At 69.7% G+C, this 57,671-nt stretch carries 51 protein-coding genes and 2 tRNA genes (1 of these 53 running past the window's edge); 35 read left to right on the forward strand and 18 right to left on the reverse strand.

Annotated features, from left to right (window positions below; translation table 11 throughout):
- Positions 1–602, reverse strand: a 602-nt coding sequence (locus CRP55_RS38070) for a hypothetical protein (protein ID WP_179855506.1), incomplete at its 3' end; no start/stop codon positions are given.
- 104 nt (positions 603–706) lie between these two features.
- Here CRP55_RS38070 and CRP55_RS38075 point away from each other — a divergent pair.
- On the forward strand, positions 707–1,258 hold the full coding sequence (locus CRP55_RS38075; protein ID WP_097326861.1) for a YbaK/EbsC family protein: 552 nt from the start codon (positions 707–709) through the stop codon (positions 1,256–1,258).
- Between the two features lie 25 nt (positions 1,259–1,283).
- Here the strand turns inward: CRP55_RS38075 and CRP55_RS38080 are convergent, their stop codons facing one another.
- Genes CRP55_RS38080 through CRP55_RS38095 form a run of 4 tightly spaced genes read right to left on the reverse strand, consistent with a single transcriptional unit; the run spans position 1,284 to position 4,539 of the window.
- Positions 1,284–1,925, reverse strand: a complete 642-nt coding sequence (locus CRP55_RS38080) for a DsbA family oxidoreductase (RefSeq protein ID WP_097326862.1) — start codon at positions 1,923–1,925, stop codon at positions 1,284–1,286.
- An 11-nt stretch (positions 1,926–1,936) separates the two neighbouring features.
- Positions 1,937–2,371 carry a SufE family protein gene (locus CRP55_RS38085; RefSeq protein ID WP_097326863.1) on the reverse strand — a complete coding sequence of 145 codons (435 nt, stop codon included), beginning with the start codon at positions 2,369–2,371 and terminating at the stop codon, positions 1,937–1,939.
- A gap of 13 nt (positions 2,372–2,384) precedes the next feature.
- The gene (locus tag CRP55_RS38090) at positions 2,385–2,777 is read right to left on the reverse strand and encodes a CBS domain-containing protein (RefSeq protein WP_097326864.1); all 393 of its coding nucleotides are present in this window, start codon (positions 2,775–2,777) and stop codon (positions 2,385–2,387) included.
- 28 nt (positions 2,778–2,805) lie between these two features.
- A complete protein-coding gene (locus CRP55_RS38095; protein WP_097326865.1) occupies positions 2,806–4,539 on the reverse strand; it encodes a proline--tRNA ligase in 1,734 nt (577 codons plus the stop codon).
- 141 nt (positions 4,540–4,680) lie between these two features.
- On the opposite strand from CRP55_RS38095, the gene CRP55_RS38100 reads away from it, so the two are divergent.
- From CRP55_RS38100 to CRP55_RS38155, 12 genes are all read left to right on the forward strand, one after another.
- Positions 4,681–5,454, forward strand: coding sequence for an SGNH/GDSL hydrolase family protein (locus CRP55_RS38100; protein ID WP_097326866.1), 774 nt, complete (start codon positions 4,681–4,683; stop codon positions 5,452–5,454).
- A gap of 21 nt (positions 5,455–5,475) precedes the next feature.
- Positions 5,476–6,375: a sulfurtransferase gene (locus CRP55_RS38105; RefSeq protein ID WP_097326867.1), complete on the forward strand. Its 900-nt coding sequence runs from the start codon at positions 5,476–5,478 to the stop codon at positions 6,373–6,375.
- Positions 6,376–6,440: 65 nt separating this feature from the next.
- Positions 6,441–8,183 (forward strand): HSP90 family protein, encoded by a 1,743-nt coding sequence (locus tag CRP55_RS38110; protein ID WP_097326986.1) that lies wholly within the window; start codon positions 6,441–6,443, stop codon positions 8,181–8,183.
- Entirely contained in the window at positions 8,183–10,963 is a 2,781-nt protein-coding gene (locus tag CRP55_RS53525; protein ID WP_097326868.1) for a hypothetical protein, read from the forward strand. The genes CRP55_RS38110 and CRP55_RS53525 overlap by 1 nt, the downstream gene beginning before the upstream one ends.
- 52 nt (positions 10,964–11,015) lie before the next feature.
- Positions 11,016–11,621, forward strand: a complete 606-nt coding sequence (locus CRP55_RS38120; protein WP_097326869.1) for a TetR/AcrR family transcriptional regulator — start codon at positions 11,016–11,018, stop codon at positions 11,619–11,621.
- Entirely contained in the window at positions 11,621–12,949 is a 1,329-nt protein-coding gene (locus CRP55_RS38125) for an acetyl-CoA carboxylase biotin carboxylase subunit (protein WP_097326870.1), read from the forward strand. The genes CRP55_RS38120 and CRP55_RS38125 overlap by 1 nt, the downstream gene beginning before the upstream one ends.
- A 7-nt stretch (positions 12,950–12,956) precedes the next feature.
- Positions 12,957–13,835: a hydroxymethylglutaryl-CoA lyase gene (locus tag CRP55_RS38130; protein ID WP_097326871.1), complete on the forward strand. Its 879-nt coding sequence runs from the start codon at positions 12,957–12,959 to the stop codon at positions 13,833–13,835.
- A 145-nt stretch (positions 13,836–13,980) separates the two neighbouring features.
- Positions 13,981–15,036: a hypothetical protein gene (locus CRP55_RS38135; protein WP_143235213.1), complete on the forward strand. Its 1,056-nt coding sequence runs from the start codon at positions 13,981–13,983 to the stop codon at positions 15,034–15,036.
- Positions 15,037–15,294: 258 nt separating this feature from the next.
- Entirely contained in the window at positions 15,295–16,656 is a 1,362-nt protein-coding gene (locus CRP55_RS38140) for a chaplin family protein (RefSeq protein ID WP_179855507.1), read from the forward strand.
- Between the two features lie 226 nt (positions 16,657–16,882).
- A complete protein-coding gene (locus CRP55_RS38145) occupies positions 16,883–18,403 on the forward strand; it encodes an acyl-CoA carboxylase subunit beta (protein WP_097326874.1) in 1,521 nt (506 codons plus the stop codon).
- Positions 18,404–18,424: 21 nt separating this feature from the next.
- Positions 18,425–19,579 carry an acyl-CoA dehydrogenase family protein gene (locus tag CRP55_RS38150; protein WP_179855512.1) on the forward strand — a complete coding sequence of 385 codons (1,155 nt, stop codon included), beginning with the start codon at positions 18,425–18,427 and terminating at the stop codon, positions 19,577–19,579.
- 79 nt (positions 19,580–19,658) lie between these two features.
- On the forward strand, positions 19,659–22,088 hold the full coding sequence (locus CRP55_RS38155) for an ATP-binding protein (RefSeq protein ID WP_097326876.1): 2,430 nt from the start codon (positions 19,659–19,661) through the stop codon (positions 22,086–22,088).
- Between the two features lie 276 nt (positions 22,089–22,364).
- On the opposite strand, the gene CRP55_RS38160 is transcribed toward CRP55_RS38155, so the two are convergent.
- Positions 22,365–22,859: a MarR family winged helix-turn-helix transcriptional regulator gene (locus tag CRP55_RS38160; RefSeq protein WP_097326877.1), complete on the reverse strand. Its 495-nt coding sequence runs from the start codon at positions 22,857–22,859 to the stop codon at positions 22,365–22,367.
- A 102-nt stretch (positions 22,860–22,961) separates the two neighbouring features.
- Here CRP55_RS38160 and CRP55_RS38165 point away from each other — a divergent pair, with 102 nt between their 5' ends.
- Together CRP55_RS38165 and CRP55_RS38170 are read left to right on the forward strand one after the other, a co-directional pair.
- Positions 22,962–23,540, forward strand: coding sequence for a YceI family protein (locus tag CRP55_RS38165; protein WP_097326878.1), 579 nt, complete (start codon positions 22,962–22,964; stop codon positions 23,538–23,540).
- Positions 23,541–23,682: 142 nt separating this feature from the next.
- Entirely contained in the window at positions 23,683–25,143 is a 1,461-nt protein-coding gene (locus tag CRP55_RS38170; protein ID WP_438865843.1) for a glutamate-cysteine ligase family protein, read from the forward strand.
- A 138-nt stretch (positions 25,144–25,281) separates the two neighbouring features.
- On the opposite strand, the gene CRP55_RS38175 is transcribed toward CRP55_RS38170, so the two are convergent.
- Positions 25,282–26,946, reverse strand: a complete 1,665-nt coding sequence (locus tag CRP55_RS38175) for a Hansenula MRAKII killer toxin-resistant protein 1 (protein WP_097326987.1) — start codon at positions 26,944–26,946, stop codon at positions 25,282–25,284.
- A gap of 176 nt (positions 26,947–27,122) precedes the next feature.
- Here CRP55_RS38175 and CRP55_RS38180 point away from each other — a divergent pair, with 176 nt between their 5' ends.
- Positions 27,123–28,031, forward strand: a complete 909-nt coding sequence (locus CRP55_RS38180) for a PASTA domain-containing protein (RefSeq protein WP_097326880.1) — start codon at positions 27,123–27,125, stop codon at positions 28,029–28,031.
- Positions 28,032–28,035: 4 nt separating this feature from the next.
- Here CRP55_RS38180 and CRP55_RS38185 read toward each other — a convergent pair whose 3' ends face one another.
- On the reverse strand, positions 28,036–28,335 hold the full coding sequence (locus CRP55_RS38185) for a hypothetical protein (RefSeq protein WP_097326881.1): 300 nt from the start codon (positions 28,333–28,335) through the stop codon (positions 28,036–28,038).
- Positions 28,336–28,721: 386 nt separating this feature from the next.
- Here CRP55_RS38185 and CRP55_RS38190 point away from each other — a divergent pair, with 386 nt between their 5' ends.
- The 3 genes from CRP55_RS38190 (at position 28,722) to CRP55_RS38200 (ending at position 30,331) form a co-directional block, all read left to right on the forward strand.
- On the forward strand, positions 28,722–29,603 hold the full coding sequence (locus CRP55_RS38190; RefSeq protein ID WP_097326988.1) for a helix-turn-helix domain-containing protein: 882 nt from the start codon (positions 28,722–28,724) through the stop codon (positions 29,601–29,603).
- The gene (locus CRP55_RS38195; protein ID WP_097326882.1) at positions 29,567–29,791 is read left to right on the forward strand and encodes a DUF397 domain-containing protein; all 225 of its coding nucleotides are present in this window, start codon (positions 29,567–29,569) and stop codon (positions 29,789–29,791) included. Before CRP55_RS38190 ends, CRP55_RS38195 begins: the two co-directional genes overlap by 37 nt.
- 114 nt (positions 29,792–29,905) lie before the next feature.
- Positions 29,906–30,331, forward strand: coding sequence for a hypothetical protein (locus CRP55_RS38200; protein ID WP_097326883.1), 426 nt, complete (start codon positions 29,906–29,908; stop codon positions 30,329–30,331).
- Here the strand turns inward: CRP55_RS38200 and CRP55_RS38205 are convergent.
- The 3 genes from CRP55_RS38205 to CRP55_RS38215 all read right to left on the reverse strand — a co-directional run bounded on the left by CRP55_RS38205 (position 30,328) and on the right by CRP55_RS38215 (position 32,541).
- Positions 30,328–30,924, reverse strand: coding sequence for a hypothetical protein (locus tag CRP55_RS38205; protein WP_097326884.1), 597 nt, complete (start codon positions 30,922–30,924; stop codon positions 30,328–30,330). The two genes, CRP55_RS38200 and CRP55_RS38205, sit on opposite strands and share 4 nt — an antisense overlap.
- A 122-nt stretch (positions 30,925–31,046) precedes the next feature.
- Complete coding sequence (locus CRP55_RS38210; RefSeq protein WP_245923639.1) at positions 31,047–31,850, reverse strand: WecB/TagA/CpsF family glycosyltransferase; 804 nt, start codon at positions 31,848–31,850, stop codon at positions 31,047–31,049.
- A gap of 608 nt (positions 31,851–32,458) precedes the next feature.
- A tRNA-Leu gene (locus CRP55_RS38215) sits at positions 32,459–32,541 on the reverse strand.
- 196 nt (positions 32,542–32,737) lie between these two features.
- Between CRP55_RS38215 and CRP55_RS38220 the strand changes: the two genes are divergently transcribed.
- The 7 genes from CRP55_RS38220 (at position 32,738) to pknB (ending at position 41,595) form a co-directional block, all read left to right on the forward strand.
- Positions 32,738–33,529: an FHA domain-containing protein gene (locus tag CRP55_RS38220; protein WP_097326989.1), complete on the forward strand. Its 792-nt coding sequence runs from the start codon at positions 32,738–32,740 to the stop codon at positions 33,527–33,529.
- 5 nt (positions 33,530–33,534) lie between these two features.
- A complete protein-coding gene (locus tag CRP55_RS38225; RefSeq protein ID WP_097326886.1) occupies positions 33,535–34,020 on the forward strand; it encodes an FHA domain-containing protein FhaB/FipA in 486 nt (161 codons plus the stop codon).
- Positions 34,017–35,399 carry a PP2C family protein-serine/threonine phosphatase gene (locus CRP55_RS38230; protein WP_097326887.1) on the forward strand — a complete coding sequence of 461 codons (1,383 nt, stop codon included), beginning with the start codon at positions 34,017–34,019 and terminating at the stop codon, positions 35,397–35,399. Before CRP55_RS38225 ends, CRP55_RS38230 begins: the two co-directional genes overlap by 4 nt.
- 79 nt (positions 35,400–35,478) lie before the next feature.
- Positions 35,479–36,936 carry an FtsW/RodA/SpoVE family cell cycle protein gene (locus tag CRP55_RS38235; protein ID WP_179855513.1) on the forward strand — a complete coding sequence of 486 codons (1,458 nt, stop codon included), beginning with the start codon at positions 35,479–35,481 and terminating at the stop codon, positions 36,934–36,936.
- On the forward strand, positions 36,933–38,429 hold the full coding sequence (locus tag CRP55_RS38240; RefSeq protein ID WP_097326889.1) for a peptidoglycan D,D-transpeptidase FtsI family protein: 1,497 nt from the start codon (positions 36,933–36,935) through the stop codon (positions 38,427–38,429). The genes CRP55_RS38235 and CRP55_RS38240 overlap by 4 nt, the downstream gene beginning before the upstream one ends.
- 2 nt (positions 38,430–38,431) lie before the next feature.
- Positions 38,432–39,751: a serine/threonine-protein kinase gene (locus CRP55_RS38245; protein ID WP_097326890.1), complete on the forward strand. Its 1,320-nt coding sequence runs from the start codon at positions 38,432–38,434 to the stop codon at positions 39,749–39,751.
- Complete coding sequence (gene pknB, locus CRP55_RS38250) at positions 39,748–41,595, forward strand: Stk1 family PASTA domain-containing Ser/Thr kinase (RefSeq protein WP_097326891.1); 1,848 nt, start codon at positions 39,748–39,750, stop codon at positions 41,593–41,595. The genes CRP55_RS38245 and pknB overlap by 4 nt, the downstream gene beginning before the upstream one ends.
- Here pknB and CRP55_RS38255 read toward each other — a convergent pair.
- From CRP55_RS38255 to CRP55_RS38275, 4 genes are all read right to left on the reverse strand, one after another.
- Entirely contained in the window at positions 41,592–42,242 is a 651-nt protein-coding gene (locus tag CRP55_RS38255) for an aminodeoxychorismate/anthranilate synthase component II (RefSeq protein ID WP_097326892.1), read from the reverse strand. The two genes, pknB and CRP55_RS38255, sit on opposite strands and share 4 nt — an antisense overlap.
- 1 nt (position 42,243) lies before the next feature.
- Positions 42,244–42,552 (reverse strand): hypothetical protein, encoded by a 309-nt coding sequence (locus tag CRP55_RS38260; protein WP_097326893.1) that lies wholly within the window; start codon positions 42,550–42,552, stop codon positions 42,244–42,246.
- A 5-nt stretch (positions 42,553–42,557) separates the two neighbouring features.
- Entirely contained in the window at positions 42,558–43,439 is an 882-nt protein-coding gene (locus tag CRP55_RS38265; protein WP_245923635.1) for a class E sortase, read from the reverse strand.
- A gap of 1,988 nt (positions 43,440–45,427) precedes the next feature.
- A complete protein-coding gene (locus tag CRP55_RS38275) occupies positions 45,428–46,240 on the reverse strand; it encodes a DUF881 domain-containing protein (protein ID WP_097326896.1) in 813 nt (270 codons plus the stop codon).
- Positions 46,241–46,419: 179 nt separating this feature from the next.
- On the opposite strand from CRP55_RS38275, the gene CRP55_RS38280 reads away from it, so the two are divergent.
- The gene (locus tag CRP55_RS38280; RefSeq protein WP_097326897.1) at positions 46,420–46,683 is read left to right on the forward strand and encodes a cell division protein CrgA; all 264 of its coding nucleotides are present in this window, start codon (positions 46,420–46,422) and stop codon (positions 46,681–46,683) included.
- A 171-nt stretch (positions 46,684–46,854) separates the two neighbouring features.
- Positions 46,855–48,984 (forward strand): (Fe-S)-binding protein, encoded by a 2,130-nt coding sequence (locus CRP55_RS38285; RefSeq protein WP_097326898.1) that lies wholly within the window; start codon positions 46,855–46,857, stop codon positions 48,982–48,984.
- Between the two features lie 4 nt (positions 48,985–48,988).
- Here CRP55_RS38285 and CRP55_RS38290 read toward each other — a convergent pair whose 3' ends face one another.
- Entirely contained in the window at positions 48,989–49,657 is a 669-nt protein-coding gene (locus CRP55_RS38290; RefSeq protein ID WP_097326899.1) for a GOLPH3/VPS74 family protein, read from the reverse strand.
- Between the two features lie 101 nt (positions 49,658–49,758).
- Here CRP55_RS38290 and CRP55_RS38295 point away from each other — a divergent pair, with 101 nt between their 5' ends.
- The 5 genes from CRP55_RS38295 (at position 49,759) to CRP55_RS38315 (ending at position 55,652) form a co-directional block, all read left to right on the forward strand.
- Positions 49,759–51,093, forward strand: a complete 1,335-nt coding sequence (locus tag CRP55_RS38295; RefSeq protein ID WP_097326900.1) for a hemolysin family protein — start codon at positions 49,759–49,761, stop codon at positions 51,091–51,093.
- Positions 51,086–52,132 (forward strand): hemolysin family protein, encoded by a 1,047-nt coding sequence (locus tag CRP55_RS38300; protein ID WP_097326901.1) that lies wholly within the window; start codon positions 51,086–51,088, stop codon positions 52,130–52,132. The genes CRP55_RS38295 and CRP55_RS38300 overlap by 8 nt, the downstream gene beginning before the upstream one ends.
- A gap of 75 nt (positions 52,133–52,207) precedes the next feature.
- Positions 52,208–53,038 carry a LamG domain-containing protein gene (locus CRP55_RS38305; RefSeq protein ID WP_097326902.1) on the forward strand — a complete coding sequence of 277 codons (831 nt, stop codon included), beginning with the start codon at positions 52,208–52,210 and terminating at the stop codon, positions 53,036–53,038.
- A 50-nt stretch (positions 53,039–53,088) separates the two neighbouring features.
- A complete protein-coding gene (locus CRP55_RS38310) occupies positions 53,089–53,808 on the forward strand; it encodes a hypothetical protein (protein ID WP_097326903.1) in 720 nt (239 codons plus the stop codon).
- An 86-nt stretch (positions 53,809–53,894) separates the two neighbouring features.
- On the forward strand, positions 53,895–55,652 hold the full coding sequence (locus CRP55_RS38315; RefSeq protein WP_097326904.1) for an ATP-binding protein: 1,758 nt from the start codon (positions 53,895–53,897) through the stop codon (positions 55,650–55,652).
- Positions 55,653–55,884: 232 nt separating this feature from the next.
- Here the strand turns inward: CRP55_RS38315 and CRP55_RS38320 are convergent.
- Positions 55,885–55,955 (reverse strand) — tRNA-Gly (locus CRP55_RS38320).
- Positions 55,956–56,009: 54 nt separating this feature from the next.
- On the reverse strand, positions 56,010–56,504 hold the full coding sequence (locus tag CRP55_RS38325; protein ID WP_097326905.1) for a pyridoxamine 5'-phosphate oxidase family protein: 495 nt from the start codon (positions 56,502–56,504) through the stop codon (positions 56,010–56,012).
- 76 nt (positions 56,505–56,580) lie between these two features.
- Here CRP55_RS38325 and dcd point away from each other — a divergent pair, with 76 nt between their 5' ends.
- Together dcd and CRP55_RS38335 are read left to right on the forward strand one after the other, a co-directional pair.
- Positions 56,581–57,159: a dCTP deaminase gene (gene dcd / locus CRP55_RS38330; protein ID WP_097326906.1), complete on the forward strand. Its 579-nt coding sequence runs from the start codon at positions 56,581–56,583 to the stop codon at positions 57,157–57,159.
- Between the two features lie 295 nt (positions 57,160–57,454).
- A protein-coding gene (locus CRP55_RS38335; protein WP_097326907.1) for a class I SAM-dependent methyltransferase crosses the window boundary here: on the forward strand, positions 57,455–57,671 show its 5' portion. Its footprint extends 11 nt past the window's final position; the window shows 217 of its 228 coding nt (coding positions 1–217); its start codon is at positions 57,455–57,457; its stop codon lies beyond the right edge, outside the window.

Here is a 57,671-nt window from a genome sequence, read left to right on the forward strand (position 1 = left end):
GACGGGGACGGGGACGGGGACGGGGACGGGGACGGGGACGGGGACGGGGACGGGGACGGGGACGGGGACGGGGACGCTGGTTCCGGCGCCGAGTTGGCGGCTGTTGCTGGCAGGGGAGCTGTGGGCGAATCGGGAGCCTGGGCTGAAGGTGGAGCAGCGGCCGCGGCCATTGCGGGAGTCGGCGCGGCCATTGCGGGAGCCGGCGCGGCCATTGCGGGAGCCGGCGCGGTCTTGGCGGCGCGGCGGCGCTCGGTGACGAAGTACGCGCAGGCGGTGGCATAGGCCGCGGCCAGTCCGAGCCCTACGTACCGCTCGGCACCGGTCTGCCAGATCGCCATCATCAGGGCCAGCTCGGCCCAGACGCCGAGCAGCACGGCATTGACCGTGTCCGACCGGTTCCAGCGGGCCGGGAAGCCCCGGCGGGCCTGCCGCCTGATCTCCACGGTGAGCGAGTGGGCCAGTCCGGCGGTCAGCAGGATGAGCAGGAACGTGGCGAACACCGAGTGTGTGCCCCCGCCCGAGGCGGCCGCGATCGCGGTACCGCCGACCAGCAGAGCCAGGCCGCTGACGGTACCTACGCGAGAGCTACGTCGTTCCTCCACAGCCTTTGTTAGTCGGCAGGATCCGGCCTCGCCTGAGGAGTAGGACACCCCGGGGTGGCAGGACTACCAGGCGGGGAGCGTATTGAGCGAGGATGGCGGGCGTGATGGGAAGCCTGAAGCTCGAACCCGCCCAGTCCCGCCCCGATCTGCTGGCCGCCCCGGTGTCGAAGGCTCTGGCCGTCTGGCCCGAGGATGCCCCGGTCGACGCCGACCAGGTGCTGGTCGCCCCGATCGACCCGGAGCTGGCCGACACGGCGGCGTTCTGCGAGGCGTACGACGTGGGTCTGGACGTCTCGGCCAACTGTGTGATCGTCGCGGGACGCCGCGGCGAGGTGACCCGCTACGCGGCCTGCATCGTCCTGGCCACCACCCGGGCCGACGTGAACGGCGTGGTCCGCCGCTATCTGGACGCCCGCAAGGCCAGCTTCGCGCCGATGGACGACGCGGTGCGGCTGACCGGCATGGAGTACGGCGGCATCACCCCGATCGGCCTGCCCGCGGGCTGGCCGATTCTGGTCGACGCGCGGGTCGCGGCCACGCCGCACGTGATCGTCGGCTCGGGCGTACGGCATAGCAAGATCGCCATCGCCGGCCCGGCCCTAGGTGCCCTGCCGGGTGCCGAGGTGATCGCCGACCTGGCGCGTCCGATCGACTAGCTTCAATCCCGTTTCACGTGGAACGTCATCGGCCGGCGTCGACGGCCTCGCGCCGGGCGATCTCCTCGAGGGCGGACAGGATCGTGGCCGAGTCCTGTGCGCCCTGGATGGCGTACTTGCCGTCCACCACGAAGAACGGAACGCTTGAGATGCCGAGCTCTCGGGCCTCGGTCAGGTCGGTCTCGACCGCGCTCGTGCCGGCGTCGGTGTCGAGATAGGCGGCGGCGGCCGCCTCGTCGAGGCCGATCGACCCGGCCACCGCGGCCAGCGCCGTGCGCGAGCCGACGTCGACGCCCTCGGCGAAGTGGGCCCGCTGGAGCGCGTCGAGCATCTCGGTCTGGCGGCCCTGATGGGCGGCCCACGCGATCAGCCGGTGACTGTCGAACGTGTTGGCCGCGACGGCCCGGTCGTAGTCGATCGTGATGCCCTCGCCGTCCGCGATCGAGGTCACGTGGCCGAGCATCTGGTCCACCCGCTCGGCGCCGCCGAACTTGGCCGTCATGGCCTGCTTGATCGGCAGGGGCGCCGGCACCGGGGCCGGGTCGAGCTGGAACGCGCGGTAGGTGACCGTGACGTCGCCCGGGTGCTCGGCCAGGGCCTTTTCGAGGCGGTGACGGCCGAGGTAGCACCACGGGCAGACGACGTCGGACCAGACCTGAATATCCACGAGACGGAACCCTAACGTGCCGCGACCTGGGCGGTGATCTGCCGCTTGAGCCGGGCCAGGATCGCCGAGCCGCCGCGGATGCGCAGCGGGCTGATCGCCTGGGCCAGGCCCATCCGCGCGTAGAGGTCGTCGGGGACGGCCAGGATCTCGGCGGTCGTCGCGCCCGCCAGGCCCTCGGCCAGGATGCCGGCGAAGGCCCGCGTGGTCGGCGCCTCGGGCGGGCAGTCGAACCAGGTGACCACGGTGTCGTCCGGCTGCACCGTCGCCTTGAGGAAGAACTGCGTCTGGCACTCGGGCACCTGCTCCATGCCGTCGTGCCCGGCCAGGTCGGCCGGGAGCGGCGGCATGGAGTCGGCGAACTCGAGCAGCATCTCGAGCACCACGTCGCGCGGCGCCGAGGCGAACTCGTCGACGATCTCGGCGAGCTTTACTGGCATGTCGGTCACGAAGTGACCTTACTCAGGCCGGCGCGGACGTCGGGAGAAGCGCCACATCGCTCAGGCTGATGATGCCGACCACCTTGCGGTCGGCGTCGCAGACCAGCAGCCGGCGGACGCCGCGCTCGCGCATCGCCTGCACGGCCTCGTCCACGGTGGCCGACTGCTCCACCATGATCAGCTCGTGCGAGGTGATGTCGCCGAGTGACGTCGTCTTGACCGGCAGATTTTCGGCGATCGCGCGCACCACTATGTCCCGGTCGGTGACCACACCGACCATCGTCGGACCGCGGGTGACCACGACGTCGCCGATGGCGCGGTCGCGCATCACCTGGGCGGCCTCGTCCAGCATCGTCGCTTCCGGCAGGTAGACGACCTGCCGGGTCATGACATCAGCGACCGACGGCCTCGCCATGCGCACACCTCCCATGTTGTGAATGGAGTTACCCGAGTGCCGACGTGATTACACGCGGTATGTCCGTGATCGGCACCTCTTCGCGGGCGCCTGTGCGGCGATCGCGAAATTCGGCGAATCCGTCGGCGAGCCGGCGGCCGACAACGACCGAGCGGGGAATGCCGATGAGCTCGGCGTCGGTGAACTTCACGCCGGGTGACACGTTCGGCCGGTCGTCGACCAGAACCCGTACACCCGCCTCTCGCAGCGCGGCCCCGAGCGACAGCGCCGCCTCGATCTGGCCGTCCTTGCCGGCGGCCACGATGTGGACGTCGGCCGGGGCCACCTCGTCCGGCCAGAGCAGGCCCCGCTCGTCGTGGTGCTGCTCGGCGATCGCGGCCACCGCGCGCGACACCCCGATGCCGTACGAGCCCATGGTCGGCCGGACCGGCTTGCCGTCGACGCCGAGCACGTCGACCTGGAAGGCCTCGGTGTAGCGGCGGCCGAGCTGGAAGATGTGCGCGATCTCGATGCCGCGGCGGATCGTGAGCGAGCCGCCGTCGCAGGCCGGGCACTGATCGCCGGCGCGCACCTCGGCCGCCTCGATCGTGCCGTCGACGGTGAAGTCGCGGCCGGCGACCACGTTGATCGCGTGCCGGCCGGGCTCGTTGGCCCCGGTGAGCCAGGCGGTGCCCGGTGCCACCCGCGGGTCGGCGAGGTAGCGCACCTTGATGCCCTGCGGGCCGATGTAACCCTTGACCAGGTCGGGCCGGGCCGCGAAGTCGTCGAAGAGGGTGGCCGTGGCCGGCGCCAGCGCGGCGTCGAGCCGCTTCATGTCCACCTCGCGGTCGCCGGGCACGCCAATCACCAGCAACTCGTCCTCAGCGCCGGGCCGGTGGACGGTGACCACGACGTTCTTCAGTGTGTCGGCGGCCGTCCAGTCGGCGCGGCCGTCGAGGGCGCGCGCGTTGGCCAGGTCGACGAGCGAGGCGATCGTCGGCGTATCGGGGGTGTCGTGCACCGAGAGGTGTTCCAGCTCACGCGAGACAGGAACCGGAGCGGGTGTGATTACCGCCTCGGTGTTGGCCGCGTACGAGCAGGACGTGCAGCCGACGAACGTGTCCTCGCCCACCTCGCTGGCGGCCAGGAACTCCTCGGAGGCGGAGCCGCCCATGGCGCCCGACACCGCCGAGACGATCGTGTGCTCCAGCCCGAGACGCGCGAACGTGCGCTGATAGGCCCGGCGGACCTCGGCGTAGGTCGCGGCCAGCGCGTCGTCGGTGAGCGAGAACGAATACGCGTCTTTCATCAGGAACTCGCGGCCGCGCAGCAGCCCGGCCCGGGGACGGGCCTCGTCGCGGTATTTCGTCTGGATCTGGAACAGCAGCAGCGGGAAGTCGCGGTAGGAGCTGGTCATGTCCTGCACGAGCAGGGTGAACATCTCCTCGTGGGTGGGCGCGAGCAGGTAGTCGGCGCCGCGCCGGTCCTTGAGCGTGAAGATGTCGTCGCCGTAGTCGGTCCAGCGGTTGGTCGTCTCGTACGGCTCGCGGGGTAGCAGCGCGGGGAACGACACCTCCTGCGCTCCGATCGCCTCCATCTCGGCCCGGACGACCGCGGCCACCCGGTCGAGGACGAGCTTGCCGAGCGGCAGCCACGTATATCCACCCGGGGCGGCGCGGCGGATGTAGCCGGCGCGCAGCAGCAGCCGATGACTCGGCACCTCGGCCTCGGCCGGCTCCTCACGAAGGGTGCGAAGCAGCAAGGTGGACATTCGCAGAAGCATGCGGAGCAGCGTAGATACCCCGGCCGGTCGGGGACCACCGCTTTAATCCGTGTCGCCATCGTCACGCTACCGACAGCCTTGCTTCGGTGGAAATGTGTTCTCCACGAGCAAACTTTAGGGCGCGTTAAGGGGGGCCGCGTGATGGCCTGGAAGAGCTTCGTGGCAATGGGGGACAGCTTCACCGAGGGGCTGAACGACGCTTATCCGGACGGGAGTTTCCGGGGCTGGGCCGACCTAGTGGCCGCCCGCATGGCCGTCGACGCGGGACCGGACTTCGGCTACGCCAATCTGGCGGTCCGTGGCAAGCTGCTCGGCCAGATCGTCGACGAGCAGCTCGAGCCGGCGCTGGCCATGAAGCCCGGGCTGGTGAGCTTCGCGGCCGGCGGCAACGACTCGCTGCGGCCCCGTGTGGACCCGTACGCGCTGGTCGATCGCATGGAGTCGGTGGTGGCGAGCGTGCGTGCCACGGGCGCCGACATGATTCTCTTCCGCTTCGCCGACGTGACCGTCAACCTGCCGGCCATGCTCGGCCGCCGCGCCGCCGTGCTCAACGACGGCGCCCGGGCGCTCGGTGAGAAATACGGCGCGTACGTCATCGACCTCTTCGCCGACGACGCCTTCCGTCACCCGCACATGTGGGCGCCGGACCGGCTTCACCTCTCGCCGGCCGGTCACCGCCGTGTCGCCGGTCACGTGCTGAACGCGCTCGGCGTCGGCTGCGACGACCAGTGGATGCTGGTGCCGCCGAACCCCGAGCCCACGCCGTGGCTGCTGGCCCGGGGCGCCGACCTGCGCTGGGCCCGCGAGCATCTGGCGCCCTGGGTCGGCCGGCACCTGCGCGGGCACTCCTCGGGCGACCAGGTTGTGGCCAAGCGCCCACAGCTCGGCCCGGTGACAGGCGACATCGCGGCCTGACGAAGGACTAGCGTGACAACCATGTCCGTTGCGAACGATCCGGCGCCGGCGCTTCAGGCGTACGCCCACCCCGACAAGCTCGTCACCACCGAGTGGCTCGCCGCCCACCTCGACACCCCGGGCCTGGTGGTGGTCGAGTCGGACGAGGACGTGCTTCTCTACGACACCGGGCACATCCCCGGCGCTGTCAAGGTCGACTGGCATCTCGAGCTCAACGACCAGCTCACCCGCGACTACCTCGACCCGGCCGCCTTCGCCGCCCTCTGCGAGGCCAAGGGCATCGGCCGCGACGACACGGTCGTCTTCTACGGCGACAACTTCAACTGGTGGGCGTCGTACGCCCTCTGGGTCTTCAGCCTCTTCGGCCACCGCGACGTCCGCCTGCTCGACGGCGGCCGGCAGAAATGGGCGGCCGAGGGCCGTCCGCTGACCCGCGACCGCACCGAGCGCCCGGCCGCCGACTATCCGGTGCCGGTGCGCAACGACGCCGAGATCCGCGCCTTCCGCGACCAGGTCATGGCCCACATCAGCAGCGGGCGCCCGCTGGTCGACGTGCGCTCCCCGCAGGAATACACGGGCGAGCTGACCCACATGGAGGCCTACCCGCAGGAGGGCGCGCTGCGCGGCGGGCACATCCCCGGCGCGGTCAGCAAGCCGTGGAAGTCGGCGGCGAACGAGGACGGCACCTTCAAGCCGGCCGACGAGCTGACCAAGATCTACCAGGACGAGCTCGGGCTCGACTCGAGCGACGACATCATCGCCTACTGCCGGATCGGTGAGCGGTCGAGCCACACCTGGTTCGTGCTGCACCACCTGCTCGGCTACCCGCAGGTCCGCAACTACGACGGTTCCTGGACCGAGTGGGGCAATCTGGTGCGGGCGCCCATCGCGAAGGGCTCGGAGCCGGGCGGCCTGAGCTGACAAAGATCGGGGCGGCCTGAAAAACCGCCCCGTTCTTGTCGGTGGGTGGCGGTACCTTGTCCGCCGTGAGCAACACGTTCCAGGTCGATCTCCGGGGCATCGTCGACCTGCTCAGTCACCACCTCTACGCGAGCCCACGCGTCTACGTCCGCGAGCTGCTGCAGAACGCGGTCGATGCGATCACCGCCACCGGTGACCTCGCGGCCGGGTCGGTGACCATGACGACCGGCGACCACGGGCTGCGCGTCGCCGACAACGGCATCGGGCTCACCGAGGCCCAGGTGCACGAGCTGCTGGCCACCATCGGCCGCAGCTCGAAACGCGACGAGCTCGGCTTCGCCCGCCACGAGTTCCTCGGCCAGTTCGGCATCGGCCTGCTCTCGTGCTTCCTGGTCGCCGACGAGATCCGGGTGCACACCCGGCGGGCCGGCGCCGAGCCCGTGCTGTGGACGGGATATTCCGACGGACGCTACGACGTCCGCGCCGGCGACGACCGCGAGCCGGGGACGACGGTCACCCTGCTGCCGCGCCGCGGCTCCGAGCACTTATTGAGCAGTACGTCCGTACGCGAGCTGGCCGAGCTCTACGGCTCCCTGCTGCCCGTGCGGGTCGAAGTGGACGGCGAGCGGGTGACCACCGGCTCGGTGCCCTGGGAGAACAGTGACGCGGCGCTGGCCGCGTACGGGGAAAAGGTCTTCGGGTTCCGCCCTTTCGACGCCGTCGAGCTCAAGGTCCCCGAGGCCGGCCTGACCGGCGTCGCCTTCATCCTGCCGACCCCGGTCAACCCGGCCACCCGCGGTGGTCACCGCGTCTATCTCAAGCGCATGCTGCTCTCCGAGAGCGTCGAGGGCCTGCTGCCGGAGTGGGCGTTCTTCGCCCGTTGCGTGGTCGACAGCACCGAGCTTCGTCCCACCGCGAGCCGCGAGGCGCTCTACGACGACGGGCTGCTCGCCGACACCCGCGACGCGATCGCCGACCAGCTGCGCGGCTGGCTGGTGCGGCTGGCCGCCACCGATCCGCGCAAGCTCGCCCAGTTCCTCGAGGTTCACCACCTCGGCGTCAAGGCTCTCGCCCTGCACGACGACGAGATGCTGCGCCTGGTCGAGCAGTGGTTCGCCATGGAGACCAACATGGGCCGGCTGACGCTGGCCGAGTTCCGCGAGCGGTACGGCGTGATCCGCTACGCGGCCACCACCGACGAGTTCCGCCAGCTCGCCGCCGTCGCCGCCGCCCAGGAGGTGGCCCTGATCAACGGTGGCTACGTCTACGACGCCGACCTCATCCGGCGGCTGGCCACAGTGGACGCCGACGTGCGGGTCGAGCGGCTCGAGCCGTCCGACCTGGCCACCCGGTTCACCGCCGTCGACACCGAGACCGAGCTGCGGCTGCGCCCGTTCCTCACCGCCGCCCAGCGCCGCCTCGACCGGCTCGGCTGCGAGGTCCAGGTCCGCGCGTTCGACCCGGCCACCCTCCCCGCGCTCTATCTGGTGAGCCGCTCGGCCGCGTTCCACGAGGAGTTCACCACCGGCCGCGACCGCGCCGACGACCTGTGGGGCGGGGTGCTCGACGCGCTCGCCCACACCGCGCCCCCCGACCGTCCACAGTTGGTGCTCAACCACCGCAACCCGTTGGTGCGGCGGGTGACCGCCCTCGCCGACCCCGAGCTGATCGGCCTCGCCGTCGAGTCGCTCTACGGCCAGGCGCTCATGCTGGGCCATCACCCGATCAAGCCGGCCGACGCCGCGCTGCTGACCACGTCGTTCCTGGGCCTGCTGGAGCGGGCCGTCCCGGGGGAGAAGGACGCCTGATGAAGACCGCCGAGGAACTCTGGGAACTGGTCGCCCAGGCCGACGACATGCCGTACGGCGCCGCGCAGATCGCGATGGTCGAGCAGATCCTGCGCCACGTCGACGCGGTGAACGATCCGCAGCTGGCCTTCGTCACCCGCATGATCGCCAGCAACGCCTACATCTACGGGGGCGAGCCGGCCAAGGCCTTCGTCACCTTCTCCTGGTGCATCGGCGATTTCGACCGCAATCCGCAGCCGTACCACCAGCGCGCCCAGCACAACCTGCTCTGGCTCTTCAAGGCCATGGTCAACGCGCTCACCAAGTTCCCCGAGGTGCCGCTGGCCCGCACGTACGCGGTGCTCGACGACATGGAGCGGCGCTACCGTGAGTTCGGCCGCGGGCTGGGCGCGCTCTACAAATACCGCTATGTGGTGGCCGACCACGTGGGCCTGCGCGACGAGGCCGACTCCTGGTACGAGAAGTGGCAGGCCACACCGCGCGACAGCCTCTCCGACTGCGTCGGCTGCGACCCCACCGACGTGGCGGCGCATCTCTCCACCCGCGGCCGGTTCGCCGAGGCGGTCGAGCACGCCCACCCGGTGCTCGAGGGCACGCTCAACTGCACCGAGCAGCCGCAGGCGATCCTCGAGGAGCTGATGGTTCCTTATCTGATGACGGGCCGGGAGTCCGACGCGGCCGACGCGCACCGCCGGTCGTACCGCCTCCAGCGGTCCAACCTGGCCGACATGGCCGACGTCGCCGGCCACATCACGTTCTGCTCCCGCACCGGCAACGAGCACCGCGGCCTCGAGATCCTCCAGCGGCATATCGACTGGCTCGACAAGGCGCCCTCGCCGTCGGCGGCGATGGAGTTCGCCGCGGCTGGCGGTCACCTGTTGCGTCGCGTCACCGAGCTGGGCCACGGCGATGCCGTCGTGCGCCGTGCCGACCGTCCCGACACCACCGCCGCCGAGCTCGCCACCGAGCTGACGGCGCAGGCGACCGAGTTGGCCGCCCGGTTCGACGCCCGCAACGGCACGACGGCCCAGAGCGAGCGCATCGCCGAGTGGCTGGCCCGAGAGCCGTTCGGCGTCGAGCTGACTTTGTCACCGACCCAACGGACCACGGCGGCCTCGGCTGCCTCCGCCTCGGCTGCGCCTGCCTCGGTTGCCTCCGCCTCACCCACCTCGCCTGCCAAAGCCGACATCTCCGATATTCCCGCTGGTTTGAGTGCGGCTGAGCTGCTCGACCTGGCCGAGGAGCATGCCGGCGACGACCGCGACGAGGCCACGGCGGCGACGCTGGCCGAGTTCGACCGGCGGTTCCCCGAGCCCAGCGGCGAGGAGGCGGGCCGGCGGGCCGCGCTCGAGGGCGCGGCCGTCGACTGGCGCGAGGACCCGGAGGCCGTCGAGCGCACCTGGCGCCGCGCGATCGACCTGCTGACCGAGGCCGGCGCGGCCGAGCGTGCGGCCGCGACCGGTGGTCGCCTCGGCATCCTCTACTGCCTGACCGGCCGGGTCGGCGAGGGCCTCGCCCTGGTGCGGGCCGAGGTGGCGCACATGACCGATCACGGCGACGACCGCCGCCGGTCGAGCGCCTGGTCGCGCCTGGCCATCGCGCAGTTCACGACCGACGACTTCGCCGCCGCCGGCCAGAGCCTCGACCGGGCCGACGAGTTCGCCCGGGCCGCCGACCTGCCCCGGCATCGAGCGGTCCACGCGGTCTGGCGCGCCCGCATCCTCATGGCCGCCGCGTCGGCCCAGGGCCAGCCGGCACAGGACGACGCGCCGCAGGGCGACGCGGGACAGGGCGACGCGGCGACGGGCCCCGACCGCCGCGAGCAGGCTCTCGCCGCGGTGATGTGGGCGCGTGACTTCTACCGGGAGCACGGCCCGGCGTCGCGCACGGCCGAGGCCGCGCTGATGGTCGCCGACCTCGCCACCGACCTCGAGCAGGTGGCCGAGGCCTTCGGTGAGGTGCTCCTGGCCGACGGCCGGCCCGAGGTGGCGCTGATGGCCCGGGCCGGTCGCGGCCGGGCGCTGCTCCACCTCGACCGGGCCGCCGAGGCCGTTCCCGAGCTGGTCGAGGCCGTCGCTCTCTGCGCCGAGCAGGACGAGGAGCAGGGCGGCGCCTTCGTCCGGCAGGACCTCGCCATCGCCTACAAGGAGTCGGGCCGCCCGGTCGAGGCGGCCGAGGTGGCCGAGGAGGCTCTGCTGCGCTTCGAGCGGCTCGGCCTCGACGCCCCGGCCGACGACGTCCGCTTCCTGCTCGCCGGGCTCTATCGCGAGATCGGCGACAACCACGGGGCCCTCGCTCTCTACCGCACGCTGATCGAGAGCCTGGCCGGCAACCCGGCCGGGCGTGGCCAGGTCGGCGAGCAGGCGGGCGGGCTGCTCTACGACCTCGACCGCGACGCCGAGGCGGCGCAGACCTTCGAGGCCGCGGCCGCCGCGCTGCACGAGGCCGGCGACCTGATCGGGGAGCTGCGCGTGCTGCGCCGGCGGGTGAGCGCGTTGCACTACGCGGACGACGCGCCGGCCGGCCTGGCCGAGGCCGACCGGGCCGAGAAGCTCTACGCCGAGCTTCCGCCCGAGTTGGCGGCCGAGCCGAACGCGATCTGGCAGCGTTCGATGGTGGCCCGTGAGGCCGCCGGCCTGTTGATGGCCCGGGGCCGGCATGCCGAGGCGGTGTACCGGCTGGAGGAGTTGCCGGAGCGTCTGCGGTCGATCGGCGCCGAGGAGGACGCCGCCACGATCGAGAACATGCTGGGGGAGGCGCGAAACCCTACCGATGAGTAGACTCCTTAACGCACGTTAAGCATTCGGCTTGACAGAGGGTTAGAGTGACCTCGTGACAACGGTTGATCAGCAGCAGCGCCCGGGGCCGCCCGCGCCCCGGCGGCGGTCGCGGCGCGACGAGATCCTGGAGATCGCGGTCGGCCTCTTCGCGGCCCGTGGGTATCACGGTGTCTCGATGGACGACATCGGCTCGGCGGCCGGTGTCACCGGCCCGGCGCTCTATCACCACTTCGCCGGCAAAGAGGCGATGCTCGTGGCGGCGCTCATCCCGGTGAGCGAGGGCCTGCTGCACGGCGGCGAGGCCCGCGTCGCGCTGCACCCCGGCGACGCCAGTGCCGCGCTTGCCGATCTGATCGACTTCCACGTCGAGTTCGCCCTGGCCAACCCGGCCGTGATCGCGCTGCACCTGCACGAGCTCGACCGCCTGCCCGAGGAGCCGCGGCGCCAGATCCGCCGGCTCCAGCGGCTCTACGTCGAGGAGTGGGTGGCCGTGCTGAGCAAGCTGCGGCCCGAGCTCGACGCGTCCGAGGCCCGGGTGCTCGCCCACGCGGCGTTCGGCCTGATGAACTCGACGCCGTTCCTGGGCGGCGAGGTCGACCGGCGCCGCCGGGCCGCGCTGCTGCGCGAGGCCACGATCCACGCGCTGACGGGGCACTGATGATCGAGTCGCTGCTCGTCGCGAACCGGGGGGAGATCGCCCGGCGGATCGTCCGGACCGCGCGGCGGCTCGGCATCCGCACGATCGTGGTGCACTCCGAGGCCGACGCCGGCATGCCGTTCGTGCTCGAGGCCGACGAGGCGGTCTGTGTCGGCCCGGCCAACCCGGCCCAGAGCTACCGCAACGCCGAGGCCATCCTGGCCGCCGCGAAATCCACCGGCGCTCAGGCGATCCACCCGGGCTACGGCTTCCTCAGCGAAAACGCCGACTTCGCCCGCGCGGTCGAGGCCAATGGCCTGATCTGGGTCGGCCCCGGTCCCGAGGCGATCGCCGCGATGGGCGACAAGATCAACGCGCGCAACATCATGGCCGCGGCCGGCGTGCCGGTCGCTCCGGGCTCGCACGATCCGGCGGCCACTGTGGACGCCGCGGTCGAGGCCGCCGCCGAGATCGGCTACCCGGTGATGGTCAAGGCTGCCGCCGGCGGTGGCGGCATGGGCATGGCGGTCGCCGACGACGAGAAGGCCCTGCGCGCCGAGTACGCCAAGGTGCGCGGCTTCGCCGAGCGCATGTTCGGCGACGGCTCGGTGCTGATCGAGCGCTACTTCCCCCGGGTGCGCCACGTCGAGGTGCAGATCCTCGGCCTGGCCGACGGCCGGGTGATCGCCCTGTCCGAGCGCGAGTGCTCGGTGCAGCGCCGCAACCAGAAACTGGTGGAGGAGACGCCCAGCCCGGCCGTCTCGCCCGAGCTGCGCGAGCGTTTCCTGGCCGCCGCGGTGCGGGCCGGCGAGGCGGTCGGCTACCGCAACGCGGGCACTGTCGAGTGCCTGCTCGACCCCGCCACCGGGGAGTTCTTCTTCCTCGAGATGAACACGCGCCTGCAGGTCGAGCACCCGATCACCGAGATCATCCACGGCATCGACCTGGTCGAGGAGCAGCTGCGGATAGCCTCCGGTGAGGCGGTCGAGATCCCCCGGGAAACCAGCGGTCACGCGATCGAGTTCCGCGTCAACGCCGAGGACCCGAAACGCTTCTTCCCCGGCCCGGGCCAGATCACCACCTGGGTCGAGCCGTCCGGTGACGGTGTCCGCGTCGACTCCGGCTACGCCGAGGGCACGGCGGTCACCCAGCACTACGACTCGCTCATGGCCAAGCTCATCGTGGTCGGCTCCGACCGGGCCGAGGCGATCGCGCGCGCCCGAAAAGCGGTCGCCGATTTCCAGATCGCCGGCCCCAAGAACAACCTGCCGTTCTTCACCGAGCTCCTGGACAACCCGGAGTTCCTGTCCGGCGACTACGACACCGGCATCGTGTCCCGAATGAGGTGATCCGCCGATGACGTCCGTGAGCATCCGAGAGGTCGCGCCGCGGGATGGACTCCAGAACGAGGAGCCCATCCCGACCGACGCCAAGGTCGCGCTGATCGACGCGCTGAGCGAGACGGGCGTCCGGCGGATCGAGGCCGTCTCCTTCGTGCATCCCAAGGCCATCCCGCAGATGGCCGACGCCGACGAGGTCTGGTCGCGGGCCAGGAAGCATCCGGAGATCCGCTACTCGGCGCTGATCCCGAACACGCGCGGCGCGCAACGGGCCCTCGCGGCCGGCTTCCGTGAGATCGAGGTCGTCGTGTCCGCCTCGGACACTCACAACCGGCGCAACCTCAACCGCTCGACCGGCGAGTCGCTCGACGACATCGCCTCGCTCGTCCCGCTGATCCACGAGGCCGGCGCGACGGTCGAGGTGATCGTGGCGACCAGCTTCGGCTGCCCGTTCGAGGGCGACATCGATCCCGACCGGGTGGCCGGCATCGTGTCCCGGGTCCGGGCCGACGGCGCCGACCGGATCGCGTTCGGCGACACGACCGGCATGGCGACTCCCCGCCGGGTCCGTGATCTTCTTTCGGCCGTCCGTCCCGACCTTCTGCATTTCCACAACACCAGAGGTACGGGGTTGGCCAACATCCTCACGGCCCTCGAGCTGGGGGTGACCGAGTTCGACGCCAGCGTGGGCGGGATCGGCGGCTGTCCTTATGCGCCCGGCGCCTCGGGAAACGTGGCGACCGAGGAGGTCGTCCACATGCTCCACGACATGGGCATCGACACCGGAATCGACCTGGACCGGCTGATCGAGGTCGCCGGGGAGGCCGAGAAACTGCTCGGCCGTACCCTGCCGTCGGGTGTTCTACGCGCGGGGCCACGAACGAGATTGGTGTGATTTCCCCCGCAGCGGGCCGCGATCATTTTTCCGATTTGCCCGCGTGACCGCTGTCCCGTCGTTTCGTTACCAATACCGAGTGGCCGATATCGCCGAATACGGCGGATCCGCCACCGGTTCGAGTCGAAACGACGAGGGGCGGAACATGACGGGACTGGGGGTCGGGCGTACGCGCACGGCGCACCTTCCGATCGTGCCGCCCACCGGCGACTCCACGCCCGTGCCGCCTCACATCCAGGGGGCGGAGTGGCGTTCGGAGGGCCGCGCACGCCGGCACACCGGTTCCCGGTGGGGCCTGCGAGTCCTCGTCGTCGGCGGCCTGGCCGGTGCGGCCTGGCTGCTCACCGGTGCCGCCGCACATGCCGCGGACCGGGTCGACGGGCCGGACGGCTCGTTGCTCGGCTCCGTCATCGGCGCCGACACCACAGCTCCGGTCACCGGTCTCCTGCAGGCGGCTGTCCAGCCGCTGGAGGCGGAACGACCGGACCATGAGCGACACCTGACCGACATCCTCGACGTTCCCCAGCGGGTTCTCTCCCATCCGGCGGAGACTGTCGACGAGGTCAGGGACGACAACACCGGGACCCCGGTGGACGCCGCCGTGAGCGACGTCGACCAGGTCCTCTCGGACGTCACCGGCACAATCCGCCTCATCGGCGGCCCGGAGACCCCGCAGCGGCTCACCGCGGTGACCGACGCTGTCACCGAGACCGTGGATCCGGACGACGATCGCCAGGAGCCCACGGAGACCGACCGGCCGCTGAAGCAGCAGCCGGACGACGAGCCGGCCGATGCCGGCCCGGCGAGCCCTGTCACGATCACCAAGGCCTCGCGGGCCCCGGTCGCCGGCCACCACGCCGCCGTACCGGTCAAGCACCGCAAGGTCTCCTCCGCACCACTGGCTCACCGGCACCACCACCACGCCCGCGCCGCTCAGGCGGCGAAGGTCGTGGCGCCGGAGCGGGCCGGGGAGGAAAGCACGCCCGGCGGTGACGAGCCGGCCGCTGTTCTGCGGCTGCGTCTCGGGGACGTCAGCGGCACTCCGACCAGTGGGTCGGGGACACCGACGGAAGGTGGCTCCGCGGCCTTCCTGCCGGCTGCGATCGCCGGCGGCACGATGGCCAGCCATCTTGCGGCGATCGCGTCCGATGTCGAGGCCCGGCAGCACGACGCCGAGGCACCGACCGTCTCACCTGACTGAGTCCAGGGCGCTCGACGACCGGCCGGCACCGCTTCGGTGCCCGCGGCCGGGCCCGATTCCCGAACCGCTTGCGAACAAGCGGCGAATCGCCGGCGCCTGGATTCACGCACCGCACCGAAGCGCCTTGTGGGCGCATGTCGACAAGCGGAGTCAGGGTCAGAAAAACCGAGCCAGGGCACCGCTGCGCCCGAAACACATCGCCCCAATTGAATACGCATGCATTTTGCCGAAACATTCTTGAAAGGCATTTCTTTCCTCATGAAGACTTGGGTTCGTAAGACTCTGAGCGTCGGCGTCCTGGCCGCTGGCGCCCTGCTGTTCGCCCCGGCCGCCGCGCAGGCCGACGTCATCCAGTCGAACGGCGACAACAACGGGATCCTCAACGGCACCCAGCTCGCCGTCCCGGTCCGCGTCCCGGTCAACGTCGTCGGCACCTCGGTCGGCATCCTGGGCGTGGCCGACTCGCGCGGCGCCGGTGTCAACCACATCGAGAGCGGCCGTCGCAACGTCCAGTCCAACGGGGACAACAACGGCATCCTGAACGGGACCCAGGCGTACCTGCCGGTCAACGTTCCGGTGAACGTCGTCGGCACGGCGGCCGCGGTCGCCGGCCACGCCCAGGCCTCCGGCGTCGGTGTCAACCAGCTCGAGGAGAGCGGCCGGACCACCGAGCACGGCTGGCGTGACCGTGACGGCGACATCCAGTCGAACGGCGACAATAACGGGATCCTGAACGGGACCCAGCTGTACGCGCCGATCGACGTCCCGATCAACGTCTGCGGCACCTCGATCGCGCTGCTCGGCGCGGCCGACAGCCGGGCGCTGTGCGTCAACAACCTGGAGAGCGGCAAGGCCTCGCGCAAGGAGAGCGTCCGTCGTAACGGCGGCGACATCCAGAGCAACGGCGACAACAACGGGATCGCCAACGGCACCCAGCTGTACGCGCCGATCAGCCTCCCGGTGAACCTGTCCGGCACCTCGGTCGCCGTCCTCGGCGCCTCGGACGCCCGCGCGGTCTCCGTCAACAAGCTGGAGAAGGGCGCCGGTCACCACGACGACTTCATCCAGAGCAACGGCGACAACAACGGCATCCTGAACGGCACCCAGATCGGTGTTCCGATCAACGTGCCGATCAACGTCTGCGGCACCTCGATCGGCATCCTGGGCGCGGCCCAGTCGTCGGCGGCGTGCGTCAACGACCTCAGCGACCGTGACGGCCGGGACCGTGGCGGCTTCTGGGGCGGCGACGACTGGGACGGCGACTGGGACGGTCACCACGGCCACGGCCACGGCAAGCCGGGTCACGGTCACGGCGACGACGACGACTTCGGTGGCGCGCAGGGCGAGGACCCGGACGACTACAAGGGCAACGGCGGCGTCAAGGGTGACGACGACCGTGACAAGCCGGGCTACAGCCAGGACGAGGAGCCCGCGGACGCCCAGGGCGAGGAGCCCATGGACGAGGAGCCGGCCGCCGGCTACACCAAGCCGGCCGCGACCGGTTCGGACACCAAGGCCACCGGTGGTCGCAAGGCCATGACCGAGGGCTCGCCGGTGACCGACCTGGCCGGGACCGTCGGCGACGCCACGGGCCTGGGCCTGCTGAACACGCTTCGCTGATCACCCGCACAGACCGGGTCGCGCCGGTCCCGGGTGCGACCCGACGACGCCAGGAGGCGTCGAGCATGAACCGGTGTCCCTCCACGGCGCCGGAGCAGTGAAACGGACGGGAGTCTCCGCAGCCGGCGGGGGCTCCCGTCCGTCGTTGCCGTGACCTTGACAGGTGAGCTACCCTAACGGTCGTTAAACCTAACGATCGTTCAGTCCGATCTTTCGGCTAGGGGGCCTGGTGGACGAGCTCGCGCAGACGCGCAAACGCGTGCTGGCCGGTGGCGCCGAGCGCTACCACGCGGCCAACGCGGCCAAGGGCAAGCTGTTCGCCCGCGAGCGCATCGCGTTGCTGGTCGACGAGGGCTCCTTCGTCGAGGACGGGCTCTACGCCAACAGCCTGGCCGACGGACTGCCGGCCGACGGCGTGATCACCGGAGTGGCGCGGCTCGACGGCCGCGACGTCTGCCTGATGGCGAACGACTCCACGGTCAAGGCCGGCTCCTGGGGCGCCCGCACGGTCGAAAAGATCATCCGCATCATCGAGCGGGCCGTGGAGTACGGCGTACCGATGATCTATCTGGTCGACTCGGCCGGCGCCCGCATCACCGACCAGGTCGACCTGTTCCCGGGCCGCCGCGGCGCCGGCAAGATCTTCCACACCCAGGTCCGCGCGTCCGGCGCGATCCCGCAGGCGTGCGCGCTGTTCGGCCCGTCGGCGGCCGGTGGGGCGTACATGCCGGCCTTCTGCGATGTCGTCGCCATGGTCGAGGGCAACGCGAGCATGTATCTGGGCTCCGACCGCATGGTCGAGATGGTCACCGGGGAGAAGACGACGCTCGAGGCGATGGGCGGGGCCAAGGTGCACTGCACCGAGTCCGGCGTCGGCCACTTCCTCTGCAAGACCGAGCAGGACGCGCTCGACGTCGTACGGACGTACCTCTCCTTCATGCCCTCCAACTGGGAGCAGCGCCCACCCGCGGCCGAGCCGAAGAGCGCGAACGGCGCCGACCTCGCCGCCATGGTCCCGGAGAGCGAGCGCCAGGCCTTCGACATGCGGCGGTACGTCAAAGGCCTGGTCGACGAGGGTTCGTTCTTCGAGATCCAGGCCCTGTGGGCCAAGGAGCTCACGATCGGCTTCGCCCGGCTCGACGGCGAGGTGATCGGCGTCGTCGGCAACAACTCGATGTTCAAGGGCGGCGTGCTCTTCCCAGACTCGGCCGACAAGGCGAGCCGGTTCGTGCAGCTCTGCGACGCCTTCAACGTCCCGCTGCTCTTCCTCTGCGACGTGCCCGGCTTCATGGTCGGCTCCGCGGTCGAGAAACAGGGCATCATCCGGCACGGGGCCAAGATGGTCACCGCGATCTCCGAGGCCACGGTGCCGAAGATCTGCGTGGTGGTCCGCAAGGCCTACGGCGCCGGGCTGTACGCGATGGCCGGCCCCGGCTTCGATCCCGAGGCCACGATCGCCCTGCCCACCGCCAAGATCGCGGTGATGGGCGCGGAGGCCGCGGTGAACGCGGTCTACGCCAACAAGATCGCCGCCCTGCCGACCGACGAGGAGCGGGCCGCCTTCGTGGCCGAGCGCCGCGCCGAGTACGAGCAGGACATCGACATCATGCGGCTGGCCAGTGAGCTGGTCGTGGACACCGTCGTCGAGCCGGGCGACCTGCGCGACGAGCTCGTCCGCCGCTACCGCGCCGCGCGCGGCAAAGATCGCGGCTTCGCCCGGCGCCGGCACGGCGTCACGCCCGTCTGAACCCTGAAGGAGCACGCCATGGTGGACTTCCGGCTCGGCGAGGAGCAGGAGGCGCTGCGCGCCAGCGTCCGGGACTTCGCCGTGGAACAGGTCGCGCCGGTCATCGCCGACCACTACGAGCACAAGACCTTCCCGTACGACCTGGTGCGCCAGATGGGCAAGATGGGCCTGTTCGGCCTGCCCTTCCCCGAGGAGTTCGGCGGCATGGGCGGCGACTACTTCGCGCTCTGCATCGCCCTGGAGGAACTGGCCAGAGTGGACAGCTCGGTCGCGGTCACGCTCGAGGCGGCGGTCTCGCTCGGCGCCATGCCGATCTACCGCTTCGGCACCGCCGAGCAGAAGGAGCAGTGGCTGCCGCGCCTGGCCACCGGTGAGGCGCTGGCCGGTTTCGGCCTCACCGAGCCCGGCACCGGCTCCGACGCCGCCGGCACGACGACCCGGGCCGTGCTCGACGAGACGACGAACGAGTGGGTGATCAACGGGACCAAGGCGTTCATCACGAACTCCGGCACCGACATCACCTGCCTGGTCACCGTCATGGCCGTGACCGGGGTCAACCCGGACGGCTCGAAGGAGCTGTCCACGATCATCGTGCCGTCGGGCACACCCGGCTTCACCGTGGCGCCCGGCTACTCCAAGGTCGGCTGGTGCGCGTCGGACACCCACGAGCTTTCCTTCGATGACGTACGGGTCCCCGCCGGCAACCTGCTCGGCGAGCGAGGTCGTGGTTTCGCCCAGTTCCTGCGCATCCTCGACGAGGGCCGCATCGCCATCGCCGCGCTCTCGGTCGGGCTCGCGCAGGGCTGCGTCGACGAGTCGGTGAAATACGCCAACCAGCGCACCGCCTTCGGCCAGACGATCGGCAACTACCAGGCCGTCCAGTTCATGATCGCCGACATGGAGCTGCGCGCACACACGGCCCGGCTCGGCTACTACGACGCCGCGTCCCGGATGCTCGCCGGCGACGACTTCAAGCGCTACGCGGCGATCGCCAAGCTGAACGCCAGCAACGCGGCCATGGAGAACAGCCGCTGGGCGACCCAGGTGCACGGCGGTTACGGCTTCATGAACGAGTCGGCCGTCGGCCGCTTCTACCGCGACGCCAAGATCCTGGAGATCGGCGAGGGCACCTCCGAGGTCCAGCGCATGCTGATCGCCCGCGGTCTAGGGCTGTAGGTCTTGTCGTAGCGTCCGCTTTCCGACAAGAGCGGATCTCTGCTCGCGAGAGCCGAAATCCCTGCATAGGTTCGGTCCCATGGCGGCTGATGACGCGGACGACCGGACCGGATCCGGCTTCGCGGCCGTGCTGCGCCGCCATCGGCTCACCGCCAAGCTGACCCAGGAGGAGCTGGCCACCCGCGCCGCCATCGGCGTCCGGACCGTCCGCGATCTGGAGCGGGGCCGGGCCTCCCGGCCCCAGCGCACGACGGCCGAGCTGCTGGCGGCCGCGCTGAGCCTGGCCGGCGCCGAGCGCGAGTCGTTCCTGGCCGCGGCCCGCGGCCAGTCCACTGAGGAGCCGCCGACGCCGCCGACCGGCTTCCTGCGGGTGTCGCAGACGGTCGAGCTGATCGGCCGCGACGACGAGATCGCCGAGCTGGACGCCCTGCTCACCGACCCCGACGGCCCGCGCGGCCTCACCCTGGTCGGCATCGCCGGCGTCGGCAAGACCAGCCTCGCCTTCGTGGTCGCCCGCCAGGTCGCCCGCGCCTATCCCGGCGGTGTGGCCGGCGTCGTCATCACCGACGGCAGCACGGTCGGCGAGATGCTCGGCAGCATCGCCGCCGAGTTCGGTGTCGGCCGCCCCGACGACCTGCGCGAGCGGCTCGGCGGCCGGCCCGCACTGTTGTTCGTCGACGCGGTCGAGCGTTCGCCCGAGGCCGCCGCCGAGAGCCTCGCCCGCCTGCTCGAACGGCTGCCCGAGCTGCGCTTCATCGCCACCGGCCGCCACCCCGTCGGCCTGCGGTCGGAGCGGGTGTGGCCGGTCGCCCCGCTGACCGCCCCGCCGCCCGAGATCACCAACGCCATGCTGGACGTGTCGGCGTACCCCGCGGTCGGTCTTTTCCTGGAACGCCTGGGCCGTCAGCTGGAGGCCGACGAGGTCGCGCCGCTGGCCGCCCTCGTCCGCCGTCTCGGCGGGCTGCCGCTCGCGATCGAGTTGGCCGCCGCCCGTGGTCGCGTGCTGACCGTTCCCGAGATCCTCGACCGGTACGGCGATCGCGTGCTCGACCTCGATCGGCCCGGCTCCGGGCTGCCCGCCCGCGAGACCGTGGTGTCGCTGCGGGAGGCCGTGGCCGCGAGCTACCGGCTGCTCGACGCCGACGAGCAGCGGGCGCTGCGCCGGCTCGCGATGTTCCGCTACCGCTGGTCGCTCGAGCTGGCCGAGCAGTTGATCGGCGAAGATCACGCGGATGTGGTCCACCTGCTCGACCGGCTGCTCGAGCTGGGCCTGCTCAGCGTGCGCGGCCGCCGGGCCTTCCGGTTCCGGCTGCTCGACGTCGTGCGTGACTTCGCGGCCGAGCGGGCCGCGGCCGAGGGCGAGCTGACCGAGGCCCGGCGGCGGCACGCACTGGCCCTGGCCGACCTCGCGCAGCGCACGGCGCCCGACCTGATCGGCGTCCGGCTGGCCGAGGCCGCCGACCGTCTCGACAGCGTGGCCGGCGACCTGGGCTCGGCCCTGGTCTTCGCGGCCGGGGAGGACCCGCACACCGCGCTGCGGATCGCGGCCGCGCTTCCGCGCTGGTGGCGGTTCCGCGGACGCGACGTCACGGGGCGGCAATGGTTGCGCCGGCTCGTCGATGACCCTCGTACGGCCGACGCCGATCCGGCCGTGCGGGCGTGGGCGCGCATCGGTCTGGCCCAGCTCGCGCTCGAGCACGGCGCCGGCGCGGAGGAGATCGGCTCGGCGGCCGCGGCGCTGGAGGAGTTCGAGCGGCTCGGCTCGTCGGCCGGCCAGCTCACCGCGCACACCCAGCTCGCGTCCCTGTGGATGACCACCGGCGGGTTCGGTGAGGCGCGCCGGCACGGCGAGGCGGCGCTGCTTCTGGCGCGCCGCGGTGGCCGTACGAGGGAGATCGCCATCGCCGAGAACAACCTGACGTGGCACGAGATTCGCGAGGGTGATCTGCCGGCCGCGCGGCGCCGGCTGGCCGCGGTGGACGAGCTGGCCGGTGCGTGCGGCGAGCTCCGGTTGCGTGCGGTGGCGCTGGCCAACCTGGCCGAGGTGGCCCGCCTGGACGGGCGCCCCGAGGAGGCCGAGCGGCTGGGACGCAGCGCGATGACCGAGCTGATCGAGGTCGGCGACCCGAACCATCGGCGGCGGCTGCTCGCGACGATCGGACAGGCGCTGGCCGAGTCGGGTCTCGTGGACGAGGCGAGCGCGGTGCTCGATCAGCTTCGCCCCGAGGGTGATCAACCGCCGGACGGACCGGCCGCGGTCGTGGAGGCGGCGATCGCGTTGCGGCGAGGCGAGAACAAGAGGGCGGCCGAGTGCTTTTCGGCGGCTGTCGAGGCGTACGACGGCGGCCATGATCCTCGAGACACGGTCGAGGCCCTGGTCGGCCTGATCGTGAGCACGCCGAACGCCGAGGAGCGGGAGGCGGCCGATCAGCGCCTGCGAGACCTGTGCCGCACCGGCGGGATCACGCTGCTCGCCCGCGACCGCGAGCGGCTCGGCGACCTTTTCTGACGGACTCGGCGATCTTTTCTGACGGAGGAGGGGCGGCGACGGCCGGCGATCGTGCCCCCCACGCGCCGGCCGTCGCAACGCCCCACCAGTTACGCGGCGAGAACGAAGCTCCCCCGTCAGCCCCGCACGCGCCTCGGTCGCGCCGCATCCCCCTGCGCGATCACAGTAGCCGCGCGGCGCTGCAAAACCGGGGAGATTTGTCCCTTTTGGTCACCGCGTCGCCCGATCCTGCCGGTAGTTCTGCCGGTTGATCCCCGGCGCTGCCACCGGCCGTGATCAGGCGGCTGCGGCGGGTTCCTCGCTGTCCGCGCTGCCGGCCGTGGCACACGGGTTGACCGCGTCGCGGATTCGGCGGAGCGAGGCCATCAGCCCATCGAGCTCGGCCGGGCTGAGCTGCCCGATGAACCACTGCTGGAGCAGCTCCATGTGCCCGGGAAGCACCTCGTCGAGCCGCTGCCGGCCGAGGTCGGTGATCACCGCGTACGAGCTGCGGCGGTCGGTGGCACAGGCCTCGCGGCGGACCAGGCCGTCGCGGTCCATCCGGTCGACGACGCGGGTGACACCACTGGTGGAGAGGGAGGTCTGACCGGCAAGGTCGGTCATGCGGAGCCGGTGGCCAGGGGAGCGCGCGAGCCTCATCAGCACCTCGAACTCGACGGCCGAGAGGCGGTGTTCCTCGAACTGGGCGGCGAAACGATTGGTCAGCCCCGTGAACGCCTCGGCGAACAGCCCGTAGGCGGTGAAGCGGGGGTCATCCAGGTTCGTACTCACGTGCCCATGATACACGGCACTTGACACGTGGAATATTGCTTGGCATATAGTTGCTGTGTCACACAAACACCGAACGTCCAGTGCTCGAGAGAAGGAATTGTCATGACCGAGTCCGTCGCCAGCACTCGCGCCTTCGAGGGTCTCCAGATCCCCGCCGCCGGCACCTATGACCTGGATGCGGCGCACAAGCGCGTCGGGTTTGTGGCACGACACCTCATGGTCAGCAAGGTTCGCGGCCAGTTCGCCGAGGCCAGCGCCGTCATCACGATCGCCGAGGACCCGCTGCAGTCCTCCGTCACCGCGTCGATCAACGCCGCCAGCATCGAGACCGGCCAGGTCGACCGCGACAACCACCTGCGCAGCGGCGACTTCTTCGAGTCGGAGAAGTACCCGACTCTCGAGTTCCGCAGCACCGGCATCAAGAGCCACGCGGGCGCCGAGTTCGTCCTCGACGGTGAGCTCACCATCAAGGGCGTCACCAAGCCGGTCGAGCTGGTCGTCGAGTTCGAGGGTGCCGGCACCAGCCCGTACGGCCAGTCGGTCTTCGGTTTCAGCGCGCACACCGAGATCGACCGTGAGGACTGGGGCCTGACCTGGAACATGGCCCTCGAGAGCGGCGGGGTCATGGTCAGCAAGAAGATCAAGATCGAGATCGAGGGCGAGGCCGTACGCCGCGCCTGATCGTCTACTTGAGAGCCGCCGTCCGCATGTCAGGACGGCGGCTCTGTGTTTACTGGTGTTACCTCCCGCCGAGATGGCAAGGTGGACCGGGCGTACAGGTTCGCTCACAGAGTGGTGATCGACGTCCGTTTCATCCCTGGCCGTGCCGGGAGGGCAAGTGGGTTTCGCACCCCAAGATCGCGTGCAGTACAGACACAAAGTGCGGCACTGCCTGGACGCGTTCGCTCAGATGCTCGACCAGGGCGCCTTCGCCTCACGGGACGGGATGACCGGCCTCGAGATCGAGATCAACCTGATCGACGCGGACGCCGGGCCGGCCATGCGCAACGCCGAAGTGCTGGCCCGCCTCGACGACCCGGCCTTCCAGACCGAGCTGGGCCAGTTCAACCTCGAACTCAACGCCCCACCCCGCCTGATCAGGGGCTGCGGTCTCGCCGACTACGAACAGGCCCTCCGCGACAGCCTCGACCGTGCCGCCGCCAAAGCCGACTGCCGCCTCGTGATGATCGGCATGCTGCCCACCCTCACCCCCGCCGACCTGGTGCTCGACAACCTCTCCGCCAACGAGCGCTACCGCCTGCTCAACGACGAGATGGCCGGCGCCCGCGGCGAGCAGTTCCGCGTCGACATCCACGGCGTCGAACGGTTGCAGAGCGTCAGCGACTCGATCACCCCCGAGGCCGCCTGCACCAGCGTGCAGTTCCACCTCCAGGTGCCACCGGACCGCTTCCACCGCTTCTGGAACGCCTCCCAGGCCATCGCCGGCCCGCAGGTTGCCATAGGGGCAAATTCGCCTTTCCTGTACGGGCGGAGGCTGTGGGCGGAAACCCGGATCGCCCTCTTCGAGCAGGCCACGGACACGCGACCCGACGAACTCAAGACCCAGGGCGTACGGCCGCGGGTGTGGTTCGGCGAACGATGGATCACGTCGGTCTTCGACCTGTTCGAGGAGAACGTCACCTTCTTCCCGCCCCTGCTGCCGATCCTCGAGCAGGAAGACCCGTTCGAGGTGCTGCGAGCCGGCGGGGTGCCGCACCTGGGTGAGCTGCGCCTGCACAACGGCACGGTCTACCGGTGGAACCGCCCGGTCTACGACATCACCGACGGGCGCCCCCACCTGCGGGTGGAGAACCGGGTGCTGCCATCCGGCCCCACCCTGATCGACCTGCTGGCCAACGCGGCCTTCTACTTCGGCGTGGTCCGCCAGTTGGCCGAGGAGGAACGCCCGATCTGGTCACGCCTGCCCTTCGCCGCGGCCCGCGACAACTTCCACGCCGGCGCCCGGGCCGGCATCGAGGCGACGATGACATGGCCCGGCCAGGGCGAGATCGCGGTCACCGACCTGGTGCGCTCGGTCCTGCTGCCGAAGGCGCACGCGGGCCTGGACCTCTACGGCGTGGACCCGTCCCTGCGCGACCGCCTGCTCACCGTGATCGACGATCGCTGCCGCCTGGCCCGCAACGGAGCCACATGGCAGACCGATTACGTACGTCACGCCCAGGGCCGAGGCCTCACCCGCCCGGCCGCCCTACGCGAGATGCTGCACCGCTACTGGACGTTGCAGCAGACCAATACGCCCGTCCATACCTGGCCCAGCACGTGACCGGTGCACCGTGCCCAACAACATCAACCCACCAGGCAGCGTCACTGATGCATATTCCGGCAGTGAAAGCCCTCGCCTACGCCTGGGCGCCCTGCCGCCGAAATTCCGAGCTGGGGCGTCGCGGCGCCAGAGTGGTACTTATGCCCCGGTTGGGGGCTTTGGGTTGATTTGAGCAATGGTCGGTGTGGACGGTGGCGGTGCGACCGTCGACTTCGGAGCAGCCTTCTTCGTGGGCCGGGGACGTGTCGGGCGGGCGGCGGCCGCGATCTCCGGGTCCACCACCGGAGCATTGCCGGGCGTCCTGATCTCCGCCGTCTTCTCGTCGGCGGGATCGAGCTTCTCGGTCGCTCGCTCGGCCGCCTTTGCGGTCGGCCGCTCGGCCGCCTTTGCGGTCGGCCGCTCGGCCGCCTTTGCGGTCGGCCGGTCGGGCACCCCTGCGGCGGGCCGGTCGGGAACTTTTGCGGCGGGCTGCTCCTGGGCTGTCGGCGCGGCCGCGGCCTTCGGCTGCTCTACGCCCGGCGCCTCGGGCGATTTGTCCGCTTGGGAGGTGGCCTGGGCGGGGACCTTCGAACGGCCGAACAGTCGGCTCTTCGCCTTGGCCGGCTGGCCAGAGGAAGCCGGAGTTGGCGCGGACGCAGCGGACGACTCGGGCCTTGCGGAGGCAGTGGTTGCAGCGGGTGCAGCGGACGCGGTGGGCCCGGCGGAGGTAGTGGACGCGGTGGGCCCAGCGGAAGCGGCGGGCACGGCGGAAGTAGCCGGAGCGACGCTGGATGTTGCGGTGGGGGCGAGGCGGTGCGGTGCGGTTCGGGTGGCCGCGGATGCTGCGGTGGGAGTGGCCTCCTCGGGCGCCTCCGTTGACTCGGGGTGGCTGGGGCGCGGTGTCATCGGGACCGCGGCGGCGCGGCCGGCTCGGCGGTTTGCTGTGGAGCGGGCGGCGGCGACGGTCAGAGCGGAACCGGCCAAGCCGGTGAGGACCGCGTAGGGGGCGATCAAGTAGGCCGACTCGATCGGGCCCAGGGCGCCGGTCAAGCGGGGGGCCAGGGCCAGGAAGGCGAAGGCGACCAGGAGCGGGCCGGCCGCGCCGGAGGTGGCGGCGGCGGCGCTCAGGTCGCCTCGGCGGGCGGCGGGGGCTACGGCTATGGCGCCGATCAGGAAGGCGGCGGTCAGTGTGAGCAGGGCGCTCGGCCAGAAGATGGCGCCGTAGCGGCCGCTTGAAGCCACCTCGGCGAACTGCCAGCTTGTCAGATAGGTGGCCGAGGTGCGGTTTGTGGCCAGTTCGACGATGACGGCGGCGATCGGCAGTGCCCAGAGCCAGACCGTGGTGGCGATCAGGTTTGCCGCCACTGGTGTCGAGGAGACCGCCCAGAAGGCCACTATCAGGCCCAGGAGCAGGCCGATCGCGGCGTAGCCGCCGGCGATCACTTGTGGCGTGAAGGTGTCCGGGCGTACGGCCGAACGAGCCGGAAGCGCGATCAGCGCGACCGTCACCAGGGCGCCCAGGGCCGCGCAGGCGGCCAGGGCGAAACGCCAAGCGCCGGGGGTCCGCGGACCCGGACCACCTCGGACCCGGCTGCCGATGACCGCGCCGAAGACCGTGGCGCTCGCGGTGATCCATGTGGCCCAGCCGAGACTGCCGAGCCAGACGCTGTCGTCCGGTGTCGTGGCGCTCGGCCACACCACCACGCCCAGGCCGTAGCCCAGGCCCAGCTGGGCGGCGCCGGCGCCCGCCGCCACTCCGGCAGCGGTGGCCACCCGCACGATCCAGCCATCGTCGGCCCTGTCGCCGGCCCGTTTGTCGGCCATGCCGGGCACTGTAGCGGTAAGCGCCGATGCCTGCTAATCCGTCGGTAACCGCACGGATGGCCGTTTCACCCGGGCCGAGCTGGTGTGTTTGTCCCGCGGAGGCCAGACACGTCCCCCAAGATTCGATACGTTGACCCCTGCGGGTGACCTAGCCTGAGGAGCCTGAGGAGTGGCTGATGTCCGACGAGAAGCGGCCCGGTGAGCCCGCGCCCGAGGACGCCCCGGGCCCGGAGAAGCCTGCCGTCGACGACGAGACCAAGCTCGACCTGCCCGCTGTGGAGGAAACCGACGCGGGGACCGCGAAGGCCACTGCCTCGGTGCCTCCGCCGTCGGACGAGGACACCCTTTCCGGAGGCACCCGGGCGGACGACACGCTTGATGACGTACGGACGGTGCCGGCCATCAAGGACGACAAGCCGACCGCCGTCATGCCGGCCGACGACTGGGCGCCCAGCCGGGCCAATCCGGCCTGGTCGGGGCGGGCCGAGGTGCGCGCGCCGCAGCCGGGCCGGGGATATCCGGAGGTCGACTGGGCCGCGGCCGACGCCGAGCCGCGCGGCCGGGACCGCTGGTGGATGCCGATCGTGGTCGGCATCATCGCGCTGCTGCTGCTCGGCGTCCTGGGCTGGGCGATTTATGTGATCGTGCAGAACGACGACAGTGACGACACGCCGGCGCCGGCGGCGACGACCTCGGCAGCCGCGCCGACACGCGCCGCCACCACGACGGCGAGCGCGACCACGGAGACCACCACGCCGAGCACGGCGCCGACCACGACGACGACGGCGCCCACTACGGGCACCACCGATCCGACCGACACCGAGGTCACGGTGCCCGCGTTACGCGGTCTGGCGTTGCCGGCGGCCCAGTCGGCGCTGAACGCGACCGGCCTGAACTACCGGATCATCTACCGCGTGGTGGACGCGCCGGCGGGGACCGTGTTCGACAGTGACCCGGCGGAGGGGCAGGAGGTACCACCGGACACTGTCGTCACGCTCCTGGTCGCCGCGCAGGGCACGACGACCGTACCGACCACGACCGCGACCACCGGCGCCACGCAGGGCGCCGACACCGACGGTCAGTGACGGCTCACCGATTGGCACGCGCCGCCCGCGACTGGATCACGCCGCTTCCGAGGCCCGGCTGCCGGCCGTTGCGCGCCCGGGGGTCGGGCGCCTTGCCGACGGCGCGAAGGCCGCTGACCTGGACGAAGATGGATCGTCGCTCGACCGCGTCTCCCGAGGGGTTGAGCTCGTAACCGTCCAGCCAGATCCAGCCCTCGTACGTGGGCCAGTCATGGACCCGGATGACACGGAAGAGCATCGGCGCCGCGAACTGGACGCTGGCCGCCTTTGTCACGTGTATGACATCACCGGACCGAGGTAACACGTCAACTCCTGCCCTGTAATCGTCTCGGGGTGAACCTTGACACGGAAGCAACAAGTGTGCACGGCAGAAACGCCAATGCAAGCATCCGATGATGCCAATCACCAAAAGCGTTGCGGACCGTCACGATGACCGATCCCATGGGAGGATCCCTAGTGGATCAGTCCAATGCGGACGCGGCGATGATCGGCACCGCGTAATCGGCTCGGCATCGCTGCACTGAGCCGCGCTTGGTCGCATCCTCCAACTTGACAGAGTGACGCGAGCCATACCGAAAAGATTGCACTACGCGTTCGATCGATGCAAGTTGCATGTCAGCCATCCGTGATTGTTGGTCTTGGCGACCGTCAACTTGAATCATTAAATGATCCACAGGGAGACTGGTGCTCGTGAATCAGCATCGCAGCCCCACCATTCGCCGCCGCCGGCTCGGGGTCGAGTTGCGCCGGCACCGGGAGGCGGCCCGAATCACGATCGACATGGTGGCCGAGCGACTCGGGTGTTCGACGTCCAAAGTGTCCCGTATTGAGACGGGTCATACCAGCGCCACGCCTGCTGATGTTGCCGCCATGTTGGACATTTATGGCGTAAGTGCAGCGGTGATGCAAGAGCTTGTCCAAATTGCCCGAGAAGCGCGGCAAAAGGGGTGGTGGCATCCCTTTTCAACGGTTTTGAGCGGCGCCTATGTGGGACTCGAGGCGGCGACCCGGTCCATCAGGACGTACGAACAGCAGGTCATCCCCGGTTTACTGCAGAGCGAAGAGTATGCAATTGCGATGATTCGGGCCGCCCGGTCGGGGGACAACGACCTGGAAATCAAGCAACGAGTGCGCGTCCGGATGGAGCGGCAGTCGTTATTGATTCAGGACGATCCGATCGATCTTTGGGTGGTGCTCGATGAGGCGGTGGTGAGCCGGCCGGTCGGTGGTGACGCGGTGATGCGTGATCAATTGGCAAAATTGATCAACGCGGCACGGTTGCCGAACGTCACCTTGCAGATCTTGCCGTTCGCGGTCGGGGCGCATGCGGGCATGGACAGCACGTTCGCCATTCTCGAGTTCGAAGAGGAGGGGGACGCGGACGTGGTCTACATCGACAACGCGACCGGCGGACTGTTTCTGGAGAAGGCCGAGGAGCTCGGCAAGTACATCTCCATCTTCGAGAACATCCAGGCGACGGCCCTTCACCCGGAGGAGTCCATCGAGATGATTGAAATGCTGGTAGAGGAGCCATTGTGGAAGTCGAATCGAAGGGTTTCCGGCTCGATCTGAGCCGTGCACAGTGGTTCAAGAGCACGCGCAGCGGCCCCAACTCCGACAACTGCGTCGAAGTGGCCTTCGTGGATGAGGCCATAGCGGTGCGCGACTCCAAGAACCCGGACGGTCCGGCGCTGATCTTCACCGCCGCCGAGTGGGACGCGTTCGTCGGCGGCGCCAAGGACGGCGAGTTCGACCTCTGACCTCGCGGTCCCGTCGCCACGCGGCCGGCCCTCCCGTCGAGCGGGAGAGCCGGCCGTAGTCATTTCCGCAGCCGCCTCGTTGAACCGCCAAAAGCTAGCGAGGCAGGCAGACACATGACGATCGGTTCGGAAAACCTCAGCAGCGGATCCTCCTCCACGGCGCAGGACCGCTTCAGCGGAGGAGTCAGCGCGTACCGCCAGAACAGGCGCGACTCACTCTCGGAGACCAGCGACAGCTCGTCCGGGCTGCCGGTCCGGTCGCCGGGCCGGTCGCACAGCATCGAGCCGACCAGCCCGCTCGACCGTGCGGCCAAACTGCCGTCGCTCGACCTGCAGGGCCTGTCCGAGCCGGTCTTCCCGTCCAGCGGCTGGCCCGACTCGAGTTCGCAGTCGATGGCGGACCACCCGCTGCTCCGCGGCCTGCTCATGGAGCTGCCGGCCCGGGGCACGCTGCCGCCGTCGGACTGGCTGGACCGCTGGTTCGAGGCGGCCCGCTCGATCCTCGAGCTGCTCTACGTGCAGGAAGCCAAGAAGAATTAGCGGATGCCGGCCGGGACCCTCGGCCGGCTGCGCCCCATGGGGGCCATCACCAGCACGCTGAGGCGGCTGTGCCGCAGAGCGGCCCGGACACCGATGGCCAGCACGGCCACACCCACCACGGTGATCGCGATGCCGGCCAGGTCGGCGCCCGGCACCTCCACCACCCGCGCCGCGATCGGCAGCCCGAGCAGCGTGGCCAGCGCGGTCACCTGCAGCGGCACCAACATCATCGGGTGCGCGGCCGCGGCGCGCAGGCCCGGCGGAACGGGAGTCTGCGGCGCCGATGCGAAGGCGCCCGCGCCACGACGCACCCGGCTCAGCCGGTGCAGGCTCGCGGTGAGCACGATCAGAGCCGGCACAGCCGAGGCCAGCGCGGCCGCCGGAGCGGCCGAATCGCCCGGCAGAAGACCGGTCACGACCGGGACGGCGACGAACACCGAAGCGCCGGCCGCGACCAGCGCGGTGAGAGTGGCGGCGCGGCGGCGGAGCTCACGCGCCGAACGGGCGGCCGACAACCTGTCGGCCAGCAGCCCGGCGGTGAGCCAGACCGCGACCAGGGCGCCGGCGAGGATGAGGTCCGCAACGGTGTTCACATCGACCAGCCTTCACCCGGCGCGCACGAAGCGAAACCGGGTTATCACCGGACCGACACCCGTAGGGGAGTGTTCTCCGACACGCGGGTAATCCCCGAGCGCCCACAGTGGAGCGTTTTGTCCTAGACCGCGAAGGTCGTGACGGGTTCGGTGGCCGGAGCGGGCGGGGTCGCCTTCCACAGACCGCTGCGCTGAGCGGCCAGACGGGCCAGGTAAGCCGGGTTGAGCAGGATGTACCGCTTCCACAGGCGCTTCGGCTCGAGTCCCAGACGCCAGAGCCACTCCAGGGCGTACTTCTGCATCCACGCGGGCGGGTTCTTGAGCAGGCCGGCGTGATAGTCGAACGCGGCGCCGACGGCCAGAAGTGGCATGTCGAGAAGCGGACGCATCGCGTACGTGAAGATCTCCTGGCGGGGGCATCCCAGGCCGACCAGGACGATACGGGCGCCGGAGGCCTTGATCCGCTCGGCGATCTCCTCGGCCTCACCGGGGTGGTTGGTGCGGAACTTCGAAGGCTCCACACCAGCGATCTTGAGCGCGGGGAACATGGTCTCCAGCGCGGGGACCAGGCGGTCCAGGGTGGGCTGGGTCGAGCCGTACAGATAAATAGGTAGGCCGTCGGCGGCGGCCTGCTCCACGACCTTCAAGGTCAGGGTGGGGCCGTAGACGCGATCGGCCAGATCGGCCTTGTGGATCATGTTCAGGGCCCAGCGGACGGGCTGGCCGTCCGGGGTCACCAGGTCGAAAGAGTTCAGGCGGGCGTTGTGGGCCTTGTCCTCGACGCCGGTCATGACGCCGTGTACGGCCAGGGCCGTTACGGCGTAGGGGCGGCGGGCGTGGGCGGCCTCGATGATCTGGCGGGTGGCTGTGGCGTAGTCGGTGATGTCGACCAGGACGCCCAGGACGCTGCGCTTGCCCGAATGGATGGTCTGGTTGGCGGTCACAGCACGCTCCATGGGGGTTGGCCACCTGTCGGATTTCGCCGCCGAGCATAGCGGGGGGTTAAGCGTTCTCTTCGGTGGCTGTATTCCTGGGGCTCTGCCCCAGACCCCGGCCATCGCTGCTGGGACCCTCCCTGGCGTTTCGGTTGCGGCTCGGGGGTGGTTGGGGTTTGGGTGGGTCCCGCTGCGACGGTTGACGAGGGGATCACAAGCGTCTGGGGTCCGCAACCAAACCCCGGTTGCGGACCCCAGCCCCTTGCGATCAAAACCAGGTGAGCCGTCGCAACGGGACCCACCCAAACCCCTAGGAAGGCAAAACCAGCCCGCTCCCGCGACTCGCCCGGGGCCACGACACGGTCGCGAATCCAAATCGTGACCATCGCGGCCGCCGGCCCATCACAAAACTTCAGACTGAAGAAATCTCACTGCCAGAAACTTCACCCACTCGGGGCAGCACACCCACCCACCCACCGCGACCTCCCCACCCACCGCAACCACCGCACCGTGGGGGTCTGGGGGGTCGCCCCCCAGGTAGATATGACGAGGCGCCTCGGTTCGCGCTTCTCAGCGAACACAAGGCGCCCAGCGTCTCGTGGGGATGGGGGGAGTTGAACCCCCACGTCCTTTCGGACACACGGACCTGAACCGTGCGCGTCTGCCATTCCGCCACATCCCCGTGGCTATGAGGCCTGCCCTAAGGCCTGCCTTTTTGTAACTAGCTGCGACAGACTACGCTGTCGCTGGTCACCATGCGAGTTGATATCGCCTGTGACGCCGAGAAGACTAGCACGGCGTCTACGGGTGTCATACGAGGGTCAGAAGTGCCGGTCGTCCTTGAGCTACAGATGCGCAAGCGACGGCCGGATACCATCATGTCCTCGGAAGCCGAGGAGGAGCCGGTGAGCGTGCTGCAGCGCTTTGAGAAGCGATTGGAAGGCCTGGTCGAAGGGGCCTTCGCCAAGGTGTTCAAGGGTGTCGTGCACCCTGTGGAGATTCTGAATGCCATGCAGCGGGAGGCAGAGGCGCACAAGGCCATCTTGGCCGGTGGCCGCACGCTGGTGCCGAACCGCTACGTGATCGACCTCTCACCTTATGACCACAGCCGGCTGGCGCCTTATGCCGCCGCGCTGGCCCAGGAGCTGGCCCAGTCTCAGGCCGAGTTCATCGGTGAGCAGGCCTGGACGGTCTACGGCGACGTGATCGTCGAGATCGAGCGCGGGGACGGGCTCGACACGGGCATGTTCCGCGTGACCGCCGAGGTCTACACGGGTGGCGAGGTTGCCCCGGTGCAGCAGCCGGCCTATGACGCCGGGCCGCAGTACCCGCCCTATGACCAGGGTGGCTACCAGCAGCACGGTGGTGGCGGCGCGCCGAACGGGCGCGGCAGCGTGGGTCTCATCTCCGGTGACGGGCGCACGTACCCGCTCCAGATGGGCTCGACCGTGATCGGCCGTGGCGATCAGGCGAACCTTCGCCTGCCCGACGTCGGCATCTCGCGGCGGCACGCGCGGCTCGACTACGACGGCAACCAGGTCGTGCTGACCGATCTCGGGTCGACGAACGGGACCATGGTCAACGGCCAGCGGGTCTCGGCGGTGGCTCTGAACCCGGGCGACATGATCCAGCTCGGGACGACCACGCTCACCTTCCGAGTGGACGGCTAGCGACCTTGCCCGAATTCGTCCTCACCGTCGCCCGGTTCGGCTTCCTCATCCTTCTGTGGATCTTCGTGTTCACGGTGGTGGGGGTGATCCGTAAGGATCTTTTCGCCGGGGTTCGGTCCAAGGGCATCGTCGCCAGCCCTCGGGGGGTGGGTGGCACGGTGCCCTCGGGTCCGCCGCCGGCGAAGGCCAAGCGCGGTAAGGCGGCACGGCAACTCGTGGTGACCGCCGGTCAACTGGCCGGCACGCGCATCACGCTGAGTGAGGCACCTATCACCATCGGTCGTGCTGAGGACTCCACCCTCATCATCACCGACGATTTCGCCTCCGCTCGGCACGCTCGGCTCGTGCCGCGGGACGGTCAGTGGTTCGTCGAGGATCTCGGCTCGACGAATGGCACGTACCTCGACCGCGGTAAGGTCTCCGGACCTACTCCCGTCCCCCTTGGCGTACCGATCCGCATCGGGCGCACCTCACTCGAGTTACGGCCATGACCCTGACCCTGCGCTACGCCGCTCAGAGCGACCGCGGTCTGATCCGAGACCTGAACCAGGACTCCGTCTACGCCGGGCCGCGGCTGCTTGCTGTCGCCGACGGGATGGGCGGCATGGCCGCCGGTGACGTCGCCTCCAATATCGTGATCGCCGCGATGGCCCCGCTCGACGAGGACGTCCCCGGTGACGCCCTGGTCGACGCGCTGCGCCATGCCGTCGGTCTCGCCAACCAGCATCTGCGTGACACCGTCGACGCCAACCCGCAGCTCGAGGGCATGGGCACCACGCTGACCGCGGTCCTCTTCTCGGGCAGCAAGTTCGGCATGGTGCACATCGGCGACAGCCGGGCCTACCTGCTGCGCAACGGTGAGTTCGCCCAGATCACCAAGGACGACACCTACGTGCAGATGCTCGTCGACGAGGGGCGCGTCAGCCCCGAGGAGGCGAGCAGCCACCCGCAGCGGTCGCTGCTGACCCGGGCCCTCGACGGCCGGGACATCGACCCGGAGTACTCGGTCCGCCAGGTGCTCAAGGGCGACCGGTACCTGATCTGCAGCGACGGCCTCTCCGGTGTCGTCAGCGCCGACACGATCGGCCAGACGATGCGGGAGATCGCCGACCCGCAGGCCTGCGTGGAGCGGCTGGTGCAGCTCGCGCTGCGCGGCGGCGGTCCCGACAACATCACCGTGGTGATCGCGGACGCGACCGACGCCGACATCGTCGAGCAGGCGCCCATCGTGGGCGGCGCCGCCTCCATCGACCGGGGCAACAACACGGTGGCCGACGCCTCCACGCCGGCCTCCCGGGCCGCCGCGCTGCAGGCCCCACGGCCGGCGCAGCCGCAGCCCGAGCCGCAGCAGCAGGAGGAGCCGGCGCCCAAGGGCCACCCGGTCCGCACCAGCCTGCTCGTGCTCGTGCTTCTCGGCGTGCTCGGCGGTGGTCTGTGGCTGGGCTACCGTTACACCCAGGACCAGTACTACGTCGGCGCGACCGACGCCGGTCAGATCGCGATCTTCCGCGGGGTGCCGGGGCAGATCGCCGGCCTCGACCTGTCCACGGTGAACGAGACCAGCCCGACCCGGCTCGACGACCTGACCGCGGTCGCTCAGGACAGGGTGAAAGAGGGCATCCACGCCGAGGACCGGCCGGACGCCCAGCGCATGCTGACCGAGCTCACCGTCGACCAGCCGTCGAACCCGAACCTGAAGCCGCTGTGCACCACCGCGGCCGCGGCGGCCGCGGCTCCCACCACTCCGGCGCCCACGGCTCCGGCGTCGGCGGGCGTCGCCACCACCGCACCCGCTCTCCCGCCGTCAGCTCAGGTCACCGAGTCCGCGCCCCCGGTCGTCGATCCGGTCGGGTGCCGGACCGTCAACTGAGCTCCGGCTCGACAACGTCTGGGGATACCTCTTGACCGCGCCCGCCGTACCGGCTCCCACGCCCAGCTCCACGGGTGAGATGTCGCGTATCCCGGGAATGAAGACCCAGCGCAACGCCGAGCTGGGTCTGCTCGCGTTCGCGATGGCGCTGGTCGCGGCGTACGGCGCCATCGTCGAGGCGAATCAGTTCGACAAGATCACGCCGACCTTCTGGGTGCCGGCGGCGCTGCTCAGCGTGCTCTTCCTGGGCCTGCATGTCGTCGTGCGCTACACCGCGCCGTACGCGGACCCGGTCTTGATCCCCGCTGTGGCCCTGGTCAACGGGCTCGGCGTGGGCTTCCTGCGCCGGCTCGACCTGGCCCGCTCGATCGCCAACAACGAGCCCGAGCCGGGCTTCTTCGCCGGCACCGGCGGGCGTCAGCTGGCCTGGACGCTGGCCGCGCTGATCCTGGCCTCGGTGCTGCTGCTGGTGGTGCGAGATCACAAGGTGGTGTCGCGGTACGCGTACACCCTGGGCCTGGTCGGCATCGTGCTCGTCATGATCCCGGCCGTGCTGCCGTCCAGCCTGTCCGAGATCAACGGCGCCAAGCTGTGGATCCGGGTCGGCTCGTTCTCGATCCAGCCCGGTGAGTTCGCCAAGCTGGCGCTGGTCTCGTTCTTCGCGTACTACCTGGTCCGCAAGAGGGAAGTGCTCTCGCTGGCCAGCCGCCGTTTCCTCGGCATCGACTTCCCGCGCGGGCGCGACCTGGGCCCGGTCGTCACGGTGTGGCTGCTCAGCCTCCTGGTGCTGGTCTTCGAGAAAGACCTGGGCACCGCGCTGCTCTACTTCGGCCTGTTCGTCGTCACGCTCTACGTGGCGACCGAGCGGGCCAGCTGGCTGATCATCGGTCTGCTGCTGTTCTTCGGCGGCGTCTACCTGGCCTACCTGCTGGGCGCCTCGGTCGGCGGCCCGTTCGCGAACTTCTACGACCGGGCCGAGGTGTGGCTCGAGCCGTTCGCGACGGAGAACTACGACCGGGTGGGCGGCAGCTATCAGCTGGTGCAGGGCCTGCTCGCGCTCGGCACGGGCGGGCTGTTCGGCTCCGGGCCGGGATCGGGATCGCCGGGCTTCGTGCCCGAGGTGCGCACCGACTTCATCTTCGCCGGCATGGGTGAGGAGATCGGCCTGTTCGGCCTCTCCGCGCTGCTGGTGATCTACCTGCTGATCGTCGAGCGGGGCCTGCGGGCCGGCCTGGCCGTGCGGGACTCGTTCGGCAAGCTGGTCGCCGGCGGCCTGGCGTTCACCCTCGGTTTGCAGGTCTTCGTCATCCTTGGTGGCATCACCGGACTGATTCCGCTCACGGGCCAGACCACGCCGTTCCTGTCGGCGGGTGGCTCGTCGCTGATGGCGAACTGGTTGTTGATCGCGATGCTCTTGAGAATCTCCAACGCGGCCCGGGGGCCCGCGGCGAGCGGAGGCGGCGTCGACCGCCCCGGCGGACCGAAGAAAGCCCCCACCCAGCTCCACGGCGCCATGACGGAGGTGATCAAGCCGTGAACGCACCCCTTCGCCGGGCCGGCGTGGTCATCCTCGTCCTCTTCGGCCTGCTGTTCGCCAACCTCAACTGGGTGCAGGCCTACAAGGCCGACGCGTACCGCACGAACGAGTACAACCGCCGTGTCGTGGTGGCGCAGTACGAGCGCCCGCGCGGCGTGATCGAGGCCGGCGGCATCGGCCTGGCCACCAACAAGGTCACCGACGACACCCTGAAATACCTGCGCGTGTACCCCAAGAAGGAGGTCTACGCGCCGGTGCTCGGCTACCGGCCGGTGGGCCTGGCCGCCACGGGCATCGAGAACAGCGAGAACGACTTCCTCTCGGGTGAGAGCGACAAGCTGTTCGCCGACCGGGTGAAAGACATGTTCACCGGCAACGACACCGGTGGCGGCAATGTCGTGCTGACGCTGAACCCGAGCGCGCAGGAGACGGCGTACAAGCAGCTGCTCAACAACCAGCGCGACGTGCAGAAGGGCGCGGCGGTCGCGATCGACCCGCGCACCGGCGCGGTGCAGGCCATGGTCTCGATCCCCAGCTACGACCCGAACCCGCTGGTCAGCCACGACGAGAAGGCCGCCTCGGCCGCGTACAACAAGCTCAACAAGGACGAGGACCAGCCGCTGCTGAACCGGGCCACGCAGGAGACGCTGCCGCCCGGCTCCACGTTCAAGGTGATCGTCGCGGCGTCCGCCCTGCAGAACGGCTACAACCAGGACACCGAGATCCCGGCCGGCAGCAGGTACGAGGAGAGCGGCGCAGTCATCCGCAACGCCGAGGACGAGGTCTGCCCCGGCGGCCAGGTGACCCTCAACGAGGCGCTGACCGAGAGCTGCAACACCGGCTTCGCCAAGCTCGGCGTCACGCTGGGCCGTGACAAGGTGCTGGCGGCGGCGAAGGCGTTCGGCTTCGAGGACGACAGCCTCAAGGTCGGCAACCTCGAGGGCGACGGCCTGCCGGTGGCGGCCAGCGACACCGGCAAGATCGCCAACCCGGACGGGAGCGTCGACAAGGGCGCCCTGGCCCAGTCGTCGATCGGCCAGCGCGACGTGCGGATGACGCCGTTGCAGGGCGCGCTCATCGCGGCCACGGTGGCCAACGGCGGCAAGCAGCAGCGGCCCTACCTGGTGCAGCAGCTGCTCAGCCCCGACCGCCGGTCGATCTACAACGCCACCCCCAAGACCCTGCGTACGCCGGTCAACGAGTCCGTCGCCTCCGATCTCAAGGAGATGATGGTCAGCGTCGTCAAGAACGGCACCGGCAAGAAGGCCAAGATCAGCGGCTTCGAGGTCGGCGGCAAGACCGGTACGGCCCAGAACGCCGAGGGCGCCGACCCGCACGGCTGGTTCATCGGGTTCGCCTACAACGAGAAGGGTGAGGCGGTCTCCGCGGTCTGCGTCATGCTGGAGAACGTGCCCGGCGGCCATGCCAGCGCCGAGGCGGCCCGGATCGCCGGGCTCATCATGAAGGCCGCGGCCGGTCGGGGAGGGGACTGAGCATGATCAGCCCTGGGGTGACCCTCGGCGGGCGCTACCGTCTCGACGAGCGGATCGCCGGCGGTGGGATGGGCGACGTGTGGCGCGGCACCGACGAGGTGCTGGGCCGGACCGTCGCTGTCAAAATCCTGCTGCCCGCGCTGCTCGACGAGCCGGGCTTCGCCGAGCGCTTCCGGGGCGAGGCACGCACCATGGCCACGATCAACCACCCCGGGGTCGTCGACGTCTACGACTACGGCAGTGACCAGCAGCTCGCGTTCCTGGTCATGGAGTACGTCGAGGGCGACGCGCTCTCCCGCACGCTGAGCCGGGTCGGCCGGCTGACCCCGGCCCGCACGATGGCGCTGGTGGCCCAGGCCGCCGACGCGCTGCAGGCCGCGCACGCGAACGGCATCGTCCACCGCGACGTCAAGCCGGGCAACCTGCTCGTCCGCCCGAACGGCACGCTGGTGCTCACCGACTTCGGCATCGCCCGGTCGGCGCTGGTCGGGCAGCTCACCGTGGCCGGCTCGGTGCTGGGCACGGCCTCGTACATCTCGCCCGAGCAGGCCTCCGGCGCCGTGGCCACGCCGGCCTCCGACGTGTACGCGCTCGGCGTGGTCGCCTATCAGTGCCTCTCCGGTCACCGGCCGTTCGACGGCGCCACGCCGCTCGAGATCGCGATGAAGCACGTCCGTGACCACCCGCGCCCGCTGCCCGGCGACATCCCGCCCGCGGTGCGCAGCATCGTCGACCGCGCCATGGCCAAAGACCCGGCCGCCCGCTGGCCCTCGGCCTCGGCGATGGCCGCGATCGCCCGGCAGGCCGCGGCGTCGCTGGCCTCCACAGCTCAGCAGCCCACGAGCGCGCCCCAGCCGATGCGGGCCGCGCCGCCGGTCAGCCCGGCCGGCGTCCCCCGGCCGCCCTCCGGGCCGTCCATGCCCGGCTCGCCGGTCGTGGGCGGGGCCGCCCGCCCGCAATATCCACCGCCGGCGCAGCGGCCCGTCTCCGGCGCCCGCGGTGCCGCCTCCGTACCATCCGGGCCGCCGGTTCAACCGCAGCCCTACCGCCAGCCGTATCAATCACAGCCGGCCCCGGCCGCCAAGCCGGAGAGTTCCGGCGGGCGGCAGGTGCTGATCGTGCTCGCCGTGGTTCTCGCGCTGCTGGTCCTGCTCTGCGCGGGGGTCATCTCGTTCCTCCTCAAGCAGGGCCAGGACAACGCGGCCGAATTCCACACGGGCGTCGATGGCGGGGCACCGCCGGCGGCGTCGTACCGTCTAACCACACAGACGGGCGCCAATCCCGGCTGGATCTCAGCGAACGAAGGACGACAGACGTTATGACGGCGCAGGCCCGCCTGCTCGGTGGCAGGTATCAGGTCGGCGAGCTCTTGGGCTACGGCGGCATGGCCGAGGTGCACCGGGGACGCGATCTCCGGCTCGGTCGCGACGTGGCCATCAAGATGTTGCGCACCGACCTGGCCCGCGACGCGACGTTCCAGGAGCGGTTCCGGCGCGAGGCGCAGAACTCGGCGGCCCTGAACCACCCGGCGATCGTGGCCGTCTACGACACCGGTGAAGAGATCTCGGCCACCGGCGAGAAGCTGCCGTTCATCGTCATGGAGTTCGTCAACGGCCGTACCCTCAAAGAGGTGCTGGCCCAGGAGCAGCGCCTCCCGGTGCGCCGGGCCCTCGAGATCATCGCCGACATCGACGCCGCCCTGGAGTTCAGCCACCGGCACGGGATCATCCACCGCGACATCAAGCCCGGCAACGTGATGATCACGCAGAACGGCCAGGTCAAGGTCATGGACTTCGGTATCGCCCGGGCCCTGGCCAGCGGCGCGACCACCATGACGCAGACCAGCGCGGTGATCGGCACGGCGCAGTACCTCTCGCCCGAGCAGGCGCGCGGCGAGGCGGTCGACGCCCGCTCCGACGTGTACGCGGCCGGTTGTGTCCTGTTCGAGCTGCTCGTCGGGCATCCGCCGTTCGTCGGCGACAGCCCGGTCAGCGTGGCCTACCAGCACGTGCGGGAAGACCCCAAGGCTCCCAGCGACATCGTCCACGATGTCCCGCCGGACGTCGACGCGATCGTGCTCAAGGCGCTCGCGAAAAACCCGATCAACCGGTATCAGAGCGCCCAGGAGATGCGGGCCGACGCGCTGCGCGCCGTCTCCGGCCGCCCGGTGCTGGCCACCCCGGTGATGTCGCAGGCCGAAACCATGGCCTTGCAGCAGGGGCCGCAGCCCCGGCAGTGGCAGCCGCAGGCCGCGACCACCATGCAGCGCCCGATCGGCGGGCCGCCGCCCGGACAGGACCGCCGCTCGTCGTGGGTGTGGGCGTCGCTGGCCGCGCTCGGTGTCCTGGTGGTGATCGTGCTCGGCGTGGCCCTGGCCATGACGCGCGGCGACGACAAGACCCCCACCACGACGCCGACGGCGACCCAGTCGACGCCGGTGCTGGTGGCCGTGCCCGACCTTGAAGACCTGAGCAACGACGACGCGATCTCGGCGCTGCAGAAGGCCGGCTTCACCAACATCTCGGCCGAGAAGCCGCGGCAGGACACCGACTGCAAGGGCACGGTCGAGAGCCAGACCCCCAAGGCCGGCGAAAAGGTCACCACCGACACGCCGATTCAGTACCAGCTCTGCAACAAGCCGGACGAGGTCACCGTGCCGGCCAACCTGGTCGGCAGCACGAAGGACAACGCGAACACGCGGCTGCGCGAGCTGGGCCTGACGCCGAACTTCCAGGAGGTCCCGAGCATTCAGCCGGTCGGTGTCGTGACCAAGGTCGAGAAGCAGGGCAAGACGGTCGAGCCGGGCAGCACGATCGACGTCTCGATCTCCAACGGCAAGCTGGTCAAGATGCCCAAGGTGACCGACATCCAGCAGGCGGTGGCCGAGGGCATCCTCGACAACGCCGGGCCGTTCAACGTCAGCATCCAGACCGTGGAAGACCCGAACGGCACGCCGGGCACGGTTGTCGACCAGAACCCGAAGGCCGGCGAGACGATCTCCAAGGGCGGCAAGGTGACCCTGACGGTCATCGCCGAGCAGACCACCCCGCCCGACCCGACCGACACGCCCGACCCGAACCAGACCACCACGCCGCCGCCGGGCAACGGCGGTGGCACGGGTGGTGGCGTCCTCGGCCAGTCGCTGCTGGCCTACAAGCAGGACTAGACGGTCGCGAACGCCGCTCGGCGCCGGGACTCGACCTCGGCGGCGAGCGGCGGCGCCTTCTCCAGGGCCGACGGCAGGCCGCAGGAGGCCAGCCAGTTGGCCAGCATGGTGTGACCGCCCTCGGTCAGCACCGACTCGGGGTGGAACTGCACACCCTCGATCGGCAGCTCGCGGTGACGCATCGCCATCACCACACCCGACTCGGTGCGGCCGGTCACCTCGATCTCGGCCGGCAGCGTCTCGGGCAGCACGGCCAGCGAGTGGTAGCGGGTCGCGGTGAACGGCTCGGGCAGCCCGGCCAGCACACCCTCACCGGTGTGCCGCACCAGCGAAGTCTTGCCGTGCAGCAGCTCGGGGGCGCGGGTGACGGTCGCGCCGAACGCGGCCCCGATCGCCTGATGACCCAGGCAGACACCGAACATCGGAACCTGACCGGCGTACGCCTTGATGACGTCCATCATGATGCCGGCCCGCTCCGGGGTGCCCGGCCCCGGCGAGAGCAGCACACCGGCGGCGCCGAACGTGCCCACGTCGTCGACGGAGATCTCGTCGTTGCGGCGCACCACGCACTCGGCGCCGAGCTGACCCAGATATTGCACCAGGTTGAAGACGAACGAGTCGTAGTTGTCGATGACCAGAATGCGCACGTCAATCACCCGGGATATTGAAGCCGCCGCTGGGCTTGGCGGACTCGGACGGATGCGGAGCGTTCGACTCGGTGCTGTACGGGATCTCGTCGTCCGCCCCGTCGGGGCTGTCGGAGTCGACAGCGTTCGGGTCCGGGCCCTGCTGCTCGGTGCCCGTGCCGACCTGCACGTCGTCGAACGGCAGCAGCGGGGTGGCCCAGGGGAACACCACATACCAGAGCAGGGCGGTGGTGGCCGCGATCAGCCCGAGCGAGGTGCTCAGCTTGCCCCAGAAACCGAACGGCAGCTTGCGCCAGATCCACGCGTACACCCGGCTCAGGCCCCCGTCTTGATCGGGGCCGGCATGCCGGCGTCGGGCAGCTTCTGGTCACGCGCGGACGTCGAGACGAGCTCGGCGTGGATGATCAGGCGCTGGTAGTTGTTGTACTTCGGGTTGCAGGTGGTCAGCGTGAGCAGCGCCTTCGACGGCTTGGCCTTGGGCTTGCCCGGCACCGGCGCGACGACCTCGACGGCGCTCGGCTTCACGACCTCCTGGGCGTAGACGCGGTAGACGTACCAGTTGGTGCGCGTCTCCACACCGATGACGTCGCCGTCCTTGAGCTCGTCGAGCCGCCAGAAGATCTTCTTGATCCGGTGACCGGCCACCGAGAAGTTGCCGATCTTGCCCGGGTCGGCCGAGTCGGGGTAGTGGCCGGGTGCGTAGCGGATGTCGTCCGGCGTGACACCGTCGACGACGACCCACTTCTTGTCCAGCTTCGGGATGTAGAGCCGGCCGACCAGGTTGTCACCGGGCGCGGCGGGACCGTTGGCCGTGGGCGCGGCGGCGGTCGGGCCGACGGTCGGGTCGTTCCACGCCTGGTCGAGCTCGGTCGCGAGGGTGTCCTGCTCGGCCTGAACCTTGGCCGAGTTGCCGAACACCTCGTAGCCGGCGAACAACAGCACGATCAGTCCAAAGGTGATCATCAGCTCGCCGGAGACCCGGATGCCGCCGCGCACCTTCGACGCGATGGTCGGCCGGGTCAGCTCCGAGTAGACGCTCTTGTAGCCCTCACCGGTCTGCTCGGGTCGCAGCTTGACGACCTTCTCGCCCCGCTTCGGCTCCACCTCTTCGACGACCTCTCCGGCGGGCTTGGGCCCACCCGGTGACGGCGGGACGGCCGGTGCGGCGCCGAGGGCGGCGTCGGGCTCGGCCTTCACCTTCGCGGCTTGCGCGGCTTTGCCCGGAACCGCGGAGAAGAGCGCGGTGGCTTCTCTCAGCGGCGGCTGCTGGTTTGGTGGTACGGCGGGTAGCAGGCTCGTAGGCGCCTCAGGCGCACGACCCACTTCCCTCGTCCCAGCGGGCCAGCTCGTACCGTTTTGCCAGCTTTGAGCGGGTTGGCGGCTTTGGTCGTTATGCGCGTCCTGCCACGGAGTGGACGGAGAAGCAGATGGCGCGCCGCCCGCTTGAAGCGCGCCGAGCCCGGTGTCATGCCGCTCCGGACCCCCGAAGGAGACCGGTGCCGCCGCTGGCGGTGCCGCTAGTGAGGCTGCCGTGGGGATCGACGCCGAGCCGGCCATGGGGACCGACGCCGAGCCGGACGTGGGGACCGACGCCGAGCCGGACGTGGGGACCGATGCCGAGGCGGCCGTGGGGATGGATGCCGAGGCTGCGGTCGGAACCGACGCTGAGGCGGACGTCGACGCGGGGGAGCCGTTGAACGCGGGCTGGAAGGCGCTCGGCGAGGTGGGCGCGGCTGGCGCGCTCTCGCGGGGTGCCGACGGGAAAGCGCTGAGTCCCGCGCTGCCGCGCGACGCTGAGTCGAAGGCGCCCGGAGCTGCGCTTCCGTGGGCCGGGGATTCGAAGCCGTTTGACGCTGCGATGCCATGCGCCGCGGACTCAAAGCCATTGGACGCTGCGGTCCCGTGCCCCGCGGATTGGAAGCCGTTGGGTGCTGCGATTCCGTGCGCTGCTGAGTCGAAGGCGCTCGGAGCTGCGCTTCCGCCGGCTGTGGAGTTGAAGCCGTTGGGTGCTGCGATTCCGTGCGCTCCGGAATCGAAGCCGCTCGGAGCTGCGCTTCCGCGGGCTGTGGAGTCCAAGCCGTTGGGTGCTGCGATGCCGTGTGCCGCTGAGTCGAAGCCGTTCGGTGCCGCGACGCCGTGCGCTGCTGAGTCGAAGGCGCTCGGAGCTGCGCTTCCGCGGGCTGCGGAGTCGAAGCCGTTGGACGCTGCGCTTTCGCGGGGCGCGGATTGGAAGCCGTTGGGTGCTGCGATGCCGTGTGCTGCGGAGTCGAAGGTGCTGAAGGGTGAGCTTCCGCGGGCTGCGGGGTCGAAGCCGTTGGGCGTTGCGACTTCGCGAGCTGCCAGGTCGAAGGCGCTCCTGGAGGGCTCGGGCGTGTTGTCGATGGGGGCGCCGAAGAAGTCGAACTGCTGCGGGGTGGGCGCGGCGTGCTCGATCGGGCGCTGGCGGGCGGCGCTGACCGCGGCGTTCAGCTCGTCGGGGGTGTTGCGTGCCGAGGAGATGCGCTGCTGGGTCGCCACGTCGGGTCGCAGAATGGCGGTCTCGGCGGCGGCCGGCGGTTGCGGCTCCGGGAAGGCTGCCGGCGACTGGGTCGGGCGCTCGGGGAAGGCGGTCGGGCGCTCCGCCTGCCAGTCCGGGATGGCCGCCGACGGAGTTGCGGGCTCCTGCCGGATCGGGAAGGGGGCCGAGCCGGCCCCGGAAGACTGCTGGGCTGGAAAGCCGGACGAGCCAGCTCCTGAGGCCTGCTGGGCTGGGAAGGCGGCGGAGCTGGCTCCGAAGTCCTGCCGTGCGGGGAAAGCGGCCGAGCCGGCTGCGGAATCTTGCGGAGGCGGGAAGGCTGCGGGCTGCTGCCGTGCCGTGAAGGTCGGCGGCGCTGGGTCCTGCTGGGTGGGAAAGGCCGCTGGGTCCTGCTGGGTGGGGAAAGGCGCCGGGTCCTGCTGGGTGGGGAAAGCCGGCGAGGGCGGGTCCTGGCGGTCTGAGAGGGCCGCCGTGGGGGCCGGGGGTGCCGGTGGGCGGATCGGGGCGGCCTGGGAGCCGCTCAGGCCGATCGGTGGGGCCAACGGGCCGCCGGGGACGCCGTCGGGGGAAGCGTCGGTGATGCGGGGAATGTAGGCCGTCTGCGCGTCGCCGTCGGGCGCTCGGTGGCGACCCGAACCGGCGCTGCCGGCGGGGGTGTCCGGAGCGGCCATTACCCGGCAACCTGCGCGGATCGGAGGTCACTCGACCCGTCGTACGCCCGCACTGTCACGTTCCTCTCGACCCTTTCCGTGTAGCCGAGGCCGAAGTCGGCGACCGCATCCCGGAATTGCTGGACCCCTTCCGCGGACTCCAACGCGCGATGCATCGCTGTGGGTTCGCCGATCGCCGTGATCTTGAACGGTGGCGAGAAGACCTGGCCGTGAAGCAGCAGCGTGTTGCCGACACAGCGTACCGCGCTCGTCGAGATAACGCGGACATCCATGATCGACATTGCCTCTGCTCCGCCGGCCCACAACGCGTTGACCACGGCTTGGACGTCGCCCTGGTGCACAACGAGGTCATCGTTGTCGGGGGCATTGGCGTCGGAGAACTCATTGCTCCGGCGGGACGAGTCGTCGAGGGTGACTGTCATGCCGGAGCCCTGCAGAGCCGTGAAGCCGGCCGGTGATCGCAGCGCGTCGGCGTCCTTGCGGGCCTTCGCCACCTGGGGGTCGACCTTGGCGAGCTGGGCCGTGTCCTGGTCGACGGAGGCCCGGAGTTTGGCCGCCGCCTTTTCGCGCGCGTCGAGGCGTACCCGCTTGTCGGCGATCAGTTGGGCCAGCTGGGGCCGCCGGTCGTCGCGCAGGGCCGTGCCGTCCGCCGTGCGCGCCGAGGTGGTGAAGAGCAGGCCCGCGGCCAGCGCGATCAGCGGAACCACGGCGGACCAGCCGCGTGTGCGCTGGGCGCGCCGGCGTGGCCGGAAACCGCCGAGCGCGCGCCGCAGCACGAGCCGCCACGAGGGCGCGCCAGTGGTGTATTCCACGTCCTCGGTCCTCCCGGAAAATCGTGCCGGACAATTTCCTCGCCTGGCGGGTGCCTGTCGGAGCGCAGCCTTGACTACGCTAGCTGTCGAACATTAATCGCCACGGGCAGCATTCGGGATCTCCGGAGCCGCTCAGCGGTGGGGTTGTTCACCACTTGTTGCCCTTCAGGAGATGCACCGTGCCGAAGTCTCAGGTTCGCAAGAAGAAGGTCTACACGCCGCCGACGGACATTCGTCCGGCGGCGACAGCGGCTTCCAAGAAGCCGAGCCCGATGTGGCTGCCGATCACCGCGGTGGCGCTCATCGTGATCGGCATCGCCTGGCTGGTCGTGTATTACCTGTCGTCGCAGCAGTACCCGGTCGAGGCCTGGCGGTACTGGAACCTCGCTGTGGGCTTCGGGTGCATGGTCGCCTCGCTGGGCATCCTGTCGCGCTGGCGATAGCCCAGTAATACCTGCTTAGCGCGGGTATCGTCGATTTCGTCCGATTCAAGCGCACCCCGGGCCGACGGCGCGGGGTGCTCTTTGCGCTACTTGACCCGGCGGCGTGCAGCCGCCTATTACTCGTGGGTAACATGAGCGCGTCGGACTGCCGACCGAGGAGGCACAACCCAGATGGGCATAGCGCAGATCGTCGCCACCGTCCTGGCCGGCCTGGTCACCGTGGTGGCCGTCGTGCTGGCGGTGCGCGCCGTCCTGACGATCACCGCGGTGATCCGCCAGGGGCAACCGGATCCCGCGCGTTTCGCGGACAAGGGCTCGCGGACCAAGACGATGCTGACCGAGACCCTCGGTCACACGCGGATGCTCAAGTGGTCGGCCATCGGTGCCGCGCACTGGCTCGTGATGGTCTCGTTCATGATCCTGTTCCTGTTGGTCGTGGAGGCGTACTTCGAGGTCGTCGACCCCGCGGGTGAGCTGCCGATCGTCGGGCACTGGACGGTGTTCGGGCTCGTCACCGAGTGGATCGGCATCCTGGGCCTGCTCGGCATCGTCTACCTGATCTTCGTACGGCAGAAGAACATCCGGCAGAAGCGGTCGCGGTTCCTCGGTTCGACGATGTGGCAGGCGTATTTCGTCGAGGCCGTGATCCTGGGCGTGCTGGTCTGCGGGTTCCTGATCCGCGGCTTCAAGGCCGCCAACGACCATCTGCCCTACCCGACCTGGTCGGCGCCGCTGTCGCACGCGATCGGCGCCGCGCTGCCGTCGTGGGAGGACGGCGCGACCTGGGTCGCCCTGGTCAAGCTGTTCATCTCGATGGGCTGGCTGATCACGATCGCGCTGAACCCGACCATGGGCGTGGCGTGGCACCGCTTCCTGGCGTTCTTCAACATCTTCTTCAAGCGCAGCCCGGAGAAGCCCGCGGGCTCCGGCCTGGGCGCGCTGCGGCCGATGATGAGCCAGGGCAAGCCGCTCGACTTCGAAGAGGCCGACCCGGAGAAGGACCAGTTCGGCGTGGCCCAGGTGGAGCAGTTCACCTGGAAGGGTCTGCTCGACTTCTCCACGTGCACGGAGTGCGGCCGGTGCCAGTCGCAGTGCCCGGCCTGGAACACGGCCAAGCCGCTGTCACCGAAGCTGCTGGTTCTCAGCCTGCGCGACCACGCGTACGCCAAAGCGCCTTATCTCCTCGCCGGAGGCGGCAAAGATCTGACCGGTGAGGAGAAGGCGACCGAGGCCCAGCTGGCCCACATGGACGTGCTGGCCCTCGCGGAGGGCAACCGCCCGCTCGTCGGCACGGAGGACGAGCAGGGCGTGATCGACCCGGACGTGCTGTGGTCGTGCACGACCTGCGGCGCGTGTGTGGAGCAGTGCCCGGTCGACATCGAGCACATCGACCACATCGTCGACATGCGCCGCTACCAGGTGCTGATCGAGTCGTCGTTCCCCAGCGAGGCCGGTGTCATGCTGCGCAACCTGGAGAACAAGGGCAACCCGTGGGGTGCCCCGCAGAACACCCGCGAGGACTGGACCAAGGGCCTCGACTTCGAGGTGCCGCGGGTCGGCGAGGTCGAGGACTTCGACTACCTGTTCTGGGTCGGCTGCGCCGGCGCGTTCGAGGACAGGGCGAAGAAGACCACCCGGGCCGTGGCCAAGCTGCTGCACGAGGCCGGGGTCAACTACGCGATCCTGGGTGAGGGCGAGACCTGCACGGGTGACCCGGCGCGGCGTATCGGCAACGAGTTCGTCTTCCAGATGCTGGCTCAGCAGAACGTGGAGACGTTGCAGGAAGCGAAGGTCAAGAAGATCGTCGCGACCTGCCCGCACTGCTTCAACACTCTGGGCAACGAGTACGAGCAGCTGGGGCTCGAGGTCGAGGTCGTGCACCACACGCAGCTGCTGGCCCACCTGGTCAAGGAGGGCAAGCTGACCCCGGTGCAGCCGATCGAGGGTGACGTGACCTATCACGACCCCTGCTACCTGGGCCGGCACAACCGGGTGTTCGACGCGCCCCGCGAGGTGCTGGGTGAGGCCGCGAACCTGGTCGAGATGCCGCGTAACCAGGAGCGGTCCTTCTGCTGCGGCGCCGGCGGCGCCCGCATGTGGATGGAAGAGAAGATCGGCAAGCGGATCAACGTCGAGCGCACCGAGGAGGCCCTCGCGACCGGCGCCAAGACGATCGCGGTGGGCTGCCCGTTCTGCTACACGATGATCGGCGACGGGGTCACCGGCAAGGGCGAGCAGGAGAACGTCGAGGTCGTGGACGTCGCGACGGTTCTCCTGCGATCGCTCAAGCAGGAAGTCTGACCCGCTAGTTCGTGGTGCCGGCGGTGGCCGCGGTGGTCGAGGCGACGATCGCGACCATCACGGCCGCCTGGATCTCCTCGATCGTCTTCTTCACCGCGGCGGCCGCCCACGAGCCCTCGCCGATCTCACGCAGTCGCGCCTGGACCGCTTTGCGGTCCAGGTCCGCGAAGACCTTCTTGTCGAGGCCGGTCGCGGCGACCAGGGCACAGAGAGCGGCCGTACGGGGGTCGACCGCACCCGATCCGGTCACCGCGGCCTGCATGCGCTGCCGAGCCTCGGTCTCCGCCACCGGCTCGACGCCGTTCGCGGCCGGATACCGGGTGCGCGGGAAGACCCAGAGCACCTTGTCCTTCTCCACGGTCAGCACCCCGTCGGCGACCAGCCGGTCGAGCACTCGCGGGCGGGTGTCCTTGGAGAACTTCGTGACCCAGTGGCCGGGCCGCCGGCCGCGCTCCTCGGCCCGGAGCTTGCCCAGAGCGCCGTCCAGGATCGCGTCGCCGGTCGCGGCGCCGTCCAGGACGATCACCTTCTTGTCGGCGATGTCGACCCGGCCCGCGAGCGCGAGCTCCAGCAGCACCGCTCCGCCGAGGCCGTTGTCCAGGTGCGTGCCGTCGGTGAGCGGGGTGCCGTCATCGTCGTACGCGAGCAGCAGGAACTCCTCGGCAAGGTTCATGCTCATGACGGTAACCAAAGCGAGCGAAGATCAATCGCTGAAGCGCCCGGACGCGGGGAATCGCCCGCATCCGGCACAATGGGGACCGAGGTGAACCGATCATGGACGGCCTGTTCCTGACCGCGGTGCTCCCGTTGGCGGCGTTCGCGCTGCTCACGGCGGGCAACGCGTTCTTTGTGGCCGCCGAGTTCGGTCTGGTGACGGTCGACCGGCCCGAGATCGACGCGCGCGCCCGCTCCGGCGACCGCCGGGCCCGCACGGTGCAGCACGCCCTGCACGAGCTCTCGTTCCAGCTCTCCGGCACCCAGCTCGGCATCACGATCACCGCGCTGCTCACCGGCTATCTCGCCGAGCCGGCCCTGTCCAAGATCTTCACCCCGCTGATCGAGCCGATCGGCGGCGACGCGACCGAGGGCATCACCCACGCGATCGCCCTGGTCGTGGCCACCCTCGTGTCGATGCTCTTCGGCGAGCTGGTGCCGAAGAACGCGGCACTCGCGCGGCCGATGCGCGCGGCGCTGCTGACCGCGGCCCCGCTGCGTACGTTCTCGAAGCTCTTCAAGTATTTGATCGGCGCGCTGAACGGGTCGGCGAACTGGCTGGTGCGCCGGATCGGCGTCGAACCGCAGGAGGAGCTGGCCAGCGCGCGTTCGCCCGAGGAGCTGGGCCTGCTCGCGGCGATCAGCGCGCGGGCCGGGACGCTGCCGAACGAGACGGCGACGCTGGTGCGCCGCACGATCCGGTTCGGCGAGAAGAGGGCCGCGTCGGCCATGACGCCGCGGGTCGACGTGGTCGGGCTCACCGTCGGCGCCAGCGTGGCCGACCTGATCACCAAGGCCCGGGAGACCGGGCACACCCGATTTCCGGTGTACGAAAACACGATCGACCTGGTCACGGGGGTGGTGGCCGTGCCCGACGCGTTGGGTGTGCCGCCCGAACGGCGGGCGGCGACCCGGGTTTCCACGATCGCCCGCGAGCCGGTGTACGTGCCGGAGAGCCTCGGTCTCGACAAGGTGCTGTCGGCCCTGCGCGAGGCCGGCGCCGACCTGGCGATCGTGGTGGACGAATACGGCGGCACCGACGGCGTGGTCTCGGTCGAGGACCTGATCGAGGAGCTGGTCGGTGAGATCGCCGACGAGTACGACGCGGAGCAGGCCGAGACGTCGACGGTGGAGCTGACCGCGCCCGGCGGCGAGAAGACGTTCCTGGTCGACGGCCTGCTGCGCGAGGACGAGCTGATCGAGCAGACCGGCTTCAAGCTGCCCGAGGGACCGTACGAGACGCTGGCCGGCTTCCTGCTGGCCCGGCTCGGCCACATCCCGGAGGTCGGCGAGTCGTACGAGACGGGCGGTTGGGAATTCACGATCATGGCCGTCGACCGGCACCGTGTGGAGCAGGTCCGCGTCGTCATCCCGCCGGAGCCCGCCGATGACTGAACTGCTCGTCACCGTCCTGCTGCTGGTCGGCAACGGCATCTTCGTGGGCGGCGAGTTCGCGCTGATCGCGTCCCGGCGTACGGCCCTGGAGCCGTTGGCCGCGACGTCCAAGCGGGCTCGATGGGCGCTGTCGGCGATGAGCCAGATCCCGTTGATGATCGCCGGCGCGCAGCTCGGCATCACGGTCTGCTCGCTGGGCCTGGGCGCGCTGTCCGAGCCGGCGGTGGCCCATCTGCTCGAGGGACCGTTCGAGGCGCTGGGGCTGCCGGAGAACGCGATCCATCCGGTGGCGTTCGTGCTGGCCCTGATGATCGTGGTCTTCCTGCACACGGTGATCGGCGAGATGGTCCCCAAGAACATCACGCTGGCCGGGCCCGAGCGGGCGGCGCTGATCCTCGGCCCGTTCATGCTGGGCTTCTGCACGGCCACGAAGCCGCTGCTCAACGCGATGCGCTGGGCCGCCAAGATCGTCCTGCGGCTCTGGAAGATCGAGTCGACGGACGCGGTCAAGACGGTCTTCACGGCCGAGGAGCTGACCGGGATGGTGACGCAGGCGCGGGCCGAGGGACTGCTGGGCACGGAGCAGTACGCGCGGATCAACGCCGCGCTCGGCCTGCAGGACCGGACGGCGGCCGACACGCTGCGGCCCTGGTCGAGCGTCACCACGATCGCCGACGACGTGTCACCCGCGACGGTCGAGGCGCTGGCCACGCGGACCGGGCGGTCGCGCTTTCCGGTGGTCCAACGGGAGACCCGGCGGGTGCTGGGATTCGTGCACGTCAAAGACATTTTGGGGTACGGGGTGGAGCGCCGCACCCGGCCGATCCCGGCGGAGATCATCCGTCCTCTGGCGGTGGTGCCGCCCGACCGTACGCTCGCCGATCTTCTGTTGACCATGCGCCGCGACCGTCTGCACATCGCGCTGGTGAGCGACGGCCGCACCCCGCTCGGAGTGATCACATTGGACGACGTGATCCACGCGGTCGTGGGGGAGCCCGCTCACCCACACGTACCGGCGCCGACTCGGGTGGTCGGCTGACCTCGTCCGGAGTAATTCCGGTTCGATTGCTTGCCGGTCCGTCGTCGTGGGTGTTGGGTGCCGCACAATCCCGACATGTCACGAAAAGGGTGGTGGTTGGCGCTGGCGGTGGTCGTGCTGGCCGGCGGAGTCGCGCATTTCTATCGCCTTCCGGCGTACGGAATCGCGCTGCACACGCCGGCGGCCCGGGCCGGCGCGCTGGCCATGTCGGTCTCGCCCTCGGCACCACCGATGCCGCCGGCGCCGATCGGCATCGCGTCCGGGCCGGTGTCCATTCGCTACACCTTCGACGGGGGTGTCGGAAAGCCGATCACCGACGTCAACGGCGGCCACGAGCTGCGGCCGGTCGGTGAGAACGGCGGGATCCTGCGCCTCGTACGTCAGCAAGGGTCCTCGGGTCTGGCTGTCTCCTATCCCGATCGGTGCAAGCTGGCCCAGGAGCGGGACTGCCCCCGCGCGATCCTGGAGGGCGCGCGGGACGACACGCTGAACCCGGGCGTTCGGAAGCTCAACTACGGCGCGTCGATCCTGATGACGCACGCGGACCTGTCGGACGGCGCCAACGTCGTTCAGAAGGGGTACTCCGTGGGCGGTGTGAGCCAGTACAAACTGCAGGTCGACCATCGTCTGGGCCATCCGTCGTGCGTGCTGGCCGGCAGTGGCGGGATCCATCGGGCCGAGGCGTTGCTGGACGTGGCCGACGGCCGTTGGCACAACCTGTCGTGCATCCGGCGGCGGGACCGGCTGACGCTGGACGTCGACGGCACGCGCCGGGCCGAGGTCGCCGTGCCGGCGGAGCTGTCGATCGCCAACGCCGAGCCCCTGCGCGTGGGCGGCAAGGGCACGAACCGTGGCAACGACCAGTTCGCCGGCGAGATCGACAACGTCTTCGTGGCGATCGGCTGAAACGGACAAAATGTGTGTTGCCGGATTTGCTGTATGGGAATAGTGCAGACATGACTTCTCGCCTGTTAACCGCAACCGTCGCGACAGCGCTGCTGATCGCGGTCCCCGCCGTCCCGGCCAGCGCTTCCAGCCACCGCCCGTGCTCGGTCGAAAAGCACAGCACCACCTCCGGCATCACCAAGGTCGGCACGGCCACCGCCACCGTGGGCGCCGACGGCGTCAAGCTGACGACAGCCCGCTCCTCCAACAGCGACAAGGTGTCGTGGCAGACCTCGTTCCGCTCGGTCCTGGCCAGCACCGTCGAGGAGGCCTCATACGAGACCGTCAAACTCGACACCACGGCCGGCGACAACAACGTCGTGAACGACGCCGCCCTGCCGGCCTACCACCTGTACGTCCGCACCCCCGCCGGTCCCGGCACCCTGGTCTTCGAGCCGTACTACTACTTGAGCTCCATCGGAGCCGGAAACCCGCAGCGCAAGGTGCGCACGGAGTGGAACGTCCTGGACGGTCCCCTGTGGACCCCGTCCACGACGATCGCCGGCCTCCCCAAGACCGCAGGCGGCCCCGCCACGCTGAAGTTCTCCGAGGTGGTGGCAGCCAACCCTAAGATGACCATCACCGGCATCGGTTTCGGCCTGGGCACCTACAACGCCGGCACCACAGCCATCCTGGACGAGCAGCGCTTCGCCACGACCCGCACCTGCTCCGACCACCAGTGGTCCACAGGCTTCAAGACGGGCCGTTGGTTCCCCGGCTGGCTCCGCTGACGCTCCTCCTTCGTGATCGCACTTAAGTCGATCATTAAATCCTGCTAACCTTCCTGCTAATCAGGATGGTTAGCAGGATAGGTGCTGTGAACGCCGAGGAACTTGCCGAAATCGTCGAAAATCTTCGTGTGCTCGGCAGCGATGTCGCTGACGTCGAGGTGAAAAAGGCCCAGGGAGGCCTTCCGAAAAGTCTGCGTGAGACGTTGTCCGCCTTCTCCAACACCCGTGGTGGAGTCGTCATCCTCGGATTGGACGAGGGCGACCGGTTCATGCCCGCTCGATTGGCGGACCCCGCCAAACTGGCATCGGACCTGGCCTCGCTGTGCTCCAGCGAGATAGAGCCCGCCATTCGGCCGTATATACAGATTCACCCTTTCGAGGGGGCTCAGCTGGTCGTTGCCGAAGTGCCGGAGATCCCGCGCGAGCAGAAGCCCTGCTACTACAAAGGCGCCGGTTTGACGAAGGGTGCCTACACCCGGCTGCACGACGGCGATCGACAACTGTCCAGCTACGAAGTACAGATGATGCTGTCTGCGCGTGGGCAGCCGAAGGAAGATTCGGAGCCGGTCGCCGGCGTCGGAATCGAGGCACTCGACAGTCACTTGGTCGCGGCCACGATGTTGCGTCTTCGTAGCAGTCGTCCGTACTCGTATCGCGACTTGAGCGTGGCGGACATTCTTCGTCGAACGAAGGTCCTGATTCCCCGTCCCGACGGATCGGGCGAGGACGTTTCCGTTGGCGGACTGCTGGCGCTTGGTAGCTACCCTCAAGAGCACTTCCCGCAGCTCATGCTGACGTTCGTTCACTACCCGACCGTCAGCGGCCCCGCTGAGGAGTCGGGCGTCAGATTCCTGGACAGCGTTGCGATCGAGGGCCCGATCCCGGTGATGGTTCGCGATGCCTTGGCGGCTATACGGCGGAACATGTCACGACGCTCCATAACCACCGGAGCCGGGCGGCAGGACATCTGGGAGTACCCGGAGACGGCTCTCAGAGAGGCCATCACCAATGCTCTCGTTCACCGGGATCTCTCCGCCGCGTCACGGGGTGCGCAGGTCCAAGTCGAGATGTTTCCTGATCGCCTTGTCATCCGTAACGCGGGCGGCCTTTACGGGCCAGTGACCCTGGAGAATCTCGGCGAGGAAGGAGCGACTTCTTCCCGAAACGCCGCTCTTCTGCGTGTCTTGGAGGACGTTCCGATTCCAGGCGAGGACCGCACGGTCTGTGAGAACCGTGGTTCCGGCATCCGCGCCATGTTGATCTCGTTGCGGCGCTCGGGCATGACCGCGCCCAAGTTCGACGATAGGATCTCGTCCTTCGTGGTGACCTTCCCGAACCATTCGCTCCTCAACGACGATGTTGTTCGGTGGATCGGCAGTCTCGGCGAGGCTGGACTGACGGATGGCCAATGCATGGCACTCGGGTTGATGCACGACGGGACGGTCATCGACAACGCCAGCTATCGCAAGCTGACCGGGCTCGACTCTCGAAAGGTCACGGCCGAGCTTCAGGACTTGGTTGGTCGCGAACTCGTCGAGCAGGTGGGTACCGGGAGGTGGGCCCGATATCGTCTGGCTGAGCGACTCGCGACAGGCGGCGCAACCGACCGGCCCAGCCGAATGGCGCCGGCGGATCGTCGCGAGGAAATCCTCGACGCACTGGGGACGACGACCGCTTCTCGCGCGGAGCTTGCTGCCAGGACCGGGTTGTCGGATCAGACGGTTCGCAGGTGGCTAACGATGCTGCGTCGAGAGGGGCTCATCGAGGCCACAGAGACGTCGACCGCAAGCAAACACACCAAGTACCGCCGCACATACCCCTCCCCCGACCCAAAGCTCTTCTGACAGGGCCGCTTCCCGTCCCCCCGCCCTCTTTCCCAGCGCAACCACCGCACCGTGGGGGTCTGGGGGTCGCCCGAGCGCAACCACCGCCCCGAGCGCAACCACCGCCCCGAGCGCAACCACCGCCCCGAGCGCAACCACCGCACCGTGGGGGTCTGGGGGGTCGCCCCCCAGGTAGGCGTAGCGAAAAAGGCCCCGGTCTGCGCTTTCCGCAGACACAGGGCCTTCACCTTTGAGCGGGTGACGGGAATCGAACCCGCACTGTCAGCTTGGGAAGCTGATGTTCTGCCATTGAACTACACCCGCGTAGCGGGCCCCACTGTACCTGATTGCGGCACTCTGTGGCGGGACCGCCCTTACTCAACTCACCGCGGCCAAGGGGCGCGGTAACTCGGCTCGCCACGTGCGTGACAGGGGGCTCACGTCGGGGGAGAGGGGCAGAGCGCCCGCTGGGCCGTGGCGGCGGAGGGTGGCTGAGTCGATCATCAGCTCGTAGAGGCGCCAATCGACGTCGGGGGAGGCGCGCAGGGCGCCTGCGAGCCGCGTGATCACCCGCGGGTCGGTCACGCGGACCGCTCGGCCGTTCACGAAAGCCTCGTCGTCGCTCTCTTCCGGGGGAAAAGAGTGCAGCGCGTAGCGGCCGTCGCGGTCGAGGTCGCCACGCTTGGGTGAGGCGACGATGAAGCAATAGAGTCCCTCGTCGGTGATGACCGGCGACACCGGATGGACCCGTGGTGAGCCGTCGGCACGCACCGTGGCCAGGTAGGCCAGGCCGGGGCCGTACTGCTGGAGGAGCGCGCGGATGCCGGCTGCGAGGGTGGGCTCAACCGCGGCGAAATCGGACCAGGAAGCCATGCCGTCATTCTATCGAACATACGTTCGACACGCCCACCAAAACACGCCGAACGGGCAGCTTGGGTAAGGTGTCGCCATGCTGCTGTCCGACCGTGACCTGGTCTCCGAGATCAAATCTGGCGACCTGGCCCTGGAGCCGTTCGAGCCGGCGCTGATGCAACCGTCCAGCATCGATGTTCGCCTGGACCGCTTCTTCCGGGTGTTCAACAACCACCTCTACACCCACATCGACCCGGCCGAGCAGCAGGACGACCTGACCGCGCTCGTCGAGGTCGCCGCCGGCGAGCCGTTCGTCCTTCACCCGGGCGAGTTCGTGCTCGCCTCGACGCTCGAGGTGATCACCCTTGGTGAGCAGCTCGCGGGCCGCCTGGAGGGCAAGAGCAGCCTCGGCCGCCTTGGCCTGCTGACACACTCGACCGCGGGATTCATCGACCCCGGGTTCTCCGGTCACGTCACGCTCGAACTGTCCAACGTGGCCAACCTGCCGATCAAGCTCTGGCCCGGCATGAAGATCGGCCAGCTCTGCATCTTCCGGCTCTCCAGCCCGGCCGAGCACCCGTACGGTTCCGCCGTCTACGGCTCCCGCTACCAGGGCCAGCGCGGCCCGACGCCGAGCCGTTCGGCGCAGAACTTCCGCACCTGGCCGACCGCGTAAGGGCAAACTCCGGCTGTCGTAGCGGGGTGGTGGGTACGGACCGCTGCTCACGCCGAGGGCCGCGGCGGGGTGAGCAGGGCGCTGGCGCGCCCAGAACGCTCACCCCACCACGGCGACGTGCGTAAGTGGTCGCGCTCAAAACCACCCCTGTGGATAACTCCGGATCAAGGCCCGCCGCAGGAGCAGAATGACCCCGTGACGAACTCCACGGGGACCTATTTAGACAGAACCAGCGGCCTAAGACCTGGTCGCTTCCCTGCGCGTCGACATCCAGGGTGCCGACCTCTCGCCCGCCATGGTCAGGGAAGCCGAAGCCTCGGACCCGCAGATTCCCTTCGCCATCGGGTCGCTGCTGGATCTGGACTTTCCTGACGCCAGCCTCGACGGCGTGGTCGCCTGTTACACCTTGGTGCACACCCCGCCCGAGCTGCTGCCCATGGCCTTCGCGGAGTTCGCCCGGGTCCTGAGGCCGGGCGGCCGCCTGCTGCTCGCCTACAAGTCAGGCGATGCCA

This window comes from Paractinoplanes atraurantiacus, from assembly GCF_900215205.1.
GTDB lineage: Bacteria > Actinomycetota > Actinomycetes > Mycobacteriales > Micromonosporaceae > Actinoplanes > Actinoplanes atraurantiacus.

Bases quoted from the DNA above. Each gene is read 5' to 3' on its own strand.
- CRP55_RS38235 (WP_179855513.1), top strand. From the start codon at position 35,479: ATGTCGCGTATCCCGGGAATGAAGACCCAGCGCAACGCCGAGCTGGGT.
- CRP55_RS38285 (WP_097326898.1), top strand. From the start codon at position 46,855: ATGGGCATAGCGCAGATCGTCGCCACCGTCCTGGCCGGCCTGGTCACC.
- CRP55_RS38135 (WP_143235213.1), top strand. From the start codon at position 13,981: ATGACGGGACTGGGGGTCGGGCGTACGCGCACGGCGCACCTTCCGATC.
- CRP55_RS38105 (WP_097326867.1), top strand. From the start codon at position 5,476: ATGTCCGTTGCGAACGATCCGGCGCCGGCGCTTCAGGCGTACGCCCAC.
- CRP55_RS38140 (WP_179855507.1), top strand. From the start codon at position 15,295: ATGAAGACTTGGGTTCGTAAGACTCTGAGCGTCGGCGTCCTGGCCGCT.
- CRP55_RS38305 (WP_097326902.1), top strand. From the start codon at position 52,208: ATGTCACGAAAAGGGTGGTGGTTGGCGCTGGCGGTGGTCGTGCTGGCC.
- CRP55_RS38295 (WP_097326900.1), top strand. From the start codon at position 49,759: ATGGACGGCCTGTTCCTGACCGCGGTGCTCCCGTTGGCGGCGTTCGCG.
- CRP55_RS53525 (WP_097326868.1), top strand. From the start codon at position 8,183: ATGAAGACCGCCGAGGAACTCTGGGAACTGGTCGCCCAGGCCGACGAC.
- dcd (WP_097326906.1), top strand. From the start codon at position 56,581: ATGCTGCTGTCCGACCGTGACCTGGTCTCCGAGATCAAATCTGGCGAC.
- CRP55_RS38290 (WP_097326899.1), bottom strand. From the start codon at position 49,657: ATGAACCTTGCCGAGGAGTTCCTGCTGCTCGCGTACGACGATGACGGC.
- CRP55_RS38090 (WP_097326864.1), bottom strand. From the start codon at position 2,777: ATGGCGAGGCCGTCGGTCGCTGATGTCATGACCCGGCAGGTCGTCTAC.
- CRP55_RS38310 (WP_097326903.1), top strand. From the start codon at position 53,089: ATGACTTCTCGCCTGTTAACCGCAACCGTCGCGACAGCGCTGCTGATC.
- CRP55_RS38100 (WP_097326866.1), top strand. From the start codon at position 4,681: ATGGCCTGGAAGAGCTTCGTGGCAATGGGGGACAGCTTCACCGAGGGG.
- CRP55_RS38125 (WP_097326870.1), top strand. From the start codon at position 11,621: ATGATCGAGTCGCTGCTCGTCGCGAACCGGGGGGAGATCGCCCGGCGG.
- CRP55_RS38175 (WP_097326987.1), bottom strand. From the start codon at position 26,946: ATGGCCGACAAACGGGCCGGCGACAGGGCCGACGATGGCTGGATCGTG.
- CRP55_RS38200 (WP_097326883.1), top strand. From the start codon at position 29,906: ATGACGATCGGTTCGGAAAACCTCAGCAGCGGATCCTCCTCCACGGCG.
- CRP55_RS38180 (WP_097326880.1), top strand. From the start codon at position 27,123: ATGTCCGACGAGAAGCGGCCCGGTGAGCCCGCGCCCGAGGACGCCCCG.
- CRP55_RS38325 (WP_097326905.1), bottom strand. From the start codon at position 56,504: ATGGCTTCCTGGTCCGATTTCGCCGCGGTTGAGCCCACCCTCGCAGCC.
- CRP55_RS38075 (WP_097326861.1), top strand. From the start codon at position 707: ATGGGAAGCCTGAAGCTCGAACCCGCCCAGTCCCGCCCCGATCTGCTG.
- CRP55_RS38095 (WP_097326865.1), bottom strand. From the start codon at position 4,539: ATGCTTCTGCGAATGTCCACCTTGCTGCTTCGCACCCTTCGTGAGGAG.
- CRP55_RS38220 (WP_097326989.1), top strand. From the start codon at position 32,738: ATGTCCTCGGAAGCCGAGGAGGAGCCGGTGAGCGTGCTGCAGCGCTTT.
- CRP55_RS38165 (WP_097326878.1), top strand. From the start codon at position 22,962: ATGACCGAGTCCGTCGCCAGCACTCGCGCCTTCGAGGGTCTCCAGATC.
- CRP55_RS38230 (WP_097326887.1), top strand. From the start codon at position 34,017: ATGACCCTGACCCTGCGCTACGCCGCTCAGAGCGACCGCGGTCTGATC.
- CRP55_RS38245 (WP_097326890.1), top strand. From the start codon at position 38,432: ATGATCAGCCCTGGGGTGACCCTCGGCGGGCGCTACCGTCTCGACGAG.
- CRP55_RS38130 (WP_097326871.1), top strand. From the start codon at position 12,957: ATGACGTCCGTGAGCATCCGAGAGGTCGCGCCGCGGGATGGACTCCAG.
- CRP55_RS38300 (WP_097326901.1), top strand. From the start codon at position 51,086: ATGACTGAACTGCTCGTCACCGTCCTGCTGCTGGTCGGCAACGGCATC.
- CRP55_RS38155 (WP_097326876.1), top strand. From the start codon at position 19,659: ATGGCGGCTGATGACGCGGACGACCGGACCGGATCCGGCTTCGCGGCC.
- pknB (WP_097326891.1), top strand. From the start codon at position 39,748: ATGACGGCGCAGGCCCGCCTGCTCGGTGGCAGGTATCAGGTCGGCGAG.